Origin of the sequence: Bacillus sp. UMB0893 (genome assembly GCF_002858905.1) — a bacterium.
In the GTDB taxonomy this organism is placed as follows: Bacteria; Bacillota; Bacilli; order Bacillales; family Bacillaceae; genus Bacillus_P.
Window position 1 is genome coordinate 1 of record NZ_PKLB01000014.1, and the last position, 56,349, is coordinate 56,349.

A 56,349-nucleotide genomic window follows, 5' to 3' on the forward strand; every position below is an offset into this window, starting at 1 on the left:
TTTGTTGCTGACTTCAAAAATTTAAAACGTTTGGTACGCTTTTGGTTTTGTTTAGTTTTCAAAGATCATTTGCTGCAAGAGCAACTTTATTATAATAACAAATTTACTTTGTTAAGTCAAGCACTCTTTTCAGCTTTTTATTTTCGTTTGTCGTTGCTTTTTTGCGGCAACGTTTAATAATATATCACCGCTAAGCTTATTAAGCAAGACTTTTTTATAAATAATTATAAATAAAAAACCCTCCGCATTTTAACGGAGGGTTTTTAGGTTCATTAACGGTGTCTCATATGTGGAAATAACAATACGTCTCTTATAGAAGAAGAGTTTGTTAATAGCATGACAACACGATCAATTCCGATTCCAAGACCGCCTGTTGGAGGCATTCCATACTCCAGAGCTTCAATGAAATCTTCATCCATCATATGTGCTTCATCATTGCCTTGCTCTCTTTCTTGCAATTGTGCTTCAAAGCGCTCTTTCTGATCAATCGGATCATTTAATTCAGTAAATGCGTTTGCATGCTCACGGGCTACAATGAATAGTTCAAAACGATCTGTAAAGCGCGGGTCTTCATCGTTTTTCTTCGCAAGAGGCGAAATCTCAACTGGATGTCCAAAGATGAAAGTTGGTTCAATTAAATGCTCTTCTACTTTTTGTTCGAAGAATTCATTGATGATATGTCCAACCGTCATATTATTATTAATTTCCACGTTGTTCTCAGCTGCGTGAGCACGTGCTTCTTCAACGCTCATTTCTTGCCAGAAGTCTACACCTGTGCGTTCTTTAATTGCATCAACCATATGAAGTCTCTTCCATTCCGGCTGAAGGTCTATTTCATATTCTCCATAAGTAACTTTAGTTGATCCTGTTACTTCTTTAGCAATATGAGCAATCAGGTTCTCAGTCAATGCCATGATGTCCCGATAATCAGCGTATGCTTCATAGAGTTCAATCATTGTGAATTCAGGATTGTGGCGTGTAGAAATGCCCTCATTTCTGTAAACACGGCCGATTTCATATACTTTCTCTAATCCGCCAACAATAAGTCTTTTCAGATGAAGTTCAATTGCAATACGCATATATAATTGCATATCAAGAGCGTTGTGATGGGTCACAAATGGGCGTGCAGATGCTCCCCCTGCAATTGTATGCATGGTAGGCGTTTCAACTTCTAAGTATCCGTTTTGGTCTAAATAGCGGCGCATTGACTGAATGATTTTGCTGCGCGCGATAAATGTGCTTTTGCTTTCATCGTTCATAATCAAATCAAGATACCTTTGACGGTAGCGCTGTTCAATGTCTTTTAAACCATGAAATTTGTCAGGTAATGGACGCAATGATTTTGTAAGCAATTCAAAGCTTGTCACTTTAATTGACAATTCACCTACTTTTGTCTTGAACATGACACCTGAAACGCCAACAATATCACCAAGATCAGCTGTGTTGAAAAGTTCATACTGATCATCGCCGACTGCGTCTTTGCGCACATAGATTTGAATTTGTCCTTCAAGGTCTTGAATATGAGCAAATCCAGCTTTTCCTTTGCCGCGCTTTGTCATGATTCTGCCAGCCAGAGTAACAGAGATTTCTCTTTCCTCAAGGTCTTCTTTTGAAATTTCACTGTATTCACGAACTAATTGTGCTGTATATCCAGTACGTTCAAAACGCTTGCCGAACGGATCCAATCCTTTTTCACGCAGGGTATGTAGTTTTTCCCGTCTAACTTTCAGCTGGTCATTCAACTCTTCATGGGATAATTCTTCTTGACTCATAAAATCAGCTCCAATTCTATTATTTATGAACGAAAGCAGAAAAACTGCCAGTTCAAACTGGCAGTATGCAATCGCAGGGAAGAAGATAGATTAGCCTGCCTGAATGCTGCATTGTTGTTTTGCCTCAACCTCTAATGTGAACTCATCCAGCAAGTTCACAAGCTCATCTCTTGTATCCATTGTGTTGATAGCGTTTCTTACAATAGCATTGCCGCGGATTCCTTTAAGGTACCAAGCAGCATGCTTTCTCATTTCTCTGACAGCTACTGTTTCGCCTTTCAAAGCGATTAAGCGATCTAAGTGAAGTTTACATACATCCATTTTTTCACGAACAGATGGCTCACCAATCAGTTGGCCGGTTTCAAGATACTGAACCGTACGGTAAATCATCCATGGATTTCCAAGGGCAGCACGGCCGATCATTACACCATCTACACCTGTTTCTTCAAGCATTCTTTGAGCATCTTGAGGTGTTTGCACATCCCCATTTCCGATAACAGGAATATTGACAGATTGTTTAACTTCTTTAATGATATCCCAATTTGCTGTTCCTTCATACATCTGAACTCTTGTGCGGCCGTGCAATGCTACAGCTTTACCGCCCGCTCTTTCTACTGCCTGAGCATTTCGGACTGCATAGATATGCTTGTCATCCCAGCCCATGCGCATTTTAACTGTTACAGGCTTTTCAACAGCATCTACAACAGCGGAAACCATATCATAAATTTTGTCTGGATCTAATAGCCATCTCGCACCCGCATCACACTTCGTAATCTTAGGCACCGGGCATCCCATATTAATATCAATGATATCTGCAGTTGTGTTTTTCTCAACAAACTTAGCTGCTTCTACCAATGTATCTTTTTTGCCTCCGAAAATTTGCAGGCTTAGCGGCTTTTCACGCTCGTCAATGTACAGCATTCCCATTGTTTTTGCGTTGTTATAAAGGATCGCTTTATCACTAACCATTTCAGCACATACCAATCCCGCTCCGAATTCTTTAACCGTCAGGCGGAAAGCAGAGTTGCAGACTCCGGCCATCGGCGCAAGAACGACGCGGTTCTTAATTTGAATGTCGCCAATTTTAAACATTATTTAACCTCCTTACTCTTTCATGACTGTTCGCAAAGATTGTTGTTTTCGAAAAGCGACAATCTTTCAGAAAAAAGCCTCTATCATTAATCTCTTGGTGATAATTCTTCTTTGGTGACGTTCAGTGCGTCAGCTACCTCCTGTATGAACTGATCATTTGGCAGCCTGTTCCCTCGTTCAACTTCACCTAAAACAGAAACGGAAATCCCAAGGTCTTTTGCAAAACTCTCTTGAGTATAACCCTTTAGCTTTCGAAAAGCGCGAATACGTCTTCCCCATTTTTCTGCTTCCATATTCGTACTCCTTTTTTGTCCGTTAATTGATCTATAATAACCGAAAGCGGCTGATTGCTGTTTGGAATCCTGATATCATGTTCAATCTCATGAAGCGGTATTAAAACAAACGAACGTTCTAACATCCTTGGGTGAGGAATAATTAGTTGCTCTGTTTCAATATTTTCATGATTAAACAATAAAATGTCAAGGTCTAAAGTTCGCGGACCCCATTTTATGTCTCTTACCCGGCCCAGCCTTTTCTCGATCTGCTGCATTTCTCTCAATAGCTGGAATGCTGATAAATCAGTGCGAACGGAGAGCACCATGTTTAAAAATGCATCCTGATCCTCATAGCCGATAGGATCTGTTTCATAAATAGAGGAAATTTTTACAACCTCTATAGATGAATGCCCGTGCAAGCTTAAGATGGCATCTTTTAAATAACGCTCTCTGTTGCCTATATTGGAGCCTAATGCAAGCTGTGCTTCATTCATGTTCGGCCTCTTCTGATTTCAACGGCTACAAATTGATAGTGGCCTGGAATCGGAGGATCCGGCTTGTACAGTTTTACCGTGCAATAGCTGACCTGCTGAAATTCTGACAATACTTGTTCAGTAATTTTTTCCGCAACAGATTCTACCAGCTTATATGGTTTACCTTCTGCAATGTTTTTACAGATCTTATAAAGTGAAGCATAATTCACAGTATGCTTAAGATCATCCGTACGTCCCGCTTCCTGCAAATCAAGCTCAATTGTAAGGTCCGCACGGAAACGCTGGCCTAATTTCGTTTCTTCTGCGAAAACACCATGATATCCGTAGAATTCCATACCGTTCACGAATATTTTATCCATGAGAAACCACTCCTTTACCGAGCATTGCATCCATCATTTTAGCCATCCTGGCAATTCCCAGTACATCATGTACACGCACGATGCTGCAGCCTTTTTCGATGCCCAGGCATACAGTTGCACCCGTCCCTTCCATTCTATCAGATGGAGGCAAGTCAAGAATGCGGCCAATGAAGGATTTTCTCGATGTCCCTAAGAGGACTGGATAGCCAAGTTTCGCAAATACTTCGAGGTTCCTCATGACAACAAGGTTATCTTCCTGTGTTTTCGCAAAACCAATCCCCGGATCTAAAATGATTTTATCATCTTGAACACCTGCACGCTTGGCAATTTCAACACTTTCTTTTAGATCTGCTATCATATCAGGAATTAACTGTTCATAATTTCGTTCGGCGCGATTATGCATTAAGATGATGGGCACTTCGTACTTAGCCGCAACTGCAGCCATATTTGGATCTGCTTTTGCCCCCCATACATCATTGATGATCGTCGCCCCGGCAATGACAGCCTGCTCAGCTACCTCCGCTTTGTACGTATCAATTGAAATCGGAACATTGATTGACTTTGATAATTTTTCAATGATTGGAACCACTCTCTTGATCTCTTCGGCAGCATCAACATATTCAGCACCAGGCCTTGTTGATTCACCGCCTACATCAATAATATCTGCTCCATTTGCAATCATTTCTTCTGCATGTGCCAGTGCTGACTCCACATGATTAAACTTTCCTCCATCAGAAAAAGAGTCCGGAGTTAGATTTAAGATTCCCATAATAAATGTTTTCTCATTAAGATTTAATGTATAAGGTCCGCATTCTATTTGTTTTTTATCATCCAGTAAGATCGTGTCCATCCTCGCATCAATTCCTTTACAGCTCATCTCTGCTTTTCAGCAGCATTTTATGTTGCATATATATCTTTTGTAGTGTTTGCGTAATTTCACCTTTTTTCCCAGAAAAAGATTGGGAAGAAATATCTCTTATAGGAACAATTTCTTGCACGGAGTTTGTCGCAAATACTTCCTCAGCACTCATTAACTCCTCCAGCTTATAAGTTCCTTCTTCTACATGGATCTTGCGCTTGTTCAAGCACTGAATAATGAACTGACGTGTGATCCCATTTAAAATGCCGGTATCAATCGAAGGTGTGTATACCGCATTGTCTTTCACCCAAAAAAGATTTGATACAATTCCTTCTGCTACAAAACCTTCTTTTGTTAAAAAGATTCCTTCAACTGATGGATCATTTCCGATTTCATGCTTTGCCAGAACATTATTAAGATAATGATGGGATTTCAGACGCTGTTCCCCCTCAGGAGTATTGCGGCGAATGGTTAATATCTGCCCTCGCTTTTCTATATCCTTTGGCGCTGCAGGCAATTTCTTCATAAAAAGCATCACAGTCGGCTCCGCATAATCCATCGCTCCGAATGCAAGTTCTCCCGCACCCGCTGAAATATTCAAACGGACTGAGACATTTTCATTCTCTAACTGGTTCAGCTTAAGCAGCTTCTGAATGATCTTTTCTACTTTAAGACTTTTGATATCTAAGTGAATGTGAAGATGCTGCATGGCATCCTGCAAACGATCCAGATGATCTTTCAGTAAAAAAGGATGCCCATTATACAATCGGAATGTTTCAAATGCCCCTAATCCATACAGATATCCATGGTCGAAGGGGGAAATGTTAGCTTCCTCTTCCTTTACATAGTTTGAATTAAGGTAGATATACATACATGCTAAACCATTTTCCCAGCAGATTGGTATCTCTTAATGAAATTGCCCAATAGATCTTTTCCAAAAGAGGTCATGATGGATTCAGGATGAAATTGAACCCCTTCGATCGGGAGTGACTTGTGTCGAATGGCCATGATTTCATCTTCATCTGTCCAAGCTGAAATCTCAAAACAATCCGGCAGTGTTTCTTTTTTCACAATTAATGAATGATAGCGTGTTGCCGTAAATGGATTTTGCATGTCCTGAAATACCGTATTCCCATCATGATGCATTTCTGACGTTTTCCCATGCATTAAGCGTTCCGCGCGCACAACGTCTCCGCCAAATACTTGAGCAATGGATTGATGCCCAAGACATACTCCGAAAATGGGAATCTTCCCGGCAAAGCGTTCGATTGCAGCAAGACTGATCCCCGCTTCATTCGGACTGCATGGTCCTGGTGATATCATTAAGAAGTCCGGTGCCAGCTCTTCTATTTCTTCTAAAGTGATTTCATCATTTCTGCGGACAACCAGCTCTTCTCCAAGCTCACCTAAATACTGCACTAAATTAAAAGTAAACGAATCATAATTATCGATCATTAAAATCATCTTTCTCACCTCATACAGTCATATTCTCTTCTTCACTCAGCTCTTTTGCTTTCAATGAGGCCTGCGCCTTTTTTAATGATTCTTTAAATTCATGCTTAGGATTTGAATCAATAACGATTCCTGCCCCAGACTGGATGTATGCATGTCCATCTTTAGCAAGAAGCGTGCGGATAACAATGTTGAGCTCCATATCTCCATTATAACCAATCCAGCCGATTGAGCCGGTATAGATGCCTCTTCGGGTTGGCTCTAATTCTTCTATGATCTCCATCGTTCTGATTTTTGGGGCTCCTGTTATTGTTCCGCCAGGGAAAACACCTTTAAATACATCCATATAGTCCATGTCATCTGCTAACGTTCCTTGTACGTTTGAGACAATATGCATCACGTGTGAATACTTCTCAATGACCATAAACTCGTTCACTTCAACCGTTCCGTACTTGCACACTCTGCCTAGATCGTTTCTTTCAAGATCCACGAGCATGACATGTTCTGCCCGTTCCTTCTCGTTTTCAATGAGATCATTCGCAAGCTTCGTGTCCTCATCTTCATCTTTTCCTCTTGAGCGTGTTCCTGCAATTGGACGAGTGCTTGCTTGCTTACCATCAATCTTAACCAAAAGCTCTGGTGACCCGCTGACAATCTGGAAATCTTTAAATTCAAGATATGCCATGTAAGGAGAAGGATTTAATTCTCGCAGTGTCTCATATATTTTGAGCGGATGAACGGCTAGCGGCTGTGTTTGCCTTACAGATAAATTCACTTGAAAGACATCGCCGCTTGCGATATATTCCTTAATCTTATCTACCGCATCCATAAATGTTTCTTTCGAAAAAGCATGCGGCATTGATTCATTTTTTGCGGGCTCAATTCTTTTATGAATAAAAGGCTCAGTGTGAACTTCAGTCCATCGGTGCTCCATTTCAGAAAGCCGCTGCTTCGCTGCATCAACTTCGCTATCCTGCCTATAGTGAGTAATGAACCAAACAGTCTTCTCTTGGTGATCAAAAACAGTGAGATCGTCAAAAAGCAGAAAGTATAAATCAGGTGTTTCTAAATCATCTTCTGAGCGATGATCCAATTTTTCAAAATATCTTACACAATCATAGCTGAAAAAGCCAATTGCCCCTCCCTGAAAATCAGGAAGTGTCTCATCTTTTGCCGATTTATATCCGGCAAACCATTCTCTGAATGTATCAAGAAGATTTCCTGTTCTTTCTTCTGATGAATCTGCAGCGTTTATCGATAAAACAGAATCTTTCCCTTTAACGATTGCAGCCGGGCGAAGACCTGCAATACTGTACCGTCCGCCTCTGCCGCTTTCTAGAAAAGCATGATATTCTTCTTGTTTTGATAGATGCTGATATTGTTTAAAGAAATCAAGGCTGTATTCCGCTTTTTTTGCGAGCGGCTTTCTCTCAAGATGCATCTGTACCCTCTCCTTAAAAACTCATAATTTCATTTTACATAAAACCCGGGAAGATTACATGATGAAATTATTGAAAGTGGAAGACAATGTTATGAAAAGCGCAAGCGCCTTGGACAGTGCAGGCATGGCAGATCCGTTCTGACCGAGGAGTTAGCTGCTTGCGCTTGGCATCACTGTACAAAACTGTATACTTTCTTATCTTTAAAAGAAAAAACAGCCCGGAGGCTGTTTTTTAATCAAATTGATAAAGCGGAGTACTTAAGTATCTTTCTCCATTGCTTGGGATGATGGCTAAAACTTTTTTGCCTTTTCCTAATTCCTTTGCAACTTGCAGGGCAGCTTTAATGGCTGCACCGGAAGATATTCCGCCGAGTATGCCTTCTTCTTTTGCCACTTGGCGCGCAACCTCGAAAGCTTCTTCGTTTTTAACGGTAATGACTCCGTCGTATATGTCTGTATTCAGGATTTCAGGCACAAATCCTGCACCTATTCCCTGAATTTTATGTGGACCCGGCTTACCTCCAGACAATACTGGAGAATCTGTCGGTTCAATTGCATAGATCTTAATTCCTGGATAAGCTTCTTTCAGCACTTGGCCCGCACCTGTGATGGTTCCGCCTGTTCCTATGCCTGCAATAAAGGCATCAAGCTGATCTCCCATTTGGCTTACAATTTCAGGGCCAGTTGTTTTACGGTGAACTTCAGGGTTTGCTTCATTTTTAAATTGCTGAGGCATGAAATATCCATGTTCTTTAGACAATTCTTCAGCTTTGCGAATCGCGCCGCCCATGCCTTCAGGACCAGGAGTCAATACAAGCTCTGCACCGTACGCTCTTAAAAGATTGCGGCGTTCCATACTCATTGTTTCAGGCATAACGAGAATGGCCTTTATGCCTTTAGCTGCTGCGACCATTGCTAAACCGATGCCTGTGTTTCCGCTGGTCGGTTCGATAATCGTATCTCCTGCTTTCAGAAGACCTTTTTCTTCTGCTGCCTCTATCATCGCAAGTGCAATACGGTCTTTCACACTGCTGCCCGGGTTCATAAACTCCAGCTTCAAGTAAATATCAGCACTGTTCTCTTCTACGATTCGATTTAACTTTACAATCGGTGTTTCCCCAATTAGTTCGTGTATAGAATTTGCTACACGTGTCAATCTAACCACCTCTATTTCCGAGTATTTTTATTGGCATTATAAAAAATGTACCAACGTTAATCTGAATTGTCAATCTTTTCTTACTTCTCGGATGCAGGTTTGCGGTTATTCTTTGGAAGTTTCATTCCCGTAGAACCATGTAACACCAGCTTCTTCCCATAATGGTTTTACTGAAACAGCACCCTCCATTTGTTCTAGTGCAATTTGCCTTCTTATTTGCTTTTTCACATCTTCAAGAGAGTACTGCACACCATCAAGCTTTTCTTTTAATAAAATAACAGAAAAACCTAAATCACTCTTAATCGGCTGACTCCATTCGTCCTTCTTCAGACTTTTAGCTACGTCAATATATTGAGCTGGAAGATAGTCATTATCAGCTGACACAAATCCTAATTCTCCGCCCTCATTTGCAGTAAACTCATCCAGTGATTGTTCAGATGCGAGCGCTTCAAAGCTTGAACCGCCTTTTAATTCCTCGATTACTTTTAATGCCTCTTTCTTTGACTTCGTCACAATATGAAATAAGTGGAAGGATTCATCAATTGAATAGAGTTCTTTATTTGAATCATAGTAGGCTTGAAGTTCCTTATCCGAGATTTCAACGTCCTTTGTTAAAAGCTCTTCCAATAAAATACTGTACCTGATTTGCTCTCGCAGTTCTTCTGAATTGGTTAAATCCTCATTATCGAGGTTATTATACACTGCTTTGTACATCGTCAATTCGCGATCCAATTCTTCTTTTGAAATTTCGATGTCATGCTTTTCTGCAAGCTCTTCTACTACCTTAAAATTAACCATCTCTTCAAGCGTTTCTTTTCCAAAACGCTCCTCAAGCTCCGCCATCCACTCTTCCCTTGTAATTTCTTCCTTACCAATAACAGCAATTTCTTCGGATCCTTGTTTTGCTCCAGTTCCGAGAGCAGGAACTGCGTCATTCTTCGTTAAAAAATATGCCAAGGTAAAACAATTAATGATGACGAGACCAAAAATGATCGGCCATAATGTTTTCCCACTCATTTCTCCAACTCCTACTTAATCGATCAGTTTGAAGCTTCTTCTCTTAAATCCGCTAATTCTTCTTTATTGAAATGGTATCTTTCGTTGCAGAAATGGCATTCAGCTTCTGCTTTGCCATCTTCCTCAATCATACTTTGAATTTCGTCTGCTCCAAGACTGATAATGGCATTTGCTATTCTTTCGCGCGAGCATGGGCAATGGAATGCGACAGACTGTTTATCAAGAAGCTTCACATTCTCCTTACCTAATACTTCAAAAAGAATTTCTTCAGGCGTTAGTCCTTTTTGAATTAATTTAGAGATTGGCTCAACACTTCCAAGACGCTTTTCTATTTCTATAATGGTTCTCTCATCAGTTCCAGGCATTAATTGAATGATAAATCCTCCTGATGCAAGGATTGTGTTATCTGGATTAACAAGTACTCCTACCCCGACAGATGATGGGACCTGTTCTGAGGAAACAAGATAATACGTAAAATCTTCGCCTAATTCTCCGGAAACAATAGGAACCGAACCTGTAAAGTGTTCTTTCATTCCAAGATCTTTTACAATGGAAAGCATACCTGAAGTACCTACCGCTCTTGCAACATCAAGCTTCCCTTTTTCATTAAGATCAAAATGAGTTTGCGGATTGGTTACATATCCCCGCACCTCGCCCTTGGCATTACTGTCAACAATAATAACACCGATAGGCCCTCCTCCCTCAACTTTGATTGTCATTTTATCTTCGCCTTTAAGCATTGATCCAAGCATGACGCCCGCGGTCATAGAGCGCCCTAAAGCCGCAGAAGCTGTCGGCCATGTCTGATGTCTTCTTTGCGCTTCACCGACTGTTTCAGTTGTTCGTACTGCATATGCACGCACTTGGCCATCAAACGCAAGCGCTTTTACTAAATAATCCATATTGATCACCTTCCAAAAATTAAATGCTGTTTCTTTCGTAGATAAGCTGCAAGCCTTTTAAGGTAAGGAACGGGTCTACAATTTCAATCACTTTAGATTCTGACGCAATCAAAGAAGCAAGCCCTCCTGTCGCAATAACCTTAGGCTCTGCTTTAGCCTGTTGTTTCATTCTATTAACGATGCCTTCCACTTGTCCCACATAGCCAAATAAAATACCAGCCTGCATCGCGCTCACTGTATTCTTCCCTATAATATCGTCCGGTCTGGCAATTTCAATTCTAGGAAGCTTGGCAGCTCTGGAATATAACGCTTCTGTTGAAATATTTATGCCAGGTGCAATAGCTCCACCCATATATTGTTTTTCCTCATTTATGTAACAATAGGTCGTAGCTGTTCCAAAATCAACAATGATCAGCGGGCTTCCGTATAGATGAATGCCAGCTACAGCATTTACAATTCTGTCAGCACCCACTTCGCGCGGATTTTCATACTTGATGTTAAGACCTGTTTTGATCCCCGGTCCTACAACTAAAGGCTTCTGCTGAAAATATTTACTGCACATTCTCTCTAGTGAGAACATAATCGGAGGAACAACGGATGAAATGATAATTCCCTTTATATCAGAAAGCTGAATGCCTTCATGCTGAAAAAGTGATTTGATCAGCATGCCGAACTCATCTTCTGTTTTATTTCTTGTCGTTTCAATTCTCCAATGGTGCTTTAATTCGTCGCCTTCAAATACACCTAAAACAGTATTTGTATTCCCAACATCCAAAACTAAAAACATATGTATCACCACTTTTTATAGTTTCTCTTACCAATTACAAGCTCATTCTTTCCAATCATATCATATGAGAAGCGTAATAGAATCTTCTTAAAGAAAGAACAAACGAACATTTTTATCATGAACACAAGATTGTTGCTTTAAGTAGTTAGACTCATTCACGGCTGTTAGCAGGGTTTTTAGAAAAAAGCCTGAAGAAAAGCGAGCGCAGCATACTTATTTTATTCTTTTTAGGAGATGAATTGCAAAAAGAAAGAACCGCAAGCTCAGGATGAACTTGCGGTTCTTTAGGTAAATCAGTCTTCTTTTCGATCTTCATGTATGTCAGATGTCTGTTCTTCATCCTTTTTCGGAAGAATGTTTACTTTTACATCTTCTTGTTTTCTATCAAGGTCAGCTGCCGGGCGATCGGGCAATTTGCCATGATCTACAAGATGTTTAATTTGTTCAGCATCAAGCGTTTCAATTTCAAGAAGTGTTTGAGCAATAAGCTCTAATTTATCACGATTCTCAGTAAGAATCTTCTTAGCCCGTTCATAGCTTTCTTTAATAAAGCGCTGCACTTCCATATCAATTTCATGTGCAATTGCATCACTATAGTTTTGCTCGCTATTAAAGTCACGTCCTAAGAACACCTGTCCTTGAGATTGGCCGAATTGCAATGGACCAAGCTTATCACTCATACCAAACTCTGTAACCATGCGGCGGGCTATGCCAGTCGCACGCTGGAAGTCATTGGATGCACCTGTGCTGACCTCGCCAAAAACGATGTCTTCCGCAACACGTCCGCCAAGCAATCCAGTAATCTTATCCAGCAATTCCGGCTTCGTCATGAAGTAACGATCCTCTTTCGGCAGCATAACAGCATAACCGCCAGCTTGGCCGCGAGGTACGATTGTTACTTTATGGACCATATCAGCTTCATCAAGAATTACACCGATGATTGTATGGCCTGCTTCATGATAAGCAACAATTTTTCGTTCTTTTTGAGAAATAACACGGCTTTTTTTCGCAGGGCCGGCAATGACTCGATCTGTAGCTTCATCGATGTCTGTCATATCTACTTTTTTCTTGTCACGGCGGGCAGCAACAAGGGCAGCCTCATTCAGCAAGTTTTCAAGATCTGCTCCAGAGAAACCAGGAGTACGGGCAGCAATTGACTTTAGGTTGACAGAATCATCTAAAGGTTTATTGCGGGCATGTACTTCAAGTACAGCTTCACGGCCTTTTAGGTCAGGGCGGTCAACTGTAATTTGACGGTCGAAACGGCCTGGACGCAATAATGCAGGATCAAGAATATCAGGTCGGTTAGTGGCAGCAATCATAATGATTCCTTCATTTCCGCCAAACCCATCCATTTCAACAAGCAATTGGTTAAGAGTCTGTTCACGCTCATCGTGGCCTCCGCCAAGACCAGCACCGCGCTGACGTCCAACCGCATCAATTTCATCAATAAAGATAATACAAGGTGCGTTCTTTTTTGCATTCTCGAACAAATCGCGGACACGTGAAGCACCTACACCAACAAACATTTCAACGAAATCAGATCCGCTGATTGAGAAGAATGGCACGCCAGCTTCGCCGGCTGCTGCTCTGGCAAGAAGAGTTTTACCCGTACCAGGAGGTCCTACAAGGAGAACACCTTTTGGTATGCGTGCACCAAGTTCTGCGAATTTACGCGGATCTTTCAGGAATTCCACGACTTCAATCAGCTCTTGTTTCTCTTCATCTGCACCTGCAACATCTTTAAATCTGACTTTTTTCTTTTCTTCACTGTACAGCTTAGCTTTGCTTTTTCCGAAGTTCATGACACGGCTCCCGCCGCCCTGAGCCTGGTTAAGCAAGAAGAAGAAGAGAATAAAGATAATGACAAAAGGAATGATGGATGTAAAGAACGTTACCCACCCGCTTGTTTCTTCAGCAGGAACGAACTTAACGCTTGTTTCATTTCCTGCAGCAGCAGCATCGACTCGGTCCATAGCTTTGTCACTTAAAACATGAGTTACAAATAATTCATCTTCTTTATAATCATCTAATTGACCTTTAACCTCATAAACCCCGCGCAATGGCTGAATGGTAATTTCTTTAACATCCCCAGCCTCAAGTTTAGAAATGAAAGTGCTGTAAGTTAAAGGTTCAGTTTTCGTATTGTTTCCTTGAAAAAAACTGACAACTCCAATAACCACTAAAAAGATTAATAAATAAAATATGGTATTACGGAAGATCCGATTCATTCCTTACCTCCTCCCACAGTAAACACAACTATTTTAAATAGTATCATAGAAAATCATACCAATACAACTAATTAGCCATTTGTGTACTTGACAAATCTCAAGGCTTATTTATTTTGATATACTTCAGGCTTCAGCACGCCGATATAAGGAAGATTGCGATAACGTTCGATGTAGTCCAAACCATATCCGACAACAAATGCATCAGGTACCTCAAAACATACATAGTCCGCTTGGATATCAGCTTTTCTTCCAGTCGGTTTATCAAGCAATGTAACAATGCTGATTGTTTTTGCTTTGCGGTAACGGAAAAGCTCCACAAGGTAGCTGAGTGTTAATCCGCTGTCAATAATGTCTTCGATGATCAGGATGTCTCTGCCCTCTACTGAAGTATCCAAATCCTTAAGAATCTTAACCTCTCCAGAAGATACTGTAGATGTACCATAACTTGAAACATCCATAAAGTCCATTTCCAAGTATGTATCAATGCTTTTCAGCAAATCAGCCATAAAAGGCATTGCACCTTTCAAAACACCGATTGCAAGAGGAAAGCGGTCTTTATATTCTTCTGTAAGCACTTTGCCCAATTCTTTTACTTTGTGACTAATCTCTTCTTCGGAAATTAAAACTTTTTCGATATCCTGCTTCATTACAAGTTGCCCCCTACAAAATCATTGCTCTTTATATTGAAATACAACATAATCACCCTTTGGCGAATGGGATTCTTCAAATGAAGATTTCTTAAGACCGGGAAGCCAAAGGATATTCCCGCAGCCATCTTCTAAAACAGGCCAGCTGTTTCTTTTATTGATCGGTACTTTTGCGTCAATAAATATATCTTTTACTTTTTTCGTACCGTTCATGCCCTTCAGTTTGATTTTATCGCCCTGCTTTCTTGTACGGATAAGCAAAGGCATATTTACAGAAGAATGCGGCATGACGAACACATTATTCCCTGACAATCCGGCAGGACACCTATCCGCGATTTCACAAGTTATCATATCCCCGTTTGGAAGCATTATGCTAGATGGAACAGCTACCTGCTTCTCATATGACTGGCCGGTGTTTTGTTCAAAAGTAAACAAACACGTTTGATAAGATTTGATTACTTTTAGACCGTCGGGGTAATCAAGTGAACCGGAAGGATGTTTTTGCGAGAGTAAAGACTGAAGACTCTCTATATGTATAGAAGAAAGGGAAGATGGAATATCTTCATAAAGATAGTTTAATATTAGTTGAATAGCTCTTCTTTGTAAAGGCATAGGCAGGGTTTTAAACATTTCAATATTTAATTCAATTTCGTTCTTTTCTTTCCTTTCCAATACTGTATTCAATTTCTCATTCGTTAATTCCTGTAAGAAGTGCTCATCCTCACTAAATGTCTTGCTGAAAAATTGAAATCTTTCATGTACCTTGGGGTTTTCTGCCTTAAGGAATGGCAAAACAAGTTTGCGAAAGCGATTTCTCGTATAAGCCAGCTTCTCGTTGCTCGGATCGTACCGTGGGGCTAACTGATGATCATTGCAATATTGAATGATTTCTTCCTTTGTAAAGGATAAAAAAGGACGAATGATTTTTCCGCCGTTAAACTGGCGGATTTCAGGAATCCCGGCTAGTGATGCACCTATACCGCCTCTAACCATTCTCATTAAAATGGTTTCAATTTGGTCATCTCCATGATGACCTAATGCCAAAAACGGAGCCTCATACTTTGCCATGATCTCACCGAAAAAAGAATAGCGGCATTCCCTGGCAGCCATTTGAGCACTCATTTTCGGGTGCTTTTCTGCAAATTCAGTAACATTCAGCTGGACGGCCTCGCATACGATTCCGTTTAAACGGCAATAGTTCATAACAAAATCCATTTCTTCTTCAGATTGAGCGCCTCTAAACATATGATCCACATGAACAGCAATCACTTTAATCTGATATGCCATTTGGAACCTCATGAATAAATGAAGAAGAGCAAGCGAATCAGGACCACCTGATACTCCAATCAAAACAGTTGATTCTTTTATATTGTTCACATTTAGAAAAGTGCGGAAACGTTCTAGCATGGCATTCCTCTTTTTATTGCTGGATTTAATAATTAGTGCACATTAATACTATCACGCATTCTTTGGCGTCTGCAAAAGAGAAGTCCTTCGTTCACACATTTATCAAATTTACAGGAGATAATGATAAACATAGAATGAATAGATAATGCACAACGCTGCAATAATCATCAGTGTTTCGATCCATCCGCTTACCTTGTTCTTCTTTCTCTTGACTTGTACACGTGTTGACTTCGGCTGAGAGGACTGTTTTATGGCGGAAGCTGATTGTTTTCTAGCAGACTGTCTTTTGGCGCCAGAAGACTGCTTTTGGACAACAGAAGCCCTTCGGCTTGGCATTGTATAAAGTGACTGGAGAAAATCTCGTTTCATTTCTGATGCATACTTGTATTTTCCCATAATTGCATTTTTCAAAACGGAAGAATGCTTATGCAAGTAAGGGTTTGATTGAAGGACGTCAATCAGCTGCTGGGCGCCATTCTCATTCTTCTTAAACCTCTTAGGATAAACTGAGTTGATTACGATCATAGCGGCAGCAAATAAATCGTAAGATGGCTCTGCTTTACGAGTGCCCAGCCCCCAATAGCCGCGGTCAAAAAAATCGGTGAATTCTTTTATCGATCTTCCATTCAGTGTTGTTCCGCCAACATCTATAAAACGCAGCTGTACAGGTCTGTCACTAACAATCAGATTTTCAGGCTTTAAATCTCCAAAAACCCATCCTGCCTGATGAAGCTCTTGTAAATTTGAGAGCAGCTGAATGGTTAAAACCCCAATCCATTCCTCTCCGTTTGCCTCTATAAAATCAAGGTACTGTTTACCTTTAACGTATTCCATAACATAAAAAGGAACTTGTGTTCTGGAGATCGGATTTATCCAATCATCTACATCAATCAAAGCAGGCCCAAGGGAAGTTCCCTGGACCTTAGAGGTAATGCCTTGGACCTTAGAAAAGTGTTTAAGGACATTGACTTCAGAGGTAATGGACATACTGTTCTCACTTACCTTCAGGGCTGTTAGACCAATTTTGCCTTCTGCCAAATAGACAATCCCGGTAGCACCCTGCCCAAGCGGCTTTAAGATCCGGTAATGCTGGTGATGCCACTTTCCTGTAATGATTGTGCCCGGAGCAAGTTTACATGTTTGATTCGCCCAAGTATTGTTCATCATCTGAGAGCAAACTCCTTAAAGAACGCTTTTTCTTAAATGAGTGGATGCCATCACGAATGGCAGGTCCTGTCGGTGTGATGCCGCCTGTTGTAAGTTTAGGAAAAATAGAGGAAAGAGATTCAAGTTTCGGTGTCCATTCGAGAATCGTTTCAACTTCGTCCTTTTTCCCAGGAAATACAGACACTGAAAATTGATTTTCCCCTATTCTCGAATTCAAGCTGATAGATAAATCGAGAAGGGATTCTTTTACTGTTGGCAGCTTGGGCTTCATGCTTCCGCTTGTATCGACCAAAATTAATATTTCCATTCCAATCGTTTCACCGAGCTCATCTACGACTTCCATCACCTCTCCCCGTTTTTCTGGTGAAAGTTCTTCCATCGTCACTTTCTTGCCGAGTATTTGCTGCAGCTCTGAATTCACAACCCCCTGAAGTGTCTGAGTCATTGCTTGTCTTGTTACCATTTGAACTGTTTGAGAAAGCTGGTGGGCATATACGACTTGGCTTACACCTCCGCCAGACATTGCAATGCCTTCTATTTCATCAATGGCTTCTTTATCAATCACGTTTTCTTCTACAATTCCAATCACGTTTACTGTAATACCTTGTTCTTTTGCAAGTGCTGCCATCGCAATCGGGTCCTCCCCGTGGTTTGAGCAGCCATCCGTAATAAGAAGAATTTGCTTTAACTTACCCTTATTCATTCTTGTCCCCTCCTAATTGGCTTGTTAGTCAAAAGGGATCACGGTATTCAAAATTCTCATGCAGTTCTAGAAAAATGAAGAACCTATATATTCATGGGATTTTTGACACTTCCGCATCCTCTTATCACCAAGGAAATAATGTACTATCATCCTCGCCAGTATTTAAGAGTTTTATACTTTAGAAGGGGCTTATTCAAATCGTGATTCTTCTACATCACCTTCTGTTTTTTGTAATGTTTTGAGGTGGGAATAGATGCCCATTTAGGTGTGTTATGATCTATTTTCCCGACAACTACGGTCATGTCATCCTCAATTTTCCCCGCTCTTGTCCGAATGACCTCCTCCATAATTAAGTCCGCTACTTCTTGCGGATCCATCGTTTCCAGTTCTTTTATTTTCCGTTTCATCCACAAATCGTGATTTTCCACATGCTTCGGCCCCTCAAAGATACCATCGCTCATCATGATAAGCAGGTCACCTGCTTTCAGCTGCTCACCGACTACATCAACCTCAAATTCATCAATAATCCCCATCGGCAAGTTGCTTGCTTGAATCTTCATGATTTGGTCACCCCTTTTAATATAGCTTGGAGTAGATCCAATCTTTAAAAACTTGCAGGTTGCATCCTGAAGATCCACAATTGCCAGATCAAGCGTTGAAAAAATTTCATCTGTTGTTCTTAAAGATAAAATAGAATTAATAGTTTTAATCGCAACCTTTTCTTCAATCCCCGATTGAAGAATCTTTTGCAGCAATTTTATTGTCTCATTGCTCTCAAAATGAGCTCTCACTCCGTTGCCCATTCCATCACTGATCGCAATTGCATATTTTCCAAATCCGAGTTCAATGGTTGAATAACTGTCTCCTGAAACGAGTCCTCCCCCTTTTGCAGCATGTGCCACACCAGAATCAACCCTATATGTTCTTGAAGATCCAAATGAAACATGGCAATATCCATTCGGATAGCTTGAGCATTCCTCATGCTTCACAATAACCGACTCTTCCAATATATCTGACAGCATTGGCGCGATAATCTTCTCGCATTCCCCATGACCATTGCAAAATGGAATGCTCATTTCGATATCGACATTCCCTTGCTCAAGGCTGTAAATGTCCACATGACCGATTTCAATTCCAAAGCTTTGAATTGCCTCCAAGATTTGCTCTTCCTGAACAAAATGGTTCTCTCTTTCACGTTTAATTTCTTTTGAAAAATCTTCCATAACCTGCGATACACCTAATAGCTGTTCTGCTACAAGCCTTCTGCTTTCCTGTACCTGCTCCTTTAGTTTTTCGTTTGCGTGGTAATAGTTAATTTCCTGATCAATAGCCTCCTCTACTTTTTTCGATTTTGAACAGTATTTCTCAAAATCCTTTCTTAATTTTCGATTTCCCTGATACGTATTTTCTTTGCTTTCATGCATAATTGTTTTCATATAATCATACGTTGTATCAAAGTTCTGCACCCAGCATCGTTCTTTTTTGAAGCAGGTCTGACATGTTTTTTCTGTAATGGTGCTTAAAAATAAATCGGTTCCCCTTTGTTCTTCAGATTCTTCATTTTTTTCATAGAATGTTACAAAGCTCTCTGATAGGGCTTGGAAAACTTGTGAGAATTGATCGACCCTGTGTGCGGTAACATCTCTTATTTTTCTCACATACAGCTGCTGTTCTTGTGTATGTTCATTTGTTCCTGGAATATGCTTAGCCAATTTATTTGTAATTGCTTTTGGTGTTAATAGAAATAACCCAATCGCAATGAGGGATTCTGATAAGTTTTTCATTAAGTCGTTCGACCCTTCCCCGTAGAGGGAAATGAGCAGTGACCCTATTAAGAGGCCAATTGCTGCACCGAATTTTTGACCTTCTTTCAGCAGTCCTCCAAGCAAACCTGAGAAGGCAAGCAAACTCATTTGATAAAGATTCCCCACATTGGCCAAGCTTAAAATTAAGCCAGTTACAACACCTACTGTACAGCCAATGCTCGATCCGCCAATAAAAGCAAACAAAAGCACAATATATCTCGATAAAATATGTTCAGCCTGAAGGTTTTGATAGGTTACACCGACAAAGCCAGTAAGCACTGATGCAAGCAAGATCATAATGCAGATAATTTCTTCTATTTTGAGAGATTGCTTGTACTTTCTCGCAGATATCAGGGGCAGACTCTGCAAAAAGATGAGTGTTAAAATAAAAGCAAGTCCTGATTCAACTCCTGCCATCATATAATCGTATAAAGTGAGAGAGTCTTGTAGATAGAAGTATCCAATTCTGGTGAGCATCATGGAGAGAAAAACAACGAAAGGCAGTGCCTTCATTTTTTCTTTATATAAAAGAGATGTGAGTTTGTTCAAAACAAGGAAGATGAGGATGGAAGCCGCTATGAAAAGGGAGGTTTGCCATGAAATGGTCACAGCTCCTGAGATCAGGGACAGTGAGGCAAATAACGCTTTATCCTTTTTCATTAATAGGACAGCGCCGAAGAACGGCAATGCAAAGGGCAGAACTTCCGTTAAGATGAGAGCTCGTCCAAGCAAAAAGCCGATTAATACATATAACAGACCTTTATGCATAAAAAGCAGCTGCATTCTTGTCCCGAAACGATGTAACGAACGATTAAACCATTGATGCGTTCTGGCAAGATTAACTTCCGTAATTGGCTCTATAACCCTTCTTTCTACCTTTTCCATATTTCATTCCCCCACTTTTTAATGATGTGGTTATTATATCTAAGGCCAAAAAAAGATTTTGTCAAAAGAACGCATCGGTCAAAAAGAAACGTTCGACTGTTTTTTTGAATAGCGACAAAATGCACTTAAAAACCTTTTTGTTCGTCTTAACGGAATGGCAGGTGAAGGATAGGAATCGAACCTGAATGCACCTTGGAGAAAAATGGGTTGAACGAGCAGAAACTTTATTGATAATTCACAGGCTTTGCAATACTTTACCGGTACAATAAGGCGGACACCACTTTATCTTTTTAGAGTAATACAAAAAACCCCGGCTCTTCATTAAGAAGAACCAGGGTTTTTATGATGTCTTGTGTTTGCTGTATGACCCGTACGGGATTCGAACCCGTGTTACCGCCGTGAAAGGGCGGTGTCTTAACCGCTTGACCAACGGGCCATGCAAAAAAATGGTAGCGGCGGAGGGAGTCGAACCCACGACCTCACGGGTATGAACCGTACGCTCTAGCCAGCTGAGCTACACCGCCATTTTATCGCCTTACTGTTATAAGGCACAAGATATATAATACAAAGGATTTCGACTTCCGTCAACAAAAAATATAAAGTTGAAATATTCTGTGTTTATTGTCATATTGAAACCATTCAGCAAAAGGGCAGTAGAGTCTCGTCAAACATTAAAAAAAGAAAGCACAATTAATGCGCCTTCTCTACCGTTCAAGATTTATATAAGATAGCAGCAAGTTAACCTCTTCTTGCTCCTCGACCGCCACGCTTAGATTCTGTGTTGCGTTTAAGTGATGATAAACGATCCTCACTGTCTTTTAAGAATCTGCTCATCTTTTGCTCAAAGTTTTCCTTAGGGCGGAATTCAGTATTGTTCGTTCTGCCTCTTGGACGATCTGAGCGGTTTGGACGGTCTGAGCGATTCGGGCGTTCTGAACGTTCTGGGCGCTCAGGACGATCAATTGCCTTTTTAATTGACAAGCCAATTTTTCCGTCTTTTTCTACATTGATGACTTTAACGGTTACCTCGTCACCGACTTTTAAGTGATCGTTTATATCTTTCACATAATTATCAGCAACTTCACTGATGTGGACGAGTCCTGTAGTGCCACCCGAAAGCTCTACGAACGCTCCGAAATTTGTAATGCCCGTTACCTTACCCTGTAACTTGCTGCCAACTTCTATCGACATAAAAAAAATGCTCCTCCTTAATAAACATAAAAAACTCATTTATTTAATTATACATAATCCAAAAATCAAGTGTCAACAACACTACTCTTTATCTTTATTTGGCAAATTAAAGATAATCTCATTATCTTCAGATAAAAAATAGTCCCGACGTGCAATTTTAGCAATATATTCATCATCATTCAACTTAACGATTTCTTCCTCCAGCACTTTTTCTTCTTTTTCAAGCTTCGTCAATTGAGATTGAAGCACTTTCTCTTCGTGAATCTTCTCATCAATTGCACTGGATTGAGAAATGAGAGTCGTTAATACGATAACAGAAGTTACCGCCGCAATCAATCCAAATAATGTCAAACGCCGTATTAATCCTCGTTTGCGTCTTTTTATAATCTGCTCTTTTCGCTCTTGCTGCTGCATATACTGTGACTGAAGCTGCGTAATTTTCCGGTCTTTAGCGAGACTCATTCATTAGCCTCCTTTATTTCTTCTTTTTCCACGAAATCCATAAGTTACCACTCATATTCTTGATTTTCTCATAAAATCCTGCTGTTTTTTTGAAAAACCTGTAAAAAAAGTTTCGGATTGATGCAGGAACAAACCTCCACATGCCTTTCAATATCCAAAATAATGGAGTCAAAACGATTTTTACGATTAAAAAAACAAGCTTTGCTATCCATTTTAACAAGTTCCATAAAAAAATGACAAGCCCGCTAATCATCGTGATTGTTATTTTGAATATAGCAATAATTGGTTTGATGAGAAAGAAGTTTCCCATTTTAAGAATGGTTTTATAAACAGTGACAACGCACTTGATCAAAAATTCCAGCAAGGCTAAGTACACACCTTTTATCAGGCTTTGGTATGCCGCAAATCCGCACACCAATGCCAATAAGATATAGATGCGGAACTCTCCTTCATTAACAGAAAGAAGAACATAAAATAGCAAGAGGCCTTGTACCAGCCAAAATAAAATGTCATTTATGAAGACAACCCATTTGGCTCTCTTAGGCCGCATAAGAAAGCGGCCATACGTATCAAGAGATGCACCAATAAAACAGCCTGAGCCAATCATGGAAAGCATCGTTAAGATTTGTGTGGAAAGTGTCATTTAAATAACTTGCTAAAGAGTCCTTTAGCTTTCTCCGTCTGGTGCTCATCCAAATATACAAGGTCAAAGATTCTCCCTTTAATCGAGACAATTCCTTTATCGACATCTAAATTTTTCATTTGGAGATTCTCACCGCGGATCGCAAGCGCACCCATCACTGTCTCAAGCAAAAATTCTTCATTATCGAAGCTTTCCACATGGGTTACTCCCGTAATATCAAGCAGCTTACGGCCCCTCATAATAACGTCATGCTCTTGTATCGTTCCCTTAGGCTGTGATTGATTATCATAATATTGATTCATTGCCTAACCCCCGCATTCTTGTTAGAAATATTCTTACCTATTTCTATGAGCATAGAATGCGAAATAGAACAAGCCCTCGTATGATATCAAGCTCTATTCTTCGGAGATTTTCTCTTCTTTCACTAAAGAATACATACCCGCTGCATCTTCTTTTTTAGAAGAATCCTGTAAATTTTCAATTTTTACAAAGATTCGCTTTTGACCGAATTGAATTGCAAGCTCATCGCCCACTTTTACAATTGAACTTGCTTTTGCCACAATACCATTTACCGTTATTCTGCCTTGATCAGATACTTCTTTAGCCAGAGTCCGTCTTTTAATCAGTCTCGAAACCTTTAAAAATTTATCAAGTCTCACGTTCCTGCACCCCTTTACAGCCCTTTTCGTTTTGCTTCATTCCAGAATGAATCCATCTCTTCTAAAGTCATCTCTTCTAAGCTGCTGTTTTGCTCATTTGCCTTTTTCTCAATAAACTCAAATCTTCGTTTAAATTTATGATTTGTTGAGGTTAATGCTTCCTCAGGTTCAATCCCATAGAATCTGCCAATGTTGACAAAAGCAAAAAGAATGTCCCCAAACTCAGCCAAAATCTTTTCTTGTTCAGAATCACTGTCTGTTATTTCATCCTTAAATTCCTGTATCTCTTCCCGCACCTTATCCCATGCAGATTCAACATCATCCCAGTCAAAGCCTACTTTAGCAGCTTTCTTTTGGATATGGTAGGCTTTAGATAAGGCCGGCAGCGATCCCGCAACGGACTTCAAGATAGATTCTTTTTCATCTGATTCTTTTTCTGCACGCTTAATCTGTTCCCAATTTGATAAAACTTCTTCTGATCCAGTCACAACCGTATTTGAAAAAACATGAGGGTGCCTTCTGATCATTTTATCTGTCAATGTTCTAATTACATCGTCAATTGAAAAAATGCCTTCGTCCGAGCCAATCTGAGAATGCAGCATAACCTGCAAAAGAACATCTCCCAGTTCTTCCACCACATGATCATCATCTTCTTCATCAATGGCTTCAATGAGCTCATAGCATTCTTCAATTAGATACTTTTTCAGTGATTTATGCGTCTGCTTTAAATCCCATGGACATCCATTTGGACCCCGCAGTTCAGCAATTACAGAACGCAATGCAGAAAACTGGTGGTTCAGAATGCGTTCGTCCCGAACAGGCGGCACATATACACTTGTTAAATTATTTACTGTTGTCACACGGTCGAGCTCAAAAAGAGGGACCTTTAAAATCGTTTGTCCACTGCTTCCAGCTCCAGTAACAATTGAAACTTCGTAATCATCTGGCAGTTCTTCCATCAGTGTCAGCTTCACTTCAGATGCAACCATTTGATCATACACCTGGCAAATAATCAGGTGCTGTTTAAAGTTTAGCTGCTCTCTCTGCATAGTGAGTCCATCAACCATTTGAAAACCGTCAATCGGGTCGATTTGGAGCGCAGTAAACGTTGCATCTAAAAAGCTTTGGCCACCAGCAACATGTACCCGAAAACCTTTTTGTTCTCCATTTTGAAGCAGCAATTGAACCGTTTGCTCTGCGACGAGAGGATGTCCTGGCACTGCATAGACAATCTCCTTGTCTTCAGCTTCCTTATAAAGTGATTCTACAATTTTCGAATAAACATCACCAAATTGATCATTCTCTTCATACAGATAATCAAATGCATGATAATCAGGTAGTTCATCCTTTAGTTCCTCAATAACAGGATGTTCTTTTGTTCTGAAAAACAAATGGGCGGCTGATGTCAGTTTACTATAAACGCCAAGCGGCAGTTGGCTGGCATCAGAGCCCCCAAGTCCTACAACTGTAATCTTTTTCCCCATCGTTCCATACCCCGTTTCATTTATATAATGCCTTTATTTTATAAACTTCTGCAGTTTATTCCCTAAAGGGAATCCGGCTAGTTCTTTTTTTGTGAAAATTTTAAATTTCAGAATAGCAATCAGGTAAATCAATCCGCCAATTCCTGTTCCGGATAAAGATATGATCACCGCACCAGTACGATTGCGCCCATCCCAAACTTGATTAAATAAGGACAAGTAAATGAAAAGAACCGCAGCCATGATTGCTGTGGCGGCAATTGTTTTGAAAATATCTTTCCAGCTAATCAGTCTATAGCCTTTCGACTTTAAGAAAAAAGCGTTCAATGCCGTTATCACTGCGTAAGCAGCAACTGTTGCGATGGCTGCTCCTTCTGTATTCATCGACGGAACTAAAAGGATGTTTAATGCTAGCTTAACCGCTGTGCCGATTAATACGGCAACTGCAGGAAAAACAGTGTAATTCAGACCTTGCAGAATTGCACAAAGAGTCAGTGAGAATGAAGTAAAGAAAACGGATAGGCTTAAAATCGATAAGATTTCAGTTCCTGATTCATTCCGAAATAACATAATATTGACAGGCTCCATAATCATAATTAAACCTGCTCCTGCACCTGCACCAACTGCTGTGCAAACTTTCAGGGACATCGTAATCTTTGATGCAATCACAGCTTCATCACTGTTTTTTTTAGCAAATGCTATTATCGGCACTAAAGACAGCGAAAAGGATGTCGCCACGACTGTTCCGAGCTGAATCAAAGGCTGACCGCGATCATAAACACCTTTCAGAGCTTTAGCTGCGGATGCTTCCATTCCGTTTACAAGAAGTGCTGAATAAAGCTGCATGGCATCTATGAGCTGAATGAAGATAATCATCAAACTGGTTATGCAGATGGTAAGTGTATGTTTGAACAAATACTTCATAATAAGTGTGCTTTTAACAGACGGCGTTCCTTTAAAAATAACAGGATTCACTTTTCTATTCTTCATCCAAAAAATACTTAAAAGAGTAAATGCCGCCAAACCGCCGGTTAACGATCCAAACAGCGCTCCTTCTCCTGCTTCATATAAGTTATATCCATTTCTGATCAGGATATAAGAGAAGAATAATATTGTAATTACTCTGATTCCTTGTTCCGCTACTTGCGACGTGGCCGTTGGCAGCATATCTTCTTCTCCTTGAAAATAACCTCTTAATATCGAGATAAAGGGCACCAACAGAAAGGAAAAAGAGATAATTCTGAGGAGCGGGGCAAGTTCTTTGTCTCCCATGATTGCAGAGATTGCATCAGCACCTATGTATAAACTTAAAAAGCAAGTGAAACCGACTGTAAATAAATAGATAAATGAAGTCTTTATGATGGTTGAATTGGCTGCAGAATTTTCTTTATCGCCAAATTCAATCATTAATTTTGAAACAATGACCGGGAATCCAGTTGTCGCAAGCATGATTGCAATCCCGTAGAAAGGATATACTTGCTGATAAATATAAAAGCCGATATCTCCAACTATATTCTGATAGGGCACCCGGTAAGCAGCGCTCATGATTTTAATTAGTAAACCAGCAAGTGTAAGGACAACCGTACCCTGCAGGAAAATGTGTTTTGATGTATCAGAACGGACGTTCATCGCCCTATTCTCCTTCCAATTTTAAGCTAACCGTGCCTATTATACCATAACGATGAGTCAGCCCAATCTTAAATGAATAGGAAAAGGCAGCAAAGATTGCTGCCTGAGTAAAACGATATGAATAATAACTACTGTTCCATTTGACGTGCTAAAAATCCCGCTGCTGTTTCAACCGCTTTATGTTCAACTTCACCTACAGCTTGATCTTTCGAAAAGATGACGACCGCTCCAATCGGATCTCCATTAGCAACAATCGGTCCAACTGTGAATGATTTAAGTTCTTCAGTTGTCCCGTCTATTAATTGAACATCCCCGCCATCTGTGTTTAATACAGAATTTCGTTCTTCCATTGCTTTTTCAACTAATTCACTTATATTCTTATTCATGTATTCTTTTTTTGAACCGCCAGACACCGCTATGTATGTGTCTCGATCACATATCAGCACAGGATGTCCAAGGCTGTCATATAGAGCATCTGCATACTCTTTTGCAAAATCACCCAGCTCACTGATTGGGGAATATTTTTTCAAAATGACTTCTCCATCACGATCGACAAAAATTTCAAGCGGATCTCCCTCTCTGATCCGCAGCGTTCTGCGAATCTCCTTTGGGATTACCACACGGCCTAAATCATCAATCCGACGTACTATACCAGTTGCTTTCATCTAATGCTGCCTCACTTTCACTTGATGATTGTGTACTTGATGATTGTTAGCTGGGCTAGAATATAACTTATGTGTGTAACAATCACCGTTGCTTGAGAATAGTATCCTTCACAGAAACATGCAATATACACAAACAAAGTGAAATTTTCTTTTAAAGGCAGTATTTTCTTTTCATCTTAGACAAAAAGAGCATGAAATAAACTAGTTTGCAGAAATCTCTTCTTTTTTTACCTGATTTAAACCATTTAAAAGCTCCCCTGCAATCGTAAGCCATTTATCTGCACTGGTCCCTTTCGTTTGAATGGTTATCTTAAGCCTTTTACCATCCATTCCAAGACCAACCGTTCTGCCATAGCGATTGCTAAGTTCAAATAGCTTCTGCCCATCAACCATTCTGCTGGTTTCTTCACTTACATAAAGAACAATAACATCTTTTTCCTGCTTGATGACATCAACCTTTTCTTGAATCGCAAAGACTTTTAGCTTGGCAACTTGCAGGAGATAGCCAACCTCAGCAGGGTAGTCCCCAAATCGATCGACAATTTCTTCTTGAAGCTCTTCTAAATCTGCTAAAGTTGCGACAGCCCTAAAACGTTTATAGATATCGATTTTTTGTTTTCCATCTGAAATATATTCTTCAGGCAAATAAGCATCCACTTCAAGATCAATCTCAACCTGGAATGGTTTTTCTTTCGGTGCATCAACTCTTCGCTCTTCAATCGCTTCTTTCAGCATTTGTGAATACAAATCAAATCCAACAGAATCGATGAAACCATGCTGCTGAGCACCCAGGATGTTGCCGGCCCCGCGGATGGAAAGGTCGCGCATCGCAATTTTAAATCCAGAACCGAGCTCTGTAAATTCTTTGATGGCCTGAAGTCGTTTTTCAGCTACTTCAGTCAAGACTTTGTCTTTCCGATAAGTAAAGTACGCATATGCAATTCGGCTTGAACGGCCAACACGCCCTCTTAGCTGATAAAGCTGAGAAAGACCCATCTTATCTGCATCATGGACGATTAATGTATTCACATTCGGAATATCTACTCCTGTTTCAATAATTGTTGTGCTGACAAGCACGTCAAATTGTCCATCTAAAAAGTTCAGCATCGTTGATTCCAGTTCATTCTCTGACATTTTACCATGTGCGTATGTGACGCGGGCATCAGGAACAAGCATCGAAATTTCATCCGCTTTTCGATCGATGTCATCGACCCGGTTGTACAAGAAATAAACCTGTCCTCCCCGTGCAAGCTCTCTTTCAATTGCTTCACGGACAAAGCCTCCATTGTATTCCACAACATACGTCTGCACGGGAAAACGATTTTCTGGAGGTGTTTCAATAACCGACAGATCCCGAACTCCGAGCATTGACATATGTAAAGTACGCGGAATCGGAGTAGCCGTTAATGTCAGGACATCAATGTTCGCTTTCATTTGCTTGATTTTTTCTTTATGGGTTACACCAAAGCGCTGTTCCTCATCAATAATGAGCAAGCCAAGTTCTTTGTACAAAACGTCCTTTGATAAAAGACGATGTGTCCCGATTACCATATCAACCGTGCCATTTTTTAAGCCTTTAACCGTTTCATTCATTTCTTTTCTCGATTTAAAGCGGCTTAATAAACCGATATTAATCGGATAATCCTGAAACCGTTCCCGGACAGTTTCAAAATGCTGCTGTGCGAGAATTGTCGTGGGAACTAATAGTGCAACCTGTTTACCGTCAGCGATTGCTTTAAACGCTGCACGGATGGCAACCTCTGTTTTACCATAGCCAACATCACCGCAAAGAAGCCGATCCATTGGGCGCTCTCTTTCCATATCAAGTTTAATTTCATGAATGGAGCGCAGCTGGTCTTCCGTTTCCTGGTACGGAAAAATCGATTCGAATTCGCGCTGCATTTCACCATCAGGAGAGAAACCATAGCCTACACTTGCTTCACGCTCAGCATAAAGCTTTATCAAGTCATCCGCTATATCCTGAACAGAGGATTCAACTTTTTTCTTAACCCGTTTCCAGTCACTGCCGCCAAGCTTATATATCTTAGGCTCTTTTCCTTCTGAGCCTACATATTTTTGGACAAGGTCAATTTGTTCAACCGGAACATAGAGCTTGTCGCTGCCGTGGTAGCGGATATGGAGATAATCTTTGTGAACGCCATTGATAACAAGAGTTTCAATGCCTAAATATTTCCCGATTCCATGATTTACATGGACAACATGATCCCCGATCTGCAGTTCCGAGTAGCTTTTGATTCGTTCTGCATTTGAAATTTTTTGGCTTCGCGGCTGTTTTTTAATTCTCTTTTTAAACAGCTCTTCTTCTGTAATCACAGCTAATTTTTGCAAAGGCAGTTCAAAGCCTGTTTGCAGATCGCCTTCCATTATGTAGAGGTTCCCAAGCTTTGGCGTTTCATCCTTCTTCAAAAATGCTGCTGTTATTTCATAATCGGCCAGCACACCTTCAAGCTTCTTTACTCGTTCTTCAGTAGCACCTAAAAACACAACTGAGAATTTTGCTTTTTTCCATCTATCAATTTCACTTTTCAAAACATGCATTTGTCCATGGAAATTCTGCATTTGCTTGCATGAAACATTCAGGATATTCTGTGGACTTGTGTGTGGAACATGCCGCAAAAACAAGGATAAATAAACAAGCGGGTGTTTAGTTTTTGTCAGAACATCTGCGTATTTATGAGACATTTGAACATCGTTTACAATTTTCCCTTGTTCAAGCAGGCTCGTATACCAGTCAGCCTCTTCTTTTTCAAGATTCTCATACATTTCCTGTATTCTGCTGACCTCATCCATGATAACGATGGTTTGTTCATGAAAATAATCTAGTAAACTAGCAGGATGATCATAAAAGTATGAGAGATACTTAAACATTTCCTGATTAAATTGTCCATTTCTTAATTGTTCAAGCTCATAGCCAATATTCTCTGCCAGGATCTCTTTTTGCTTTTCATCTTTCAGACGCTTCAGACTATAAGCCAAACCATTTTCAAGTTTCTGGATGCATTGGGTAATCCTGCTTTGATCTACAATTAACTCTTCAGCTGGTCCGATATGGATTTCTTTAAGCTTGGAGATGGAACGCTGGTCTTCGCTGTTAAAAGTACGAATGGAGTCAATTTCAGTATCGAACAGCTCAATCCGGATTGGATACTCTTCTGTCAGAGGATAGATATCCATAATTCCGCCTCTTAAACTGAACTCACCCGGAGTTGAAACCATTCCAGTTCTTTCATACCCCATTGTAATTAACGATGCCATCGTCTGCTCGAGATCCAAATCTTGCCCAAGCTTTAAATGAAATTGGCTATTCATCCATGCTTCCTTAGGCGGCAAAAATCTTCTAAGTGCCGCAATGGGCGCAACTATTATGCGTTTCTTATTTTGAGATAACTGATTTAACACTTCCATTCGCTGGGCTTTTAATTCCGGGCTTGCCACAGCGATTTCTGAAGCAATTAATTCATTGACCGGATAAAGCAGAACTTGATCCCCGACTAAATTCGCAAGATCTTCAAAAATTTTCTGGGCTTGAAATAAATTATGAGTAATCATTAATATCGGTTTTTTTGAGTGCTGAAATAAAGAAGAAGTAAATACAGATCGAGAAGAGCCAGATAGACCGGCAACGAGCTGTTCCTTTAATCCTCCATTAATCCCCTGTATAATCGTCTGGAAATCATCATTATCATAAAAGTAATGCTGCAAACTTTGCAAAGGCTAAAACCTCCCCTTTTTACTGATGTCTGTTTTCACATTGAAAATGACTTCGTGCTCTTTTCTATTAAAGTTGTTTAGAGAGTCCTAAGATTGAATGCTTATGTAGTACGATTCAAAAGAAATAATGCCTTAGGACAAAGCCTTAGGTAGCTGGTGCCGCTCACTCTGTACGTAGATTGCTCAAGCCGTATTAACGTGCTGCCAATTTACAGCATGAATAATTCTCTTATCTTTTAACGGAAAAATGCCTTGGTTCCTCTCGTCACCAAAGCTTTTCCTATTGAATAAAACGATGCAGCTGATGATATTCAGGATTTCTTTCAAGTGCTTCCTGACAATCTTCACAAATGGTTTTTACATGTATATCTCCATTTGTCTCATAAGATATCATTTCCTGTCTTTCTTCCTGCGACAGATGGTGGAATCCTAATTGTTCGCTGAAAACTGAAACACTTTCAATTGTTCCCACTTTTACGCCGCAATGACGGCAATTATAATGTAGCGCCATTGAAAAGCCTCCTGCAAAGGTTTTTATAGCTAGTATGAACCTAGAGGAGCTTGCTTATACTTATCAGTTAAATTTGTTCATCACCTGTAAGAATGGCTCAGAGATAAAGCTCTCACACGCTTCGGCAGTAAGGCTGATTGCTTCTTTAATATTCGGTTCTTCCTCTTTGCTGAAAGAACTCAAGACATAATTTGAAACGCTCATGCCGCCCGTTGGACGATCAATTCCGATTCTCACACGATTAAATTCCTGTGTATTTAAATGCATGATCATAGATTTAATTCCATTATGTCCGCCTGCACTGCCCTTCATTCTTAATCGGACTTTTCCAGCAGGCAAATCAAGGTCATCGTAAATGACGGCAAGATCTTTATCATCGATTTCATAATAGTCCATCAAAGGGCGAATGCATTCACCTGACAGGTTCATGTATGTAAGTGGTTTTAATAATATGATTTTCTCTCCTGAAACATGCCCGATTCCGAAGATTCCGTTAAACTTTGATTTATCTAAGGCAATATTTAATCGTTTTGAGAGTTCATCAATTGCCATAAATCCAACATTATGACGTGTATTTTCAAATTGTTTCCCTGGATTTCCAAGCCCAATGAATAGTTTCATCCTTATACCTGCCTTTATTTGAAAAGTGAAAACGCGTTAGTCAAGCTGAATTCCAGGTGCTGCTTTGCGCCTGATAACGACTTCTAATCCTGTATTTTTCTATTGAAATGTTCAAAAAGGATGATGCGAATCGGAACAGAGCTATTCCATTCCAATCACCATCACCCTCACACTAGTATCTATAATTCCTTATTTAACAATACCATAAAAAACGCAGCCATTAAATGGCTACGTTCTGCAAATTAAGATTGTTTTTCTTCTTCAGAGGAATCTTCTTTGTTTTCTCTGCCTTCAACACGCTCCGGTTCACCTGGTTCCTGCTGTTCTCCGCTATCAATTTCTTCTTCTTGCTTCGGAGGCAGAATAGAAGCAACAACTTCATCTTCCTCATGATTTAACGTGTACTTGCCCGAAACTTTCACATCTTTAATTGTTAACGTGTCATTTACGCCAAGATCCGTAATGTCCACTTCAATGGACTGCGGGATGTCACCCGGCTTAGCCGTAATTGAAACTTGATACATAGGCTGCTGAAGCACTCCGCCGTCCTTCACTCCTGCAGCATCACCTGTCAGCGTAATCGGCACCTCAACCTCAACGTCCTCTTTAAGATTAACGACATGAAAATCGGCATGAACGATTTCATTTTTGAGCGGATCTGTCTGCATTTCATAAAGCATAACAGAATGCGATTTTCCATTTAAATCAAGCTTTATTATGGCGTTGCGTCCACCTTCGCGCAGCGTTTTAATTAATTCGATGCTATCTAAGGAAATTGATTTTGTATCTGTTGACTTTCCATAAATGACAGCAGGAACTTGTCCTTGTTCACGAACCTTTCTTCTTGCTGAGTTCGTAAATTCTGTTCGTTCTTGCACTTTTAGTGTTGTCATAATCCAAAACACCTTCCTAACGATATGTTATGTCTTATTTATTTCCCATTTTCGTCAGGGTCTAAACATTTTTATCAGAAACAAAAACATCCTTTTTGCCTTATGCGGCAAAAAGGATGTTTAAATGGCATTAATCGAACAATGTACTTACAGATTGCTCTTCGTGTACGCGGATAATCGCTTCAGCAATTAAAGGAGCAACTGATAATTGTTTTAACTTACCAATTTTCTTTTCCTCGCCTAAAGCAATTGAGTTTGTTACGACTAATTCTTTAATATTTGAATTTTGGATGCGTTCAATCGCAGGCCCTGATAAAACAGGATGAGTACAGCAAGCATATACCTCTGTTGCCCCATTTTCTACTAACGCATTAGCAGCAAGCGTAATTGTGCCTGCAGTATCAATAATATCATCAATGAGAATGGCTGTTTTGCCTTCAATATTACCTACGATATTCATAACTTCAGCAACATTCGGTCTTGGACGGCGCTTATCAATAATTGCAATCGGCGCTTTCAATCGCTCTGCAAGCTTACGGGCACGTGTTACTCCTCCGTGGTCTGGAGACACAATAACAATATCTTTCAAGTCTTTTTCAAGGAAATACTCTGAAAGAATCGGCACACCCATAAGATGATCAATTAAGATGTCGAAAAATCCTTGAATTTGTGGAGCATGTAAATCAAGAGTGATAACGCGGTCAGCACCAGCCGTTTCAAGCAAATTAGCTACAAGCTTAGCTGTAATCGGCTCACGGGCACGTGCTTTACGGTCTTGACGTGCATAGCCATAATAAGGCATAACAATATTGATTGTTTTAGCTGATGCGCGCTTAAGGGCGTCAACCATAATCAATACTTCCATCAAGTGTTCATTAACTGGAGCACTTGTCGATTGAATAACGAAGACGTCGCAGCCGCGGATGCTTTCTTCAATGTTGATTTGAACTTCGCCATCACTAAAACGAGTTACCGAACATTTACCTAAATCAACACCCACTTCATCTGCAATCTCTTCAGCTAAAGCTGTGTTCGAGTTTAATGTAAAAATCTTTAAATTAGAATCCGCATAACGATTAGACATATTTAAAGGTGACCTCCACTAGGATTTATTAAGTAATGATAAGTATATATTCTTGCGCATTGTTGTCCAGCTGCAGCGCTTAACTCCTCGGTCAGAACGGATCCGGCAGGATAGTCAAGACCGGACTTTTCTGTCGTATCCTTTTCTGTCTGTCGGAACTGAACAAGGCCATCCGCTTTTCTTACTTCATATACTCATTTTTATTTACTTGTCTTGCACGTGCAATGGAAAGAGCCTTGCCTGGAACATCATCTGTAATGGTTGAACCTGCTGCAACGTATGCGCCCTGTCCGACAGTTACTGGCGCAATTAAGTTTGAATTGCAGCCTATGAATGCGCCGTCCTCTATTTTTGTCAGGAATTTATTCTTGCCGTCATAATTCACTGTAATGGACCCGCACCCCAGGTTCACGTCTGCACCAACTTCAGCATCGCCGATATAGCTGAGATGAGACGCTTTACTTGCCTTGCCCATTGATGATTTTTTTATTTCAACAAAATTTCCGATTTTCACTTCATCCCCAATAGAAGACGCAGGTCTAATGTGTGCAAAAGGACCGATATTTACATCATGACCGATTTCGCTGTCATGTGCAACAGACTGGCGGATTGTCGTGCGGTCTCCAATTGTACAATTCTTTATTTCCGAGTTAGGACCGATAATGGAATCTTCCCCGATGATTGTATGGCCGGTAATCATCGTGCCAGGATAAATAATCGTGTCACGGCCGATTTCGGCATCACTTGAAATATATGTGTTTTCCGGATCGATAATGGATACACCATTTCTCATGTGAGATTCATTTACACGTTTTTTCATATATTGCTCTGCTTGCGCCAGAGCTACTCTGTCATTTACGCCAAGAGTCTCTTCAAACGAAGCTGTTTGGAATGCAGAAACGATTTCACTGTTTGATTTTAAGATTTCAATAACATCTGGAAGATAATATTCGCCTTGAGAATTATCATTGGATACATTTTTTAAAGCATCAAAAAGAGCACGGTTGTCAAAGCAGTACGTACCTGTATTAATTTCCTTGATTAAAAGTTCTTCAGCATTAGAATCTTTATGCTCTACTATTTTCTCCACATGTCCTTCAGCATTTCGCACAACACGGCCGTATCCAGCAGGATTTTCTGCTCTAGCGGTCAAAATTGTTGCTTTTGCACCCATTTCTTGATGATGAGAAAGCAAAGATGCCATTGTATCTGCTGTAATCAAAGGAGTATCTCCGCAAATGACGATGGTTGTTCCTTCTTGGTTTTCAAGATGAGATGCAGCTTGCATGACAGCGTGAGCGGTTCCAAGCTGTTCGCTTTGAACGGCGTATTCAATGCCATCGCCAAGCTGATCTTTTACTTTTTCTGCTCCGTGACCTACTATGGCAACGATTTTGCTTAAATCTAATTTAGAAACTTCATCAACCACATGCTGTACCATTGGCTTGCCGCCAACTGGATGAAGCACTTTATAAAGCTTTGATTTCATTCTTGTTCCTTGTCCTGCTGCAAGAATTACTGCGAATCGGTTATCCATATTTAGGCCTCCAATATCCCTTTTTATCCATAGAAAAATATATCTCAAATAGCACGTTATTTCAAGAAAACATATGAAAGTACATAATTTTTCATAATATTGTCACGATATGTAAGGATTTTTCCCTAAGGCACGGCACCCATTAATGGGGGTATTGCCTCATAAACAAGTAAAAATAAAAAAAGACGAATAGGATGAAGTCCTACCCGACTTTTAAAGAGATTCATATAATCAAGAAGCACCCGCTTCCTCGAATTCAACTTCCATTTCACCTAAACGATGATATTCGGCTAAAACAGCCTCTTGTATCTTCCCACGAGTTCCAGAATTAATAGGGTGTGCAATATCGCGGAACTCTCCATCCGGAGTACGTTTGCTAGGCATCGCAACAAAGAGTCCATTGTTTCCATCAATCACACGAATATCATGAACAACAAACTCATGATCCAACGTAATTGATGCAATCGCTCTCATGCGGCCTTCGGTGTTTACGCGGCGTAATCTTACGTCAGTTACTTCCATTCTGTTCACCACCTTTTCCCTGTATGAAAAACTTTAGTTAAGTTATTCAACGGAATTTTTCTTTTTCCTGCAAGAATGGAAAAATTTTTTGAAAAATCAGGTGATTTTGTTCATTTATAATAAATAATTATTGAACAGAGGCAATAACTTCGATTTCAACAAGTACATCCTTTGGCAATCTTGCTACTTCAACACATGAACGGGCAGGTTTATGCTCGTTGAAGTATTCGCCGTACACTTCATTGAAAGCTGCAAATGTATTCATATCTTTTATAAATACAGTTGCTTTTATGACAGTCTCCAAAGAGGCTCCCGCTTCTTCCAATACTGCTTTTAAATTTGAAAAAACCTGATGTGTCTGTTCTTCTATCGAACCATTCACCAATTCACCTTCTGGAGTAAGCGGAATTTGACCGGAACTGAAAAATAATTGATCGATCACGATACCTTGACAATAGGGACCAATTGCAGCCGGTGCTTTTTTTGTATCAATTTTTTTCATTATTGAACCTCTCCTTTATATGGATACTTGGTTTAGAAAACGGAAGAAGTTTCCGTCCATGACATCAATTTGTTTTTCTTTCACATCCACATCTGTTAACTTCACAACAGATATGTATTCATCAACTAAGCGTTCCTCTACACCTTCTGATTCAACCAGCACACCAATTCCAGCCAGATTGGCATTAAATTCTTCAAGCATGCTGACCATTCCATTAATTGTGCCGCCGGCTTTCATAAAGTCGTCAATGATTAAGACGTTAGAGCCTTCATTCAAACTTCTTTTTGATAAAACCATTGTCTGGATTCTCTTTGATGAGCCAGAAACATAATTAATGCTGACAGTCGGCCCTTCTGTCACTTTGCTGTCTCTTCTCACAATCACAACAGGCACATCAAGCTGATTTGCCACCGCGTATGCAACGGGTATTCCTTTTGTTGCTACTGTCATGACGATATCGATTTTGCGATCAGCAAAAACAGATGCAAATAAACGACCGATTTGATTCACGATATTAGGGTTTCCAAGAATATCTGTTAAATATAAATATCCTCCAGGCAGCAGACGTTCCGGTTTCGCCATTAGACTGCAAAGTTCAGAAATAATTTCTTTTGCTTCGCTTACCCCTATTTTAGGAATAAATTTAACTCCCCCAGCTGCACCGGGTACTGTTAATAAAGACCCGATACCCCGCTGTTCAAAGGTTTGCTTTATAATTGTCAAATCTTCACTTATAGAAGACTTGGCAGATTGATACTGATCAGAGAAAAAAGTTAAGGGAACAAGTGCATGTGGATGTTGCAGTAAATAATAAGTCATATCAACAAGCCTTCCACTGCGGCGAAATTTCATGGAATAACCTCCAAAATCCGAATATTTTAAAGATAATATAACTTAATATACGTATTTAATCAAGGCTATTTCGTTCCCCTAACAATCTGACAGCAAATACTTGATCGCAAAAACCTCTTAATCCGTTATACACACGGGGAAGCCTAGATTCATACTGAACAAGGCCAAATACCGTAGGTCCGCTGCCGCTCATCAGCACAGCATCCGCACCAAATCGTTTCATTTGGTCTTTAATGTTCGCAACCTCTGGATACATTTTTAATGTAACACTTTCCAGTACGTTTCCGAGATGACTGCAGATTTGTTCAAAATCTTGCCCTTTGATTCCTTCAATCATTCCTTCCACATCTGGATGTGTTACATTATTTAAGTTTAAATTCCGATACACATCTGCAGTAGAAACACCGATTGTTGGTTTTGCAAGGACAACCCAGCAGTGTGGAGGAGTATCGATATGCTGGATTTTTTCTCCACGGCCAGTAGCTAATGCCGTTCCTCCATAGACGCAAAAAGATACATCAGATCCTATTTCCGCACCAAGCTCTGCAAGCTCGTCTAAACTAAGCCCAAGCTTCCAGAGGCGATTTAACCCCCTTAAGGTTGCAGCTGCATCACTGCTCCCTCCAGCTAAACCGGCCGCAACAGGAATGACTTTTGTAATCGCAATCGACACCCCTTTTTTTACGCCGTATCGTCTTTTTAATAGCAAAGCTGCCTGATACGCTAAATTCCTCTGATCGTCCGGCACAAATCGATTATGAGATATGATTTGAATCTCATCCGACGGCAGTTCAGCCAGTTCAACGCGATCCGCTAAGTCAATGGTTGTCATGATCATTTTGACTTCATGAAATCCATCTGCTCTTTTATGAAGCACGTCTAGTGATAGATTAATTTTAGCTGGCGCTTTCTCCAAAATACGCAAATTCTTCACCTACTTTTAACGAACTGAAATTATCCACATTGTACCACAAATAAAAAGAATATAACGCAGTTTTCGACATTTGCGCTTATTGATAGAAAATTAGAAATATCCAACTGAAGATCCAGAATGATTGCGCATAATTTTCAAAAGTAGTCAGCTCTAGAAAGAACATTGGATTTAAAGAAAAAAGGAGACTGTTCGACACTAATATTAAAAGCCGGAGCATCTCGCCCCGGCTGCCGTAACTTATTGCTTTCGTTTATGAATGTTTCTGGGAGGACATATGCTGTTCAGCAAGTTCAATCGCCCGCTTTACCATGTTTCCGGCATCACGCGATCTGATAGCTCCCCATCCATCATTCTTTACCGTGTCATAAAACCCTAAATCTTTAGCCAGTTCGTATTTAAATTCATCGGACATGATTCCCTGACGTCTACGTCTGCCCATCACAGAACACCCCTTTAATTTAAGTCTGATCTGTTATAAATTTTTCACTGGGCCACAAGCAAAGAAGCGGCCCTAATAGTATGTACATCTTGTATTTTAGCAATCCTGCCATATTTTAATTAAAAGCTGTTTTTGCATTGTTTGTTGTTTTTGGTTATAAATATAACCCGTGGATTTCTGCTTGCTTTCCGCGGGAAGGGATGGGTGCCTCTATTTCCCGCAGGAGCCAAGTGCCTTCCGCTGCAATCCACTAAAGGTTTTAACCATTTCTCTAAAAGCAACAAATTTTACGAAAAAAACCTAATTAAAAAAAGCATAAAAAAAAAGCAGCAAACATGTGTCTACTGCCCAGCAACTGCTACTGAACCTGAAGTATCTTCAAAAAATGTTAACTGCACTGTTTCTGTTAAAACATCTGCATAACTATAGGATACACGCTCAAACGCATTCTCATCTTGATCTAGTTGAACAACGAAAACAGCTGGGTACGTTTCTGTAAGAACACCTGAACGCTCAATCGTTTTTCTACGACCGCCGTTCGCTTTAAGCGTAAGTCGCTTGCCAAGATTAGAATCCAGGGAATTTTTAATATCGACTAAAGTTTTTGCCATTGCATCCACCTCACTACTATCAGTATACACGATAGCCCATTTTAAGTCAAATAAAATTTAAATTATAACAGTGATAAAAGTTCATTGTCAACAAAATATTTTCAACAAAATTCCCAATCTATCTACAAACTAGGATTTACCTAATTCTTATTTTTTATGTAAAGTCAGGTAAATATTTCTTTTGCATGCTTTTTTTCTAGGCAATAGCTGTTTCGTCAATCAAAATACAGCTTCAAGCCATGTTTGAATGTACAAGATATTCGTTTTATGAATAACAGCATTCATTGCCAAAGCAGCCTTTAGCGAAGAAGGACCGCAACCCCATAAGCGGAGTGCGGCTCTATGAATTTGAATCCTCATGGCGATGATACGGCATTCCCGTCCGGAGCACACCCTTCGTCTCTATGCCTCCCAGTCCCTTTTCACGTGTCAGCGTGTTGCGCAATACATCCCACACATTAATTCTTTCCACAAATGGAGTGAAGCTTATTTTAGCTACAATATAGACAGGATCAAGTGCGTGGATGTTTACTCTTGCTGGCGAGCTTGCAAAATTAGCACCTGCTCTAATCAACGATTCAAAATGAGATTGACAGGCACCTGCAAAAATAACGAGCTGATCTAGATGAGGAACAATCTTCCTTGCATTGCGCACAGTCTGAACGAAATGTTTAGAGTGACGGTAGGCATTAATATCATTGATTCCTCCCTTTTGCTTGGAGTATGCATCATGCCCTGTAATCACCAGAATATTAGGCCGATACTCTTCGATCAGTTCAGTAATAACCTCCTGCATCTCAGTTTCTTTCACATGTACTCCAAAGACAGGCACCCCGATTCTCTCATATAGAGTAAGGCACTTTTGCAAATAATGCGGATCCCCATCTAAATGCAGAACCCTTCCAGGCAAATGAAAATACTCTTCATTATGGCTATAGCTTGCTGTCGCCTCATATTCCCGCTTCTCACGCAGTAAACGGTGGTCTTGTTTTAATAAATACAATGACTGGTCAAGCTTCTCCTGTTCATGTACTTTCCGCTCATTGCGTTCCTTGTCGCCGATTATGGATAAATCAGCACAAGGTGCATCAGCAATCAGCCGTACTTCTTCCCCATATAAAACGGCAGTCCAATCTCCCTCAGCAGTTTGCTTCAGATCAATCACACGAAACAGCACATCATATTTGTACGATTTCCGGGCTACGATATCTCCAATTTTCAATTGCATGTTCTTCACTCCAAATGACCGATTCGCTGGAACTTTAAAGAGCACCGCCGACTGGTTAGGTCAAAGGCCGGCACCCATTCTATGTCTAACCATATAGACCGCTAAGCTAAGAACAATCCTTTTCTAGCCTATGATACTCCCCAAAAAGTGTGACCCTCAATGGCCAGGATGAGGGTATTTCCACAATTCTCAGTAATACAAAATTTCTGAGTTTTTAACCTGATTTCCATAGAAAAACCCCGCAGCAGGGCTGCAGGGTGCGAGGAATCATTTATATGTTATCCTTTAAACTCTTCTACTAATAAATCACTGAGGGCAGCAAATTCTTCAATAGAAAGAGTTTCTCCTCTTCTCTTTCCATCAATGCAAGCTTTCTCTAAAGCTTTCTCAATGGATGATTTCTTTTCCTTGCCATCCGGAAGAAAATGAAGCAAATTGTTAAGAAGTGTTTTTCTTCTTTGAGCGAAGCTCGCACGCACAATTTTAAAGAAAAATTCTTCATCTTTCGTAACGACCCTTGCTTCCTCACGAAGAAGCAAACGGATGATGGCCGAATCAACATTCGGCTGCGGCATAAAAACTGTCCTTGGCACAGTCATGACTGTTTTAGCATCTGTATAGTATTGGACTGCTATGGATAAAGATCCATAGTCTTTTGAAGAAGGGGATGCCGCAATTCGGTCAGCTACTTCTTTTTGAAGCATGACGACAATGCCTTTTAAAGGCAAATGATCTTCAAGCAGCTTCATAATGATCGGAGTTGTAACGTAGTAAGGAAGGTTCGCAACGACCATTACTTCCTTGCAGTCTTTGAACTGCTCCTCCATTACTTCTTTCACGTTTGCCAACAGAACATCTTGATGGATGACTGTAATATTGTCATAAGGGGATAATGTCTCTTTTAAAATCGGAATAAGTCGCTGATCGATTTCAAATGCTACGACCTTTTTCGCCCGCTTCGCCAGCTGTTCTGTTAACGCTCCTATACCAGGTCCAATTTCAATGACACCCGTTTCTTCTGTTACGTCTGCATGATCTACAATTCGGTTCAGCACGTTCGGATCGATTAAGAAATTTTGTCCGAGGCTTTTTTTGAATGAAAAACCGTACTTCTCCAAAATAGCTTTTGTGCGAACCGGTGTTGCGATATCTTTAATCATTTTGCTGCTCCTCCCGAACTATCTCCTCTATAGCTTGTACAAAAGTTTGTTTTGTAATTTGAAACATATGCAATCTTTTCTGAAGCTGTTTTCCGTTTGTATAGCCGATTTTCAAGAGCACTCCAAGCTTTTCACGTCTTGCCTTTGCTTTTGGCCCTCCAATTAACCCTGCGTCCAGCAGATCATTCGCATGTATGACAGGTTCTGAATCAGCCATTTCTTCCTTTACATCATGCAGGGCATTTCGAATAGCTTCTATTGAGGCATGCTCTACGCCTATGCCTTTACCGTTTTTAGGCCTTGCTTCCGGTTTGGTAATAAACGCATGCTTACAGCCTGGAATTTGCTCCGTAATGGTTTTGCGTATCTTTTCACCTGGAAAGTCAGGATCTGTAAAAATAATCACTCCCCGTGTCTTCTGGGCAAGGCGTATTTGTTCAATGACAGCTTCGCCGATGGCAGAACCGTTCGTTTCAATCGTATCAGCATCAACTGCACGTTTTATGGCAGTTGTATCATCTCTTCCTTCAACCACAATAATTTCTTTAATTTTCATGTTTTCCTCCAAAAAGATGAAACTTTCCCGAGTCTTCAAACGTCATATAATTGAAACGTAATTGTACCCTATAATAACGCAAAAAAACAGAGGGATCTAAACCCTCTGTCAGAGAATTACTTAATTAAGCACTTTGATTTTTACTTGCTTTCTTCCCCAGCGATAGGCTGCGCCCTTATCAGAAAAGAAAACATCTATTTTATTCCCTTTAATCGCTCCGCCTGTATCAGAAGCAACGGCATAGCCATATCCTTCTACATACACTTTTGACCCTAGCGGAATGATGCTTGGATCAACAGCAATGACTTTTGCGTTTGGATTTTCTCTTAAATTAACACCTGTTGCAGTCTTGCCTGAACAGCCATTGCAATAAGCAGTATAGGCCGTTGAAGTGACATAAAATTCTTTCGCAACAGAATCATTTGAACGTGACACCGTTTCAGCCTTATTGCTCACAGGCTTAGGATCTGCTTTTGAACCGATCGCTACTACACGATCCTGACTTTCTTTTTTCGTCTCTTCTTTGATCAGCTTTCTTGAAACTTCTTTTCCATTTTCCATGATAACTTCGAAGTGTTTCGCAACAGTTCCTTCTGCACCTGGTTTAATGACTTCTTGTTTTCCTTTAGAAATATTGCCGTCATTTTTTGTTACAACCGAAAATGCAACTGGTTCTTCCACTACATCGGTGACTTTTTCTACGCGTGTCACAATTACAACGTCATTTGCACTCAATGTTTGATGAATTTGGGGTTCAACCTTATCAAGTTCATTTACCTGTACCTTTTGTTCTTTCAAAAAGTCAGCGACAGTAGTCGAAGTTGACCATACTTGTTGTTCTTTATCTCCAACGTTCAGGGTAATCTGTATGGCTTTATCAATGTTGAGCTTAAGATTATCAGAAATTTTCGTATGCAGCGAAGCATTCATCTTATCGTGCTCTGTCAGTTCAATTCTTTGTTCTTTAATAAATTCTTCCACGGTTTTTGCTGTTGTCCTTATTGTCCTTTTCTCATCGTTCACCGTAAGCTGTACAGGTTTCGAAGCCTCATAAACAACGTTTAAGTTGTCTTTGATCTTTGTATCTCCAGATGGTGATACTTCGTCTTCTTGTTTTATATCTATGTCTAGCTCTTGAAGCAATTCATTTACTGTACCCGCATGTGTCCTGAGTTTCTCTTCTTTGCCGTTTAGAGAGACAGTTACGGTATCCTTTGACGTTTCAAATGCAGCAAAGGCAGTACCCGTTCCCAAAACTACTAAACTAACAAGGGAGAGGACAATCTTGTTTAAACTTACTTTTTCGGATAACAGCTTTTTCATATTTTTTATCACTATGAAAAACGCCTCCTTCTCCTCCGAGGATTATATAGAGTATCTTTCTCACTGTCAACCCTCACCCACTTTTATCATTTTTTTCTAATCGTAATCACTATTATGCTGAAAAACTATCAAAAAGTGAAGCAATTCTTGTCGACAAAGATATCCTATGTGAGAAAGGAGGCAAGTAGAACTTCTTTTAAACTAGTCTTTTTGGACAAGCTATTACAAAATTCTACATGTTTCTTTAGCGAGAAATGCCGAATAATTTCTTCGCATTGTCGGAAGTTTGTCTAACAAATTCCGCATAATCCATTTCTCTCAATTCGGCAATCTGCTCCGCTACATATTTTACATAGCTTGGCTCATTTCGCTTTCCTCTAAATGGATGAGGTGTCAAGTAAGGACAGTCCGTTTCGATTAAAAGGCAATCCATTGGAATTTGCGAAGCAACTTCCTTCGGTTTTTTCGCATTTTTAAACGTGACAGGTCCTCCAAATGACAGGTAAAAATTCATCTCCATACATTGTTTTGCAACTTCAAGACTGCCTGTAAAACAATGCATAATCCCTCCAACTTCACTCGCATTTTCTTCCTGCAGAATTTCCACTACATCTGATGTTGCATCCCGGTTATGAATGATGATTGGAAGCTTCACTTCCTTTGCGAGAGCAATTTGCTTGCGGAAAACTTCTTTTTGAATTTCCTTCGGTGATTTATCCCAATAATAATCAAGGCCCATTTCTCCGATCGCAACCACTTTAGGATGAGCAGCAAGCTCTTTTATCCACGCTAAATCTTCATCTGTCATATCAATTGCATCAACAGGATGCCATCCGACAGCAGCATAAATAAAATCATATTGCTCTGCAAGCTCAATTGCTCGTTTAATTGTCGGCCGATCAAACCCAACGACTACCGTATGGGTTACTCCTTCTTCAAGAGCTCTTTCAATGACTTCTTCTAAATCATCTTCGTATTGAAGGGCATTTAAATGGGCGTGTGTATCAAAAAGCATATTTCGACATTCCTTTCTCTTGTAATTAGAAAAGCGCACGCGCCCGTTTAGCTCCGACAGACAGAAAAGAATCGGGCAGAAAAGTCCGGTTTTGACTTTTTTGCCCGATTTGTTCTGGCCGAGGAGTTGGGCAATGGAGCTAGACATCAACGCGTAAAATTTTATATTTCTTATCTCTGAATGAAAGAAGAAAGAGGTGTTTTCCCCGATTGTTACACGTGAAACACCTCTTTAGCTCTTCTTTTATTTGATAATCGTTCCGTTCGGAAGACTGGAATCGACAGTAGCAAGTGACAAATTCCCATCTTCTTCTCCTGCAAGTATCATGCCTTGCGATAATTCTCCGCGCAGTTTAACTGGTTTTAAATTCGTGATGCAAATCACTTTTTTCCCAACGAGCTGTTCAGGCTGATAAGACTTTGCAATTCCCGACACAACCTGTCTCTTTTCAGAACCAAGATCCAGCTGAAGTTTTAATAAACGATCTGCTTTCTTTACAGGTTCTGCATGGATCACTTCAGCGACCTTCATTTCAACTTTCATGAATTCATCGAATGTAATTTCGCCGGATTCAACCGCTTCTTGCTCTTTCTTTTCTTCCACAGCTGCAGGTACTGAACCTTGCATTTGTTCTTTTATATATTGAACCTCTTCTTCCACTTCTAATCTTGGGAAAATCGGAACACCTTTTAAGACTTTAATTTGCGGAAGCTGCCCAAACTCTGTTAAGCTGTCCCACTCTTTTAATCCAGCATCTTCAATGCCAAGCTGTTCAAACATTTTATCCGGGGTTTTTGTCAGGAACGGCTTAAGCAATACAGCAGATATTCGTAAGGACTCAGCTAAATGATACATGACCGAACCGAGATGATCCTTCTTTGCCTCATCCTTTGCAAGATTCCAAGGCTGTGTTTCATCAATGTATTTATTTGTTCTGCTGATGAATTGCCATAGAGCATTTAATGCAATGGAAAATTCCATTTTTTCCATCGCCTCTTCATATTTTTCAATTGTATTTTTACTGAATGAAGTTAACTCTTCATCAAAATCGGTTTTCGGCCCGCTGTATGCCGGAAGCTCGCCATCGAAATATTTTTGAATCATAGCAATCGTTCGATTTAGCAAGTTACCTAAGTCATTTGCAAGATCGTAATTCAATCTTTCGATAAAACCTTCTGGAGTAAATACGCCATCCGAACCGAACGGTACTTCTCTTAACAAGTAATAGCGAAGTGCATCCAAACCGTAGCGGTCAATCAATGTAACAGGATCGACAACATTTCCTTTTGATTTTGACATCTTACCGTCTTTCATCAAAAGCCACCCATGTGCAAATACTTTTTTAGGCAGAGGCAAATCAAGAGCCATCAGCATAATTGGCCAATAAATTGTATGGAATCGGACAATTTCTTTTCCAACCAAATGTACATCAGCCGGCCAGAACGTTTTATACTTTTCATCATTCTCTGAGCCGTATCCCAGTGCAGTGATGTAATTAGATAAGGCGTCGATCCAAACATAAATGACATGCTTTGGATCACCAGGAACTTTAACTCCCCAGTCAAATGTCGTTCTCGATACAGCTAAATCTTCCAATCCTGGTTTAATGAAGTTATTGATCATTTCATTTTTGCGTGATTCAGGCTGAATAAATTCAGGATTTTCTGCGTAATACTGCAAAAGACGATCTGCATATTTGCTCATTTTAAAGAAATAAGATTCTTCTTTTACTTTTTCGACAGGTCGTCCGCAGTCTGGACAATTTCCATTATCAAGCTGCCTTTCTGTAAAAAAAGATTCACAAGGTGTGCAATACCAGCCTTCATATTGATCTAAATAGATATCCCCTTGTTCTAACAGCTGTGCAAATATTTTTTCGACAATATCTTTATGTCGATCTTGAGTTGTACGAATAAAGTCATCATAAGAAATGTCTAATTTGCTCCAAAGATCTTCGATGCCGCTGACGATGTCATCAACATATTTCTGAGGTGTAACCCCGATTTCTTCTGCTTTTCGCTGGATTTTCTGGCCATGCTCATCAGTTCCCGTTAAGTACATGACATCAAAACCGCGCATGCGTTTATAGCGGGCCATCGCGTCGCCCGCTACCGTCGTGTACGCATGTCCAATATGCAGCTTCCCGCTTGGATAATAAATTGGTGTTGTAATATAGAATGATTTTCTCTGATCTTCCATCCGTTTCCCTCCTGGTAATGAAGACTGTCTCTAGGTAAGAGAAGAAAAGCCCCCGCCCCAATGGACGAGAGCGACTAAACAATGTTTTATATACTCTTTATGATACCATCTTAGCCTTTAATATCAAGAAAATATACCTTCTATGGACAAAAAAACAAATGGAGTGCAGAATCATATGATTGGCTGTATTATGCTAAATGTTTCCTAATAAAATATTTTTGTTGATTCTTGTCGAACAATCATTATAATTAAATAAACAATATTTTGAATTAATACTATTGTATGTATAATTAATAATTTCCTTTTATGAGTTTATTTTCCTTTTATTAAGGGTATAGAATGTTATTAAGCTTGATATAATAGGGTTCATAAAATTTCACTTTATTTTACAAATTATTTGCTTAGTTAAGGATTGACGTTTATTGGAAACACTGTTATGCTTATGGAGATAAAGATTTTGTCGAATAATGACGAAGTTAAGAAAAACACACATAGAGAAACCTAATTTTTGGGAGGAGAATATACACATGAAATCTACAGGAATCGTACGTAAAGTTGATGAGCTTGGCCGTGTTGTTATTCCGATTGAATTACGACGCACATTAGGAATTGCAGAAAAAGACGCACTAGAAATCTACGTTGATGATGAAAGAATCATCCTTAAAAAATATAAACCAAATATGATTTGTGCTGTAACTGGAGAAGTTTCTGATGATAACTTCACTCTAGGCAACGGTAAATTGGTTCTTAGCCGTGAAGGTGCAGAACAAATCCTTAAAGAAATCCAAAGCAACTTAGTGAAATAATGCAGCAAAGAGACCTGACAAAATTGTCAGGTCTCTTTTTATTCCACATGATACGATTGATACACATCTCTCTTTGGCACATTGCGTTCTTTTGACACTTGTTTAATCGCTTCTTTAGAAGATGATCCTTCTTTCACATAATGAGCAACATGTTCCTGGAGCGAAAGCGAGCTCCACCACTCTTCCTCTGGAACTGCATCATTTTGATCCTGTCCTTCTACTATTAAACAGAACTCACCGCGAATTTGATTTTCCTCCGACCATTTGATAGCTTCACTTATTGATCCTCTAATAAATTCTTCAAAGCGTTTTGTCAGCTCTCTTGATAAGCAAATTCTTCGATCTCCTAATATTTCACTCATGACCGACAGTGTTTCTTTTAACCGATGAGGCGATTCATAAAAAATAATGGTTTCCGTGCGTTTGCTGAGTTCTTCCAGCTGCTTCTTTTTTTCTTTTCTTTGCCGATTTAAAAATCCGAAAAAGAAAAAGGGCTGAGGCGTAATTCCGGATGCAATCAAAGCAGTCAGCGCTGCATTTGCCCCAGGAAGCGGAATGACTTTTCCGTTCTCTGCCAATATTTCATTCACCAGCTGATCACCCGGGTCCGAAATGATCGGCATACCTGCATCACTCACTAGCGCAATATTCTTTCCCTGTTTCATCAGTTCGAGAATTTTATGGCCGCTTGACTCTTTATTATGCTCATGATAACTAATGAGATGAGTATCAATTTCAAAGTGATTGCATAGTTTTTTAGTCTCTCGTGTGTCTTCAGCTGCAATCAAATCCACTTCTTTTAAAATATTTATTGCTCGAAACGTCATATCCTCTAAATTACCTATTGGAGTAGGCACTAAGTAAAGGGAACCCCACTCGGAATCTTGATTAAAACTCTTCTGCTCCTGCATTATTTCATCCTCCCCGTAAACATGCTAAAATCCTTTCCGTCATCAGGCACCCTCAAAAACTCGTCCTTCTCTTTCCTGTTCAGCTTTTTGAAAGAATACTCTGCTTTCAAAGCTTCACTCTTTGATTCAAATCCTTTTTTAAAGATTAGCGTTACCGGTTTCCTTGCACGGGTATATTTAGCACCCTTCCCAGAATTATGCTTTTGAATCCTGTTTTCCAAGTTATTCGTGTATCCTGCATAATAGCTGCCATCGCTGCATTCGAGCACATAAAAGAAATGTTCATTATTTGTCTCCATATAAAATCTCTTTCACTTCTTTTGTGTACTCATTGTTTTCATCATAGACAAACAATGGAGGCAGTACCTTTAAATCAGGCTGTCCGCCTTTAATTCCTTCTATTAATAAAGTATTCGCTTCTTTTCCCTGTTTCGGGTATACAAGCTGAATCCGTTTCGGTTCAATTTTATATTTTTTCATTAGCTCTGTTATCTCAATCATTCTTCCAGGACGATGCACGAGTGCAATCTTCCCTCCCATTCGGGCAAGCTGGCTGCTTACTCGAATTACATCCTCAAGCGTACAGAGAATTTCATGGCGCGCGATAGCAAGGTGCTCATTTTGATTCATTTCTTCTTTTTTTGGCGTTTTAAAATAAGGAGGATTACATGTAATCACATCAAACTTTCCATGTCCTAACAAAGCTGGCATGTCCTTTAAGTCGCCATGAATCATATTAATTTGATCCTGAAGCTGATTATAAGCCACGCTTTTTTCAGCCATCTGAAATAAACGCAGCTGAATTTCAACTCCTGTAATCAGTGCTTTTGACCTAGTGGAAAGAAGCAAGGGCACAACTGCATTTCCCGAACATAAATCAAGTACCCGCCCCTTTTGAATAGGCATATATGCAAATTTTGAAAGAAGAACAGCATCTAATGAGAACGCAAAAACAGATGGACTTTGAATAATTCTCAAGTCTTCTGCCAGCAAATAATCGAGTCGTTCATCTCCTATTAATTCAACCATCATAAAACCCTTTCTTTTTAGTATTGACAAAGCTTCCAAAAAAAAAGCTTTCCCATTTTCAGGAAAGCCAGTTTATTTCTTATTAAGAAAGGAAAGACAAAACAAGCAGTCTCCGTCCTTACGAACACTTCCATAATGAACATTGCAAATATGGAAGCCTTCCTGGTAAAGGCGGGCCAAATTGTCATATCCCTCTCCAATGTCTACAATCTTTGAATCCAAGGTTTGCTTATCTGTATGCTGTTTATTCTGTTTCTTTTGAACCGCTGCAGCAGTTGAGTCAAGGCGCCGACGCAGGTTTTCATTTTCAAGCTGCAAATGATGATTTTCCTCGATCAACTCGCCTAAATGATGCTTTAGCTCTCCAAGCTGCCTATACAGAGAGCCGATTTGTTCTTCCATGCTGCTTACAGATTCAAAGATCTCTTTTTTATCCACTTGTTCCACCTCATTAATCTGTGGATTTCATTGGAACTGCGTCTTCTTTCATTAATTCTTCCCAAGTAAATTCAACCACGCGGTCCTTTTCTGAAAGCTCTACCTGCAAAACACGTTCCAATATATTTAACCCTACTACTTTTCCAACTCCAATCGGAGTACCGATTGATTCGCCGATGTCCGGGAGCTGTTCTTTAGCCGATTCGTACTCATCATTCTCATATTTCAGACAGCACATTAATCTGCCGCATAATCCTGAGATCTTCGTTGGATTCAGAGAAAGATTCTGATCTTTTGCCATCTTGATTGAAACCGGTTCAAAATCGCCTAAAAAAGTAGAACAACAGAGCATTCTTCCGCAAGGACCAATTCCGCCAAGCATTTTCGCTTCGTCACGGACGCCAATTTGTCTAAGCTCAATCCGAGTCTTAAATATGGCTGCTAAATCCTTTACCAATTCTCTAAAATCAACACGTCCATCTGCTGTAAAGTAAAAAATCACTTTATTTCTGTCAAACGTGTATTCAACATCTACCAGTTTCATATCTAATCGATGCTCCGTCACCTTTTGCTGACAAACATCGTATGCTTCTTTTGCAGCATGATGGTTTTCATCTACAATGAGACGGTCCTTTTCATCCGCTACTCGAAGAACCTTTTTCAGCGGCATGACAATATCATTCTCGCCAACCTGTTTTTTATTGATTACTACTTTGCCGAATTCTACGCCTCTTACTGTTTCGACGATGACAAAGTCTTCGTTTTCTATTTGAAGCCCATTAGGGTCGAAATAATATATTTTACCCGCCTTTTTAAAGCGGACACCCACTACATCATACAATCTTATCCCTCCTGCAAAGATAAAACCAATTGCTCCATCAGTAATTGCGGACTCACATTCGCTTGGAGCCTCTTTTTTGCTTCTAAAATAGAAGTTATTTTTTCAAGCACCTTTTGCCTTGATACTTGAATGGCATGCTGCTCTAACTGTGGAAGCAGATCTTGATAGATTACATGTTCCGTATTGCCAATTTGGATGGAAAGAATGTCTTTATATAAATATAATAGCAAGTCCAGTCCCATGTCTTGCTGATCTTTTTCAGTAAAAAATGGCATCCATTGCGTTTGAACATGGACAAATGCCTGTCCTTTACGCTTTGATAATACTTCATACAATTTTATCACTACAAGTCTCGCTTGTGCAAACCAATCATCTCGACTTAATTCGAGCGCTTTTTCAATATTGTTGGTTATTCTTGCCGTGATTTTGGCAAAGTTAGCGGAAACCTCGTGTTTCATCAATTCTTTTTCAATAGCTATGGCTGGCAAAGTTTGAAATGTAAGTGTTTGACACCTTGAAATAATCGTATTCAGAATTTGATGTACTTGCTCTGTCATCAAAATGGCCATTGTATTCGCATTAGGCTCTTCTAAGAATTTCAGCAGACTATTGGCAGCATTTGCCGTCATTTTATCTGCATGTGAAATGATATATAGTTTTTTGCTTGATTCCACGCCAGTTTTCGTGAACTCTCCTTGAAGATCCTGAATTTGCCATTTTTTTATGGATAAACCATCAGGCTCCACCAAGTGAACGTCTGGGTGATTTCCTGAATGGATGCGCTTGCAGTTTCTGCATGTCTCGCAAGGTGTATAATCTTCCGGATTTTCACAAAAAAATCTCCTGGCAAGAAGCAGGCTGATTTCCTTTTTTCCGGTTCCTCTTTTCCCTTCAAAAAGGTACGCATGAGCCAGGCGATTTTTTTCAATGCTGTTTCCCAGCAGCTTTAGTACCTTTGGCTGATAGGCAGCTAATTCACTCCAAGTACTCATTGTCATATCTATCACTCTTTACGTGTAAAGGTTAATTAAGAGTCCCTTAATTTCCCCTATTTTTGCTAATATATCAATTGATGATTGATCATCTGCCAGCAGATTCTCAGTCAGTTCAATTAAATGCTGGTCCAGCTGCTCAACAACCACCAGAGACCTAGTATTTCCATTATAGTCCCAGCTGTTCGACTGCTTGACTTTAAGCCCATAATCCACAGCTTCTTTGATAAAACGTTTTACAAGGGCCTTGTATCTTGACAGCTCCCGCATATTCCTTGATCTTGCTACACGGCGGCCTGCCTCTTCTACATCTGCCATCAGCGTGTTTAATTGCTGAAAATGAAGCTTGTTTCCCTGCTTCATTACCATATCTGAAAATGGCTTTGATCCAGCAGCAGCCGTCTTAAGATTCGAATTCCTCTGGTCGATGCCGGCCCTAAGCTCTTGATTTATTTTCATCTTGCTTCCCCTTAAAAATGATGAAATTGTTCGATTGGCAATACAAAGACTGTCGCCCCGCCAACTTCGACTTCCACAGGGTATGGAACATAAGAGTCCGCATTTCCTCCCATTGGAGAAACGGGTGCAACAAGCTGTTCCCTTGACTGGCAATTTTCTTTAATGACAGCCAATGCTTTCTCGACACGGGCATCTTCCGTACCAATCAGAAACGTTGTATTGCCGGATTTTAAAAATCCTCCAGTGCTCGCGAGTTTCGTTGCTCTGAAATTATGCTCAACCAATGCACTTGAAAGCTTATTGCTGTCTTGATCCTGTACAACCGCCATTATCATTTTCATGGGTATGCCTCCTTATAGTTTAACAGTTTAAAATCGATAAAGCATTGTTTCATTTATGGTAATTGTAACATTGTTGTTACTTATTATATCAGCGATTATTTTAAATAAGGAACTAAAACTTCCTTAACATCCCTGTAGACGTTCTCTAGAGACTGATCAGCGTTAATCACTTTTATCCGGTCCGGAAATTTTTCGATTAACTGTTTATAGCCCGTTTGAACCTTAAGATGAAAGTCCATCTTCTCAAGATCAAGCCGGTTTACTTCTCTGCCTTCATTTCCATTGATTCTCATTAGCCCGCGCTCAGGCTCTATATCAAAATATAAAGTAACCTCAGGCATCACTCCGTCAATAGCAAACATATTGATGGAATAAACATCGTCCACACCAATCTCCCTGGCATATCCTTGATAAGCTAATGAACTATCAATAAATCGATCACAGATTATTATTTTCCCTTCATTTAAAACAGGAATAACTTTTTCAACAATATGCTGGCGCCTTGCTGCAGCATAAAGCAGCGCTTCTGTTCTTGGGTCCATTTCTGTATTTTCTTTATTTAAAATTACTTCTCGAATTTGCTCTGCGATCCGGATTCCGCCAGGTTCCCTAGTAAAAACGGCTTCTACGCCTTTTTCCTTCAGCTCCTCTGAAAGCATGTTCAGAATCGTAGTTTTCCCTGCACCATCTGGTCCTTCAAATGTAATAAATATGCCTTTCATTCCAATCACCTTTTCTTTATATAAACTGCAAGCTTTTCTTCATTTATCATTTGACTTCCTTGAAACCTCGCACCGCCTCGAATCAGCTGTTTCATCTCTTCAATATGTCCCTCAGTAATTTTTTCCCCTTCCATTAAAAGAGGAATTCCTGGAGGATATGGGATAACAGCATCACCACTCAACAAACCTATTGCTCCTTGAAAAGATACGGCTTCTTTACTATACCCATTTAGCTGATAGTAAGATAGGGGCAGCATGCTGATTTTTACTAGAGGATTATTTATAGCGGGCATCTTAACCCTTTTATTTTGAAAAAGGCTTCTCTTTATAGGTTTATACCCAAATTTCGTCTTCTGCTTATTTGATAATGGCAAAACAAGCAAAACATTCTGAAGATCTGCAAGCTCTGTGTAGATGCCGGATGCTTCTAAATGTCCCTGAAGCTCGAAACCCGATAAACCAATCGTCGATTTTACCGTAAGCTTAAGAGGATCGAAGCTGGCATATTGATCTTTTGAAGTCACGATACTTAGCTCATCTATCCCACTAATATGATTTTTAAAATTTTCTATTGAATGAAAAATGTCATGAAGTGATTGCTCAGATGTTTTTAATTCGTTCAAATAAGCTCTGGCCAGGTCAAGAGATGCCATAATTGGATAAGAAGGACTGCTGCTTTGGAGGATCGACAGAAAGTATGCAATTCGATCAGCATCTGCGAATTTACTATTCACATGTAAATACGAGCCCATTGTCATCGCAGGCAGCGTTTTATGTGCGGACTGAACAATGACGTCGGCACCAGCCTCCACAGCAGACCTGGGAAACGGGCTTCCCAATACAAAATGTGCTCCATGTGCTTCATCCACTAAAACTGGAATATTATTTTCATGTGCAAGTTCAACTGCATCATGTATATCATTCGAAACCCCATAATAATTAGGACTTGTTAAAATTAAGGCTTGTGCATCCGGAAACTGTTTAATGGCTTCAGCAATTGTCTCCTGCTCCACATAAGTCGGCACCTTCAGCTCTTCATCATATTTCGGAGAAAGAAACACAGGCCTTGCACCCGCCAGCCGAATACCGCTAATAATGGACTTATGACTATTACGCTGCACAAGAACCGGCTTATCTTTTTCACAGCATGCTAAAATCATCGCCAAATTCCCTGACGTAGAACCATTTACTAAAAAAAAGGTTTTCTCAACCTTGTATAGCTCTGCAGCCAATGATTGCGCCTCTGCAATCGGACCGCTTGGATTATGCAAGTCATCCAAACCGGTAATCTCTGTCGCATCTAATTGAAGGATATGAGCAAAATCCTCTAGTGCTTCCTGCGGAAATACCTGTCCGTACTTATGGCCTGGTACATGAAACGAAACTGGATTCTTCGATGCATGTCTTTTTAATTCTGTGTACAACGGAGTTACCATTTAACGAAACCGCCCTTTAATATTTATTACCGTTATTATATCAATAGATTTACAAAGAACAAAAGGAAAGGAGAAGAATGCACTCTATTAAATATGAACATAAGTTCCTGTGTCTTATTCAGCTCTTGAAGAATAGGAATTCTACAGGGAATTCGTTTTTGGATTGTTCAGGAAATTGTCTTTTTCACAGTGAGTTAGGTGCCGCATCTGAACGGAGATAACCTCATTGCGCTAATAGTTTTTACAATGAAAAAGGCTGCCAATCAGGCAGCCTATGAATATAACGGCGGTGTCTTCACTCTCCGCAGCTTATTGATGAAGTATTTGTATTTTGGATCTTCTGTTTCAGTCTGAATCATATCAATCTCACAATCTGTACAAACAAAACTTGTATAGAGATGAATTCCTTTTGTTTTTTTCGTATCACAAATAATACACGTTTCCCCGACCGATTTCTTCACATCTTCCGAATTCAACACTCTCCACCTCCATACAAACAGTTTTGCCACAGATCCACAGTTGTATACAAAATTTCGAATTATCTTACCCTCTCCTATTGTATGACTGTGATCAAAGATCGTGTATGTCTACAAAAAAATATCTGGGCACAGAGGATGAGAGTATGAAGTATTTAGGATGTTATTTGGGCTTTACCTCTAAAAAAGTTTGATCACCTGATTTTCACTGAACGCAGTTGGATTTTCTTGCTGTAAAACCTTTTAAATGACCTTTTCTAGTAAAATCAGCTACGTTTCCTTTAAAGATCCGCATTTGTCGTTCCCAGCAACTTTCTGCTCACTTAGGGCTACTTTGTGCTCGTTCACTGTCAGTTTATGCTCGCTCAACCAACATTTCTGCCCGCTCAGCATGTTTTTATGCTCATTTCGCCAACGATTTCCAAAACTTTTAGCTCGGAATATCGGATTCCGCAATTTCTGTGCAGAAGTCCATTAATTGTGTGCAGATAGCAACATTTTCTGTGCGATAACGATTCTTTTCTGCGCGATAACTATGATTTTCTGTGAACCTTTCCATCTTTTTCCACAATCAGATACAATCGCTGTTTTTGCCTTGATGAAGTTCGGTATTCTTGCTGTAAAACCTTTTAATGGCCTTTTTCTAGGAAATTCAGGCACTGCTTTTGTTTAAAATCCCCCTAGCTGCACTTGGCCATTTATTCTCTTTTCTCCATACAAAAAAGAACAGCATTTCTGCTGTCCTTCTTCTTTGCGTGCCTGGCAACGTCCTACTCTCACAGGGGGAAACCCCCAACTACCATCGGCGCTAAAGAGCTTAACTTCCGTGTTCGGCATGGGAACGGGTGTGACCTCTTTGCCATCATCACCAGACAATATGCAATTAGAAAGAGTTATTCTTTCAAAACTAAATAACGTTTGATAACAAGATTCACTTGATATTACACTTTATTAGACTGTGGTTAAGTCCTCGAACGATTAGTATCTGTCAGCTCCAC

At 40.0% G+C, this 56,349-nt stretch carries 57 protein-coding genes, 2 tRNA genes and 1 rRNA gene; 1 reads left to right on the forward strand and 59 read right to left on the reverse strand.

What is annotated here, in order from left to right; all coding sequences use genetic code 11:
• Positions 1–272 precede the first annotated feature (272 nt).
• From lysS to metG, 47 genes are all read right to left on the reverse strand, one after another.
• Positions 273–1,772, reverse strand: a complete 1,500-nt coding sequence (gene lysS / locus CYJ36_RS22150; protein ID WP_101569410.1) for a lysine--tRNA ligase — start codon at positions 1,770–1,772, stop codon at positions 273–275.
• A 90-nt stretch (positions 1,773–1,862) separates the two neighbouring features.
• Positions 1,863–2,864, reverse strand: a complete 1,002-nt coding sequence (gene dusB / locus CYJ36_RS22155; protein ID WP_101569411.1) for a tRNA dihydrouridine synthase DusB — start codon at positions 2,862–2,864, stop codon at positions 1,863–1,865.
• 86 nt (positions 2,865–2,950) lie between these two features.
• Positions 2,951–3,157: a helix-turn-helix domain-containing protein gene (locus CYJ36_RS22160; RefSeq protein ID WP_101569412.1), complete on the reverse strand. Its 207-nt coding sequence runs from the start codon at positions 3,155–3,157 to the stop codon at positions 2,951–2,953.
• Positions 3,109–3,633: a 2-amino-4-hydroxy-6-hydroxymethyldihydropteridine diphosphokinase gene (folK, locus tag CYJ36_RS22165; protein ID WP_101569413.1), complete on the reverse strand. Its 525-nt coding sequence runs from the start codon at positions 3,631–3,633 to the stop codon at positions 3,109–3,111. The genes CYJ36_RS22160 and folK overlap by 49 nt, the downstream gene beginning before the upstream one ends.
• Positions 3,630–3,992 carry a dihydroneopterin aldolase gene (folB, locus tag CYJ36_RS22170; RefSeq protein WP_101569414.1) on the reverse strand — a complete coding sequence of 121 codons (363 nt, stop codon included), beginning with the start codon at positions 3,990–3,992 and terminating at the stop codon, positions 3,630–3,632. The genes folK and folB overlap by 4 nt, the downstream gene beginning before the upstream one ends.
• Positions 3,985–4,842, reverse strand: coding sequence for a dihydropteroate synthase (gene folP, locus CYJ36_RS22175; RefSeq protein WP_101569415.1), 858 nt, complete (start codon positions 4,840–4,842; stop codon positions 3,985–3,987). Before folP ends, folB begins: the two co-directional genes overlap by 8 nt.
• Positions 4,843–4,858: 16 nt before the next feature.
• Positions 4,859–5,722 carry an aminodeoxychorismate lyase gene (pabC, locus tag CYJ36_RS22180; RefSeq protein WP_101569416.1) on the reverse strand — a complete coding sequence of 288 codons (864 nt, stop codon included), beginning with the start codon at positions 5,720–5,722 and terminating at the stop codon, positions 4,859–4,861.
• Positions 5,723–5,727: 5 nt separating this feature from the next.
• Positions 5,728–6,315 (reverse strand): aminodeoxychorismate/anthranilate synthase component II, encoded by a 588-nt coding sequence (gene pabA, locus CYJ36_RS22185; RefSeq protein ID WP_101569417.1) that lies wholly within the window; start codon positions 6,313–6,315, stop codon positions 5,728–5,730.
• Positions 6,316–6,325: 10 nt separating this feature from the next.
• Positions 6,326–7,744 carry an anthranilate synthase component I gene (gene trpE, locus CYJ36_RS22190; protein WP_101569418.1) on the reverse strand — a complete coding sequence of 473 codons (1,419 nt, stop codon included), beginning with the start codon at positions 7,742–7,744 and terminating at the stop codon, positions 6,326–6,328.
• A 232-nt stretch (positions 7,745–7,976) separates the two neighbouring features.
• Positions 7,977–8,900: a cysteine synthase A gene (gene cysK / locus CYJ36_RS22195; protein ID WP_101569419.1), complete on the reverse strand. Its 924-nt coding sequence runs from the start codon at positions 8,898–8,900 to the stop codon at positions 7,977–7,979.
• 105 nt (positions 8,901–9,005) lie between these two features.
• Positions 9,006–9,917, reverse strand: coding sequence for a peptidyl-prolyl cis-trans isomerase (locus CYJ36_RS22200; RefSeq protein WP_101569420.1), 912 nt, complete (start codon positions 9,915–9,917; stop codon positions 9,006–9,008).
• Positions 9,918–9,940: 23 nt separating this feature from the next.
• Positions 9,941–10,819: an Hsp33 family molecular chaperone HslO gene (gene hslO / locus CYJ36_RS22205; protein ID WP_101569421.1), complete on the reverse strand. Its 879-nt coding sequence runs from the start codon at positions 10,817–10,819 to the stop codon at positions 9,941–9,943.
• 19 nt (positions 10,820–10,838) lie between these two features.
• A complete protein-coding gene (locus tag CYJ36_RS22210; protein WP_101569422.1) occupies positions 10,839–11,606 on the reverse strand; it encodes a type III pantothenate kinase in 768 nt (255 codons plus the stop codon).
• A 293-nt stretch (positions 11,607–11,899) separates the two neighbouring features.
• Positions 11,900–13,837, reverse strand: coding sequence for an ATP-dependent zinc metalloprotease FtsH (gene ftsH / locus CYJ36_RS22215; RefSeq protein WP_101569423.1), 1,938 nt, complete (start codon positions 13,835–13,837; stop codon positions 11,900–11,902).
• A 104-nt stretch (positions 13,838–13,941) separates the two neighbouring features.
• Positions 13,942–14,484 (reverse strand): hypoxanthine phosphoribosyltransferase, encoded by a 543-nt coding sequence (gene hpt / locus CYJ36_RS22220; protein ID WP_101569424.1) that lies wholly within the window; start codon positions 14,482–14,484, stop codon positions 13,942–13,944.
• A gap of 21 nt (positions 14,485–14,505) precedes the next feature.
• Complete coding sequence (gene tilS / locus CYJ36_RS22225; RefSeq protein ID WP_101569425.1) at positions 14,506–15,891, reverse strand: tRNA lysidine(34) synthetase TilS; 1,386 nt, start codon at positions 15,889–15,891, stop codon at positions 14,506–14,508.
• A 108-nt stretch (positions 15,892–15,999) separates the two neighbouring features.
• The gene (locus CYJ36_RS22230; RefSeq protein WP_101569426.1) at positions 16,000–17,058 is read right to left on the reverse strand and encodes a protein kinase domain-containing protein; all 1,059 of its coding nucleotides are present in this window, start codon (positions 17,056–17,058) and stop codon (positions 16,000–16,002) included.
• A complete protein-coding gene (locus CYJ36_RS22235) occupies positions 17,024–17,761 on the reverse strand; it encodes a VWA domain-containing protein (protein WP_101569427.1) in 738 nt (245 codons plus the stop codon). The genes CYJ36_RS22230 and CYJ36_RS22235 overlap by 35 nt, the downstream gene beginning before the upstream one ends.
• Before the next feature lie 209 nt (positions 17,762–17,970).
• Complete coding sequence (spoIIE, locus tag CYJ36_RS22240) at positions 17,971–20,451, reverse strand: stage II sporulation protein E (RefSeq protein ID WP_101569428.1); 2,481 nt, start codon at positions 20,449–20,451, stop codon at positions 17,971–17,973.
• A gap of 364 nt (positions 20,452–20,815) precedes the next feature.
• Positions 20,816–20,887 (reverse strand) — tRNA-Glu (locus tag CYJ36_RS22245).
• 11 nt (positions 20,888–20,898) lie between these two features.
• A tRNA-Met gene (locus CYJ36_RS22250) sits at positions 20,899–20,975 on the reverse strand.
• A gap of 214 nt (positions 20,976–21,189) precedes the next feature.
• Positions 21,190–21,642 (reverse strand): S1 domain-containing RNA-binding protein, encoded by a 453-nt coding sequence (locus CYJ36_RS22255; RefSeq protein WP_101569429.1) that lies wholly within the window; start codon positions 21,640–21,642, stop codon positions 21,190–21,192.
• A gap of 81 nt (positions 21,643–21,723) precedes the next feature.
• The gene (locus CYJ36_RS22260; protein WP_101569430.1) at positions 21,724–22,104 is read right to left on the reverse strand and encodes an FtsB family cell division protein; all 381 of its coding nucleotides are present in this window, start codon (positions 22,102–22,104) and stop codon (positions 21,724–21,726) included.
• A 13-nt stretch (positions 22,105–22,117) separates the two neighbouring features.
• Positions 22,118–22,747 carry a spore cortex biosynthesis protein YabQ gene (gene yabQ / locus CYJ36_RS22265; protein ID WP_101569431.1) on the reverse strand — a complete coding sequence of 210 codons (630 nt, stop codon included), beginning with the start codon at positions 22,745–22,747 and terminating at the stop codon, positions 22,118–22,120.
• Entirely contained in the window at positions 22,744–23,049 is a 306-nt protein-coding gene (gene yabP, locus CYJ36_RS22270; protein ID WP_070877658.1) for a sporulation protein YabP, read from the reverse strand. Before yabP ends, yabQ begins: the two co-directional genes overlap by 4 nt.
• A 93-nt stretch (positions 23,050–23,142) precedes the next feature.
• Positions 23,143–23,406 carry an RNA-binding S4 domain-containing protein gene (locus CYJ36_RS22275; RefSeq protein ID WP_101569432.1) on the reverse strand — a complete coding sequence of 88 codons (264 nt, stop codon included), beginning with the start codon at positions 23,404–23,406 and terminating at the stop codon, positions 23,143–23,145.
• 14 nt (positions 23,407–23,420) lie between these two features.
• On the reverse strand, positions 23,421–24,890 hold the full coding sequence (mazG, locus tag CYJ36_RS22280; RefSeq protein WP_101569433.1) for a nucleoside triphosphate pyrophosphohydrolase: 1,470 nt from the start codon (positions 24,888–24,890) through the stop codon (positions 23,421–23,423).
• A gap of 33 nt (positions 24,891–24,923) precedes the next feature.
• A complete protein-coding gene (locus CYJ36_RS22285; protein WP_101569434.1) occupies positions 24,924–26,516 on the reverse strand; it encodes a putative polysaccharide biosynthesis protein in 1,593 nt (530 codons plus the stop codon).
• Between the two features lie 128 nt (positions 26,517–26,644).
• A complete protein-coding gene (gene spoVT, locus CYJ36_RS22290; RefSeq protein WP_101569435.1) occupies positions 26,645–27,181 on the reverse strand; it encodes a stage V sporulation protein T in 537 nt (178 codons plus the stop codon).
• A gap of 201 nt (positions 27,182–27,382) precedes the next feature.
• Entirely contained in the window at positions 27,383–30,913 is a 3,531-nt protein-coding gene (mfd, locus tag CYJ36_RS22295; RefSeq protein WP_101569436.1) for a transcription-repair coupling factor, read from the reverse strand.
• Positions 30,914–31,193: 280 nt separating this feature from the next.
• Positions 31,194–31,424 carry an anti-sigma-F factor Fin family protein gene (locus CYJ36_RS22300; RefSeq protein ID WP_101569437.1) on the reverse strand — a complete coding sequence of 77 codons (231 nt, stop codon included), beginning with the start codon at positions 31,422–31,424 and terminating at the stop codon, positions 31,194–31,196.
• Positions 31,425–31,487: 63 nt separating this feature from the next.
• Positions 31,488–32,045, reverse strand: coding sequence for an aminoacyl-tRNA hydrolase (gene pth, locus CYJ36_RS22305; protein ID WP_101569438.1), 558 nt, complete (start codon positions 32,043–32,045; stop codon positions 31,488–31,490).
• A gap of 242 nt (positions 32,046–32,287) precedes the next feature.
• The gene (locus CYJ36_RS22310) at positions 32,288–32,938 is read right to left on the reverse strand and encodes a 50S ribosomal protein L25/general stress protein Ctc (RefSeq protein ID WP_101569439.1); all 651 of its coding nucleotides are present in this window, start codon (positions 32,936–32,938) and stop codon (positions 32,288–32,290) included.
• 130 nt (positions 32,939–33,068) lie between these two features.
• Entirely contained in the window at positions 33,069–34,022 is a 954-nt protein-coding gene (locus CYJ36_RS22315; protein ID WP_101569440.1) for a ribose-phosphate diphosphokinase, read from the reverse strand.
• A gap of 181 nt (positions 34,023–34,203) precedes the next feature.
• Positions 34,204–35,559 carry a bifunctional UDP-N-acetylglucosamine diphosphorylase/glucosamine-1-phosphate N-acetyltransferase GlmU gene (gene glmU / locus CYJ36_RS22320; protein WP_101569441.1) on the reverse strand — a complete coding sequence of 452 codons (1,356 nt, stop codon included), beginning with the start codon at positions 35,557–35,559 and terminating at the stop codon, positions 34,204–34,206.
• A 231-nt stretch (positions 35,560–35,790) separates the two neighbouring features.
• On the reverse strand, positions 35,791–36,081 hold the full coding sequence (gene spoVG / locus CYJ36_RS22325) for a septation regulator SpoVG (protein WP_101569442.1): 291 nt from the start codon (positions 36,079–36,081) through the stop codon (positions 35,791–35,793).
• A 127-nt stretch (positions 36,082–36,208) separates the two neighbouring features.
• Positions 36,209–36,583 (reverse strand): RidA family protein, encoded by a 375-nt coding sequence (locus CYJ36_RS22330; RefSeq protein WP_101569443.1) that lies wholly within the window; start codon positions 36,581–36,583, stop codon positions 36,209–36,211.
• 15 nt (positions 36,584–36,598) lie between these two features.
• Positions 36,599–37,435 carry a pur operon repressor gene (gene purR, locus CYJ36_RS22335; RefSeq protein WP_101569444.1) on the reverse strand — a complete coding sequence of 279 codons (837 nt, stop codon included), beginning with the start codon at positions 37,433–37,435 and terminating at the stop codon, positions 36,599–36,601.
• Between the two features lie 55 nt (positions 37,436–37,490).
• A complete protein-coding gene (ispE, locus tag CYJ36_RS22340) occupies positions 37,491–38,360 on the reverse strand; it encodes a 4-(cytidine 5'-diphospho)-2-C-methyl-D-erythritol kinase (RefSeq protein WP_101569445.1) in 870 nt (289 codons plus the stop codon).
• Positions 38,361–38,619: 259 nt separating this feature from the next.
• Positions 38,620–38,808, reverse strand: coding sequence for a small, acid-soluble spore protein, alpha/beta type (locus CYJ36_RS22345; RefSeq protein WP_101569446.1), 189 nt, complete (start codon positions 38,806–38,808; stop codon positions 38,620–38,622).
• Between the two features lie 341 nt (positions 38,809–39,149).
• On the reverse strand, positions 39,150–39,419 hold the full coding sequence (gene veg, locus CYJ36_RS22350) for a biofilm formation stimulator Veg (RefSeq protein WP_070877642.1): 270 nt from the start codon (positions 39,417–39,419) through the stop codon (positions 39,150–39,152).
• A 340-nt stretch (positions 39,420–39,759) separates the two neighbouring features.
• The gene (gene yabG / locus CYJ36_RS22355; RefSeq protein WP_101569447.1) at positions 39,760–40,647 is read right to left on the reverse strand and encodes a sporulation peptidase YabG; all 888 of its coding nucleotides are present in this window, start codon (positions 40,645–40,647) and stop codon (positions 39,760–39,762) included.
• Between the two features lie 278 nt (positions 40,648–40,925).
• Positions 40,926–41,807: a 16S rRNA (adenine(1518)-N(6)/adenine(1519)-N(6))-dimethyltransferase RsmA gene (gene rsmA / locus CYJ36_RS22360; RefSeq protein ID WP_101569448.1), complete on the reverse strand. Its 882-nt coding sequence runs from the start codon at positions 41,805–41,807 to the stop codon at positions 40,926–40,928.
• On the reverse strand, positions 41,800–42,363 hold the full coding sequence (rnmV, locus tag CYJ36_RS22365) for a ribonuclease M5 (protein ID WP_101569449.1): 564 nt from the start codon (positions 42,361–42,363) through the stop codon (positions 41,800–41,802). Before rnmV ends, rsmA begins: the two co-directional genes overlap by 8 nt.
• A 120-nt stretch (positions 42,364–42,483) precedes the next feature.
• On the reverse strand, positions 42,484–43,686 hold the full coding sequence (locus CYJ36_RS22370; protein ID WP_101569464.1) for a G5 and 3D domain-containing protein: 1,203 nt from the start codon (positions 43,684–43,686) through the stop codon (positions 42,484–42,486).
• Between the two features lie 244 nt (positions 43,687–43,930).
• Positions 43,931–44,701 carry a TatD family hydrolase gene (locus CYJ36_RS22375; protein WP_101569450.1) on the reverse strand — a complete coding sequence of 257 codons (771 nt, stop codon included), beginning with the start codon at positions 44,699–44,701 and terminating at the stop codon, positions 43,931–43,933.
• 243 nt (positions 44,702–44,944) lie between these two features.
• Positions 44,945–46,900 carry a methionine--tRNA ligase gene (metG, locus tag CYJ36_RS22380; protein ID WP_101569451.1) on the reverse strand — a complete coding sequence of 652 codons (1,956 nt, stop codon included), beginning with the start codon at positions 46,898–46,900 and terminating at the stop codon, positions 44,945–44,947.
• Between the two features lie 521 nt (positions 46,901–47,421).
• Here metG and CYJ36_RS22385 point away from each other — a divergent pair.
• On the forward strand, positions 47,422–47,706 hold the full coding sequence (locus tag CYJ36_RS22385) for an AbrB/MazE/SpoVT family DNA-binding domain-containing protein (RefSeq protein ID WP_180850539.1): 285 nt from the start codon (positions 47,422–47,424) through the stop codon (positions 47,704–47,706).
• 38 nt (positions 47,707–47,744) lie between these two features.
• On the opposite strand, the gene rsmI is transcribed toward CYJ36_RS22385, so the two are convergent.
• The 12 genes from rsmI to rrf form a co-directional block, all read right to left on the reverse strand.
• Positions 47,745–48,620, reverse strand: coding sequence for a 16S rRNA (cytidine(1402)-2'-O)-methyltransferase (gene rsmI / locus CYJ36_RS22390; RefSeq protein WP_257962593.1), 876 nt, complete (start codon positions 48,618–48,620; stop codon positions 47,745–47,747).
• On the reverse strand, positions 48,617–48,916 hold the full coding sequence (locus CYJ36_RS22395; RefSeq protein WP_101569454.1) for a GIY-YIG nuclease family protein: 300 nt from the start codon (positions 48,914–48,916) through the stop codon (positions 48,617–48,619). The genes rsmI and CYJ36_RS22395 overlap by 4 nt, the downstream gene beginning before the upstream one ends.
• Positions 48,903–49,646, reverse strand: a complete 744-nt coding sequence (locus CYJ36_RS22400; protein ID WP_101569455.1) for a tRNA1(Val) (adenine(37)-N6)-methyltransferase — start codon at positions 49,644–49,646, stop codon at positions 48,903–48,905. Before CYJ36_RS22400 ends, CYJ36_RS22395 begins: the two co-directional genes overlap by 14 nt.
• Before the next feature lie 72 nt (positions 49,647–49,718).
• The gene (gene yabA, locus CYJ36_RS22405; protein WP_101569456.1) at positions 49,719–50,084 is read right to left on the reverse strand and encodes a DNA replication initiation control protein YabA; all 366 of its coding nucleotides are present in this window, start codon (positions 50,082–50,084) and stop codon (positions 49,719–49,721) included.
• A gap of 13 nt (positions 50,085–50,097) precedes the next feature.
• On the reverse strand, positions 50,098–50,925 hold the full coding sequence (locus CYJ36_RS22410; protein WP_101569457.1) for a PSP1 domain-containing protein: 828 nt from the start codon (positions 50,923–50,925) through the stop codon (positions 50,098–50,100).
• A gap of 2 nt (positions 50,926–50,927) precedes the next feature.
• Positions 50,928–51,917, reverse strand: coding sequence for a DNA polymerase III subunit delta' (holB, locus tag CYJ36_RS22415; RefSeq protein ID WP_374702852.1), 990 nt, complete (start codon positions 51,915–51,917; stop codon positions 50,928–50,930).
• Between the two features lie 18 nt (positions 51,918–51,935).
• A complete protein-coding gene (locus tag CYJ36_RS22420; RefSeq protein WP_101569459.1) occupies positions 51,936–52,376 on the reverse strand; it encodes a YaaR family protein in 441 nt (146 codons plus the stop codon).
• An 11-nt stretch (positions 52,377–52,387) separates the two neighbouring features.
• Positions 52,388–52,717, reverse strand: coding sequence for a cyclic-di-AMP receptor (locus CYJ36_RS22425; RefSeq protein WP_101569460.1), 330 nt, complete (start codon positions 52,715–52,717; stop codon positions 52,388–52,390).
• A 95-nt stretch (positions 52,718–52,812) separates the two neighbouring features.
• The gene (gene tmk, locus CYJ36_RS22430) at positions 52,813–53,439 is read right to left on the reverse strand and encodes a dTMP kinase (RefSeq protein ID WP_101569461.1); all 627 of its coding nucleotides are present in this window, start codon (positions 53,437–53,439) and stop codon (positions 52,813–52,815) included.
• 5 nt (positions 53,440–53,444) lie between these two features.
• Complete coding sequence (locus tag CYJ36_RS22435; RefSeq protein WP_101569462.1) at positions 53,445–54,875, reverse strand: aminotransferase class I/II-fold pyridoxal phosphate-dependent enzyme; 1,431 nt, start codon at positions 54,873–54,875, stop codon at positions 53,445–53,447.
• A gap of 272 nt (positions 54,876–55,147) precedes the next feature.
• Positions 55,148–55,354 (reverse strand): sigma factor G inhibitor Gin, encoded by a 207-nt coding sequence (locus tag CYJ36_RS22440; protein WP_318184079.1) that lies wholly within the window; start codon positions 55,352–55,354, stop codon positions 55,148–55,150.
• 754 nt (positions 55,355–56,108) lie between these two features.
• Positions 56,109–56,224: ribosomal RNA gene (gene rrf / locus CYJ36_RS22450) — 5S ribosomal RNA — on the reverse strand.
• Positions 56,225–56,349 lie beyond the last annotated feature (125 nt).

Coding starts and splice junctions, on each gene's coding strand:
- lysS (WP_101569410.1), bottom strand. CDS start 1,772: ATGAGTCAAGAAGAATTATCCCATGAAGAGTTGAATGACCAGCTGAAA.
- dusB (WP_101569411.1), bottom strand. CDS start 2,864: ATGTTTAAAATTGGCGACATTCAAATTAAGAACCGCGTCGTTCTTGCG.
- CYJ36_RS22160 (WP_101569412.1), bottom strand. CDS start 3,157: ATGGAAGCAGAAAAATGGGGAAGACGTATTCGCGCTTTTCGAAAGCTA.
- folK (WP_101569413.1), bottom strand. CDS start 3,633: ATGAATGAAGCACAGCTTGCATTAGGCTCCAATATAGGCAACAGAGAG.
- folB (WP_101569414.1), bottom strand. CDS start 3,992: ATGGATAAAATATTCGTGAACGGTATGGAATTCTACGGATATCATGGT.
- folP (WP_101569415.1), bottom strand. CDS start 4,842: ATGGACACGATCTTACTGGATGATAAAAAACAAATAGAATGCGGACCT.
- pabC (WP_101569416.1), bottom strand. CDS start 5,722: ATGTATATCTACCTTAATTCAAACTATGTAAAGGAAGAGGAAGCTAAC.
- pabA (WP_101569417.1), bottom strand. CDS start 6,315: ATGATTTTAATGATCGATAATTATGATTCGTTTACTTTTAATTTAGTG.
- trpE (WP_101569418.1), bottom strand. CDS start 7,744: ATGCATCTTGAGAGAAAGCCGCTCGCAAAAAAAGCGGAATACAGCCTT.
- CYJ36_RS22200 (WP_101569420.1), bottom strand. CDS start 9,917: ATGAGTGGGAAAACATTATGGCCGATCATTTTTGGTCTCGTCATCATT.
- hslO (WP_101569421.1), bottom strand. CDS start 10,819: ATGGATTATTTAGTAAAAGCGCTTGCGTTTGATGGCCAAGTGCGTGCA.
- CYJ36_RS22210 (WP_101569422.1), bottom strand. CDS start 11,606: ATGTTTTTAGTTTTGGATGTTGGGAATACAAATACTGTTTTAGGTGTA.
- ftsH (WP_101569423.1), bottom strand. CDS start 13,837: ATGAATCGGATCTTCCGTAATACCATATTTTATTTATTAATCTTTTTA.
- hpt (WP_101569424.1), bottom strand. CDS start 14,484: ATGAAGCAGGATATCGAAAAAGTTTTAATTTCCGAAGAAGAGATTAGT.
- tilS (WP_101569425.1), bottom strand. CDS start 15,891: ATGCTAGAACGTTTCCGCACTTTTCTAAATGTGAACAATATAAAAGAA.
- CYJ36_RS22230 (WP_101569426.1), bottom strand. CDS start 17,058: ATGATGAACAATACTTGGGCGAATCAAACATGTAAACTTGCTCCGGGC.
- CYJ36_RS22235 (WP_101569427.1), bottom strand. CDS start 17,761: ATGAATAAGGGTAAGTTAAAGCAAATTCTTCTTATTACGGATGGCTGC.
- spoIIE (WP_101569428.1), bottom strand. CDS start 20,451: ATGGAAAAGGTAGAAAGAAGGGTTATAGAGCCAATTACGGAAGTTAAT.
- CYJ36_RS22255 (WP_101569429.1), bottom strand. CDS start 21,642: ATGTCGATAGAAGTTGGCAGCAAGTTACAGGGTAAGGTAACGGGCATT.
- CYJ36_RS22260 (WP_101569430.1), bottom strand. CDS start 22,104: ATGAGTCTCGCTAAAGACCGGAAAATTACGCAGCTTCAGTCACAGTAT.
- yabQ (WP_101569431.1), bottom strand. CDS start 22,747: ATGACACTTTCCACACAAATCTTAACGATGCTTTCCATGATTGGCTCA.
- yabP (WP_070877658.1), bottom strand. CDS start 23,049: ATGAATCAATATTATGATAATCAATCACAGCCTAAGGGAACGATACAA.
- mazG (WP_101569433.1), bottom strand. CDS start 24,890: ATGGGGAAAAAGATTACAGTTGTAGGACTTGGGGGCTCTGATGCCAGC.
- CYJ36_RS22285 (WP_101569434.1), bottom strand. CDS start 26,516: ATGAACGTCCGTTCTGATACATCAAAACACATTTTCCTGCAGGGTACG.
- spoVT (WP_101569435.1), bottom strand. CDS start 27,181: ATGAAAGCAACTGGTATAGTACGTCGGATTGATGATTTAGGCCGTGTG.
- CYJ36_RS22300 (WP_101569437.1), bottom strand. CDS start 31,424: ATGGCGCTACATTATAATTGCCGTCATTGCGGCGTAAAAGTGGGAACA.
- pth (WP_101569438.1), bottom strand. CDS start 32,045: ATGAAACTATTCATTGGGCTTGGAAATCCAGGGAAACAATTTGAAAAT.
- CYJ36_RS22310 (WP_101569439.1), bottom strand. CDS start 32,938: ATGACAACACTAAAAGTGCAAGAACGAACAGAATTTACGAACTCAGCA.
- CYJ36_RS22315 (WP_101569440.1), bottom strand. CDS start 34,022: ATGTCTAATCGTTATGCGGATTCTAATTTAAAGATTTTTACATTAAAC.
- glmU (WP_101569441.1), bottom strand. CDS start 35,559: ATGGATAACCGATTCGCAGTAATTCTTGCAGCAGGACAAGGAACAAGA.
- spoVG (WP_101569442.1), bottom strand. CDS start 36,081: ATGGAAGTAACTGACGTAAGATTACGCCGCGTAAACACCGAAGGCCGC.
- CYJ36_RS22330 (WP_101569443.1), bottom strand. CDS start 36,583: ATGAAAAAAATTGATACAAAAAAAGCACCGGCTGCAATTGGTCCCTAT.
- purR (WP_101569444.1), bottom strand. CDS start 37,435: ATGAAATTTCGCCGCAGTGGAAGGCTTGTTGATATGACTTATTATTTA.
- CYJ36_RS22345 (WP_101569446.1), bottom strand. CDS start 38,808: ATGGGCAGACGTAGACGTCAGGGAATCATGTCCGATGAATTTAAATAC.
- veg (WP_070877642.1), bottom strand. CDS start 39,419: ATGGCAAAAACTTTAGTCGATATTAAAAATTCCCTGGATTCTAATCTT.
- yabG (WP_101569447.1), bottom strand. CDS start 40,647: ATGCAATTGAAAATTGGAGATATCGTAGCCCGGAAATCGTACAAATAT.
- rsmA (WP_101569448.1), bottom strand. CDS start 41,807: ATGATTAAAGATATCGCAACACCGGTTCGCACAAAAGCTATTTTGGAG.
- rnmV (WP_101569449.1), bottom strand. CDS start 42,363: ATGAAAATTAAAGAAATTATTGTGGTTGAAGGAAGAGATGATACAACT.
- CYJ36_RS22370 (WP_101569464.1), bottom strand. CDS start 43,686: ATGAAAAAGCTGTTATCCGAAAAAGTAAGTTTAAACAAGATTGTCCTC.
- CYJ36_RS22375 (WP_101569450.1), bottom strand. CDS start 44,701: ATGCTTTTTGATACACACGCCCATTTAAATGCCCTTCAATACGAAGAT.
- metG (WP_101569451.1), bottom strand. CDS start 46,900: ATGGAAGATCAGAGAAAATCATTCTATATTACAACACCAATTTATTAT.
- CYJ36_RS22395 (WP_101569454.1), bottom strand. CDS start 48,916: ATGGAGACAAATAATGAACATTTCTTTTATGTGCTCGAATGCAGCGAT.
- CYJ36_RS22400 (WP_101569455.1), bottom strand. CDS start 49,646: ATGGTTGAATTAATAGGAGATGAACGACTCGATTATTTGCTGGCAGAA.
- holB (WP_374702852.1), bottom strand. CDS start 51,917: ATGAGTACTTGGAGTGAATTAGCTGCCTATCAGCCAAAGGTACTAAAG.
- CYJ36_RS22420 (WP_101569459.1), bottom strand. CDS start 52,376: ATGAAAATAAATCAAGAGCTTAGGGCCGGCATCGACCAGAGGAATTCG.
- CYJ36_RS22425 (WP_101569460.1), bottom strand. CDS start 52,717: ATGAAAATGATAATGGCGGTTGTACAGGATCAAGACAGCAATAAGCTT.
- tmk (WP_101569461.1), bottom strand. CDS start 53,439: ATGAAAGGCATATTTATTACATTTGAAGGACCAGATGGTGCAGGGAAA.
- CYJ36_RS22435 (WP_101569462.1), bottom strand. CDS start 54,875: ATGGTAACTCCGTTGTACACAGAATTAAAAAGACATGCATCGAAGAAT.